General features: G+C 66.7%; 42 protein-coding genes and 4 pseudogenes (2 of these 46 running past the window's edge). 23 read left to right on the forward strand and 23 right to left on the reverse strand.

The window, feature by feature from the left end:
• The 5 genes from ACNQQL_RS01310 to ACNQQL_RS01330 form a co-directional block, all read left to right on the forward strand.
• Nucleotides 1-427: the final stretch of an MFS transporter gene (locus ACNQQL_RS01310; protein ID WP_347062926.1), read on the forward strand. The gene continues 848 nt to the left of window position 1, outside the view; only the last 427 of its 1275 coding nucleotides appear in the window; its start codon lies off the left edge, out of view; its stop codon occupies nucleotides 425-427.
• Between the two features lie 213 nt (nucleotides 428-640).
• Complete coding sequence (locus ACNQQL_RS01315) at nucleotides 641-1432, forward strand: transcriptional initiation protein Tat (protein WP_347062927.1); 792 nt, start codon at nucleotides 641-643, stop codon at nucleotides 1430-1432.
• Between the two features lie 8 nt (nucleotides 1433-1440).
• Complete coding sequence (locus ACNQQL_RS01320; RefSeq protein ID WP_347062928.1) at nucleotides 1441-2484, forward strand: substrate-binding domain-containing protein; 1044 nt, start codon at nucleotides 1441-1443, stop codon at nucleotides 2482-2484.
• Between the two features lie 60 nt (nucleotides 2485-2544).
• The gene (locus ACNQQL_RS01325; RefSeq protein WP_072443719.1) at nucleotides 2545-3231 is read left to right on the forward strand and encodes a c-type cytochrome; all 687 of its coding nucleotides are present in this window, start codon (nucleotides 2545-2547) and stop codon (nucleotides 3229-3231) included.
• On the forward strand, nucleotides 3228-4175 hold the full coding sequence (locus ACNQQL_RS01330) for a c-type cytochrome (RefSeq protein WP_347062929.1): 948 nt from the start codon (nucleotides 3228-3230) through the stop codon (nucleotides 4173-4175). Before ACNQQL_RS01325 ends, ACNQQL_RS01330 begins: the two co-directional genes overlap by 4 nt.
• A gap of 25 nt (nucleotides 4176-4200) precedes the next feature.
• Here ACNQQL_RS01330 and ACNQQL_RS01335 read toward each other — a convergent pair whose 3' ends face one another.
• From ACNQQL_RS01335 to ACNQQL_RS01345, 3 genes and pseudogenes are all read right to left on the reverse strand, one after another.
• Nucleotides 4201-6126 (reverse strand): SMP-30/gluconolaconase/LRE-like region family protein, encoded by a 1926-nt coding sequence (locus ACNQQL_RS01335; protein ID WP_072443722.1) that lies wholly within the window; start codon nucleotides 6124-6126, stop codon nucleotides 4201-4203.
• A 474-nt stretch (nucleotides 6127-6600) separates the two neighbouring features.
• Nucleotides 6601-6771, reverse strand: a pseudogene (locus ACNQQL_RS01340) (aldehyde-activating protein); the annotation flags it as partial.
• 60 nt (nucleotides 6772-6831) lie between these two features.
• The gene (locus ACNQQL_RS01345; RefSeq protein ID WP_347062930.1) at nucleotides 6832-8025 is read right to left on the reverse strand and encodes a porin; all 1194 of its coding nucleotides are present in this window, start codon (nucleotides 8023-8025) and stop codon (nucleotides 6832-6834) included.
• A gap of 303 nt (nucleotides 8026-8328) precedes the next feature.
• Between ACNQQL_RS01345 and ACNQQL_RS01350 the strand changes: the two genes are divergently transcribed.
• The 4 genes from ACNQQL_RS01350 (at nucleotide 8329) to ACNQQL_RS01365 (ending at nucleotide 10998) form a co-directional block, all read left to right on the forward strand.
• The gene (locus ACNQQL_RS01350) at nucleotides 8329-8961 is read left to right on the forward strand and encodes a LysE family translocator (protein ID WP_347062931.1); all 633 of its coding nucleotides are present in this window, start codon (nucleotides 8329-8331) and stop codon (nucleotides 8959-8961) included.
• A 12-nt stretch (nucleotides 8962-8973) separates the two neighbouring features.
• A complete protein-coding gene (locus tag ACNQQL_RS01355) occupies nucleotides 8974-9510 on the forward strand; it encodes a GNAT family protein (RefSeq protein WP_347062932.1) in 537 nt (178 codons plus the stop codon).
• A gap of 88 nt (nucleotides 9511-9598) precedes the next feature.
• On the forward strand, nucleotides 9599-10333 hold the full coding sequence (locus ACNQQL_RS01360) for a metallophosphoesterase family protein (protein ID WP_347062933.1): 735 nt from the start codon (nucleotides 9599-9601) through the stop codon (nucleotides 10331-10333).
• A 53-nt stretch (nucleotides 10334-10386) separates the two neighbouring features.
• Nucleotides 10387-10998 carry an alpha/beta fold hydrolase gene (locus tag ACNQQL_RS01365; RefSeq protein WP_347062934.1) on the forward strand — a complete coding sequence of 204 codons (612 nt, stop codon included), beginning with the start codon at nucleotides 10387-10389 and terminating at the stop codon, nucleotides 10996-10998.
• Between the two features lie 66 nt (nucleotides 10999-11064).
• Here ACNQQL_RS01365 and ACNQQL_RS01370 read toward each other — a convergent pair whose 3' ends face one another.
• Together ACNQQL_RS01370 and ACNQQL_RS01375 are read right to left on the reverse strand one after the other, a co-directional pair.
• On the reverse strand, nucleotides 11065-12387 hold the full coding sequence (locus tag ACNQQL_RS01370; RefSeq protein WP_204421930.1) for an ATP-binding protein: 1323 nt from the start codon (nucleotides 12385-12387) through the stop codon (nucleotides 11065-11067).
• A complete protein-coding gene (locus tag ACNQQL_RS01375; protein WP_111018914.1) occupies nucleotides 12384-13124 on the reverse strand; it encodes a response regulator in 741 nt (246 codons plus the stop codon). The genes ACNQQL_RS01370 and ACNQQL_RS01375 overlap by 4 nt, the downstream gene beginning before the upstream one ends.
• A gap of 233 nt (nucleotides 13125-13357) precedes the next feature.
• On the opposite strand from ACNQQL_RS01375, the gene ACNQQL_RS01380 reads away from it, so the two are divergent.
• On the forward strand, nucleotides 13358-13939 hold the full coding sequence (locus ACNQQL_RS01380) for a thioredoxin family protein (RefSeq protein WP_204421931.1): 582 nt from the start codon (nucleotides 13358-13360) through the stop codon (nucleotides 13937-13939).
• A gap of 50 nt (nucleotides 13940-13989) precedes the next feature.
• Here ACNQQL_RS01380 and ACNQQL_RS01385 read toward each other — a convergent pair whose 3' ends face one another.
• Nucleotides 13990-14628: an FMN-binding negative transcriptional regulator gene (locus ACNQQL_RS01385; RefSeq protein WP_347062935.1), complete on the reverse strand. Its 639-nt coding sequence runs from the start codon at nucleotides 14626-14628 to the stop codon at nucleotides 13990-13992.
• 123 nt (nucleotides 14629-14751) lie between these two features.
• Here ACNQQL_RS01385 and ACNQQL_RS01390 point away from each other — a divergent pair, with 123 nt between their 5' ends.
• Both ACNQQL_RS01390 and ACNQQL_RS01395 read left to right on the forward strand, forming a co-directional pair.
• Entirely contained in the window at nucleotides 14752-16287 is a 1536-nt protein-coding gene (locus tag ACNQQL_RS01390) for a PLP-dependent aminotransferase family protein (RefSeq protein ID WP_347062936.1), read from the forward strand.
• 97 nt (nucleotides 16288-16384) lie between these two features.
• Nucleotides 16385-18610, forward strand: a complete 2226-nt coding sequence (locus ACNQQL_RS01395) for a penicillin-binding protein 1A (RefSeq protein ID WP_347062937.1) — start codon at nucleotides 16385-16387, stop codon at nucleotides 18608-18610.
• 36 nt (nucleotides 18611-18646) lie between these two features.
• Here ACNQQL_RS01395 and add read toward each other — a convergent pair whose 3' ends face one another.
• Complete coding sequence (gene add, locus ACNQQL_RS01400; RefSeq protein ID WP_347062938.1) at nucleotides 18647-19747, reverse strand: adenosine deaminase; 1101 nt, start codon at nucleotides 19745-19747, stop codon at nucleotides 18647-18649.
• Between the two features lie 44 nt (nucleotides 19748-19791).
• A complete protein-coding gene (locus tag ACNQQL_RS01405) occupies nucleotides 19792-21141 on the reverse strand; it encodes an NCS2 family permease (protein WP_347062939.1) in 1350 nt (449 codons plus the stop codon).
• A gap of 93 nt (nucleotides 21142-21234) precedes the next feature.
• Between ACNQQL_RS01405 and ACNQQL_RS01410 the strand changes: the two genes are divergently transcribed.
• Nucleotides 21235-22146, forward strand: a complete 912-nt coding sequence (locus tag ACNQQL_RS01410) for a LysR family transcriptional regulator (protein WP_347062940.1) — start codon at nucleotides 21235-21237, stop codon at nucleotides 22144-22146.
• A gap of 27 nt (nucleotides 22147-22173) precedes the next feature.
• Here ACNQQL_RS01410 and ACNQQL_RS01415 read toward each other — a convergent pair whose 3' ends face one another.
• The 4 genes from ACNQQL_RS01415 to ACNQQL_RS01430 all read right to left on the reverse strand — a co-directional run bounded on the left by ACNQQL_RS01415 (nucleotide 22174) and on the right by ACNQQL_RS01430 (nucleotide 27619).
• On the reverse strand, nucleotides 22174-23226 hold the full coding sequence (locus ACNQQL_RS01415) for a nucleoside hydrolase (protein WP_347062941.1): 1053 nt from the start codon (nucleotides 23224-23226) through the stop codon (nucleotides 22174-22176).
• Nucleotides 23227-23234: 8 nt separating this feature from the next.
• Nucleotides 23235-24347, reverse strand: coding sequence for a porin (locus ACNQQL_RS01420; protein WP_347062942.1), 1113 nt, complete (start codon nucleotides 24345-24347; stop codon nucleotides 23235-23237).
• Nucleotides 24348-24508: 161 nt separating this feature from the next.
• The gene (locus ACNQQL_RS01425; protein ID WP_347062943.1) at nucleotides 24509-25810 is read right to left on the reverse strand and encodes a hypothetical protein; all 1302 of its coding nucleotides are present in this window, start codon (nucleotides 25808-25810) and stop codon (nucleotides 24509-24511) included.
• A 390-nt stretch (nucleotides 25811-26200) separates the two neighbouring features.
• Nucleotides 26201-27619: an MFS transporter gene (locus ACNQQL_RS01430; RefSeq protein WP_347062944.1), complete on the reverse strand. Its 1419-nt coding sequence runs from the start codon at nucleotides 27617-27619 to the stop codon at nucleotides 26201-26203.
• Nucleotides 27620-28049: 430 nt separating this feature from the next.
• Here ACNQQL_RS01430 and ACNQQL_RS01435 point away from each other — a divergent pair.
• Nucleotides 28050-30451: pseudogene (locus ACNQQL_RS01435) on the forward strand (DUF3772 domain-containing protein).
• 51 nt (nucleotides 30452-30502) lie between these two features.
• Here ACNQQL_RS01435 and ACNQQL_RS01440 read toward each other — a convergent pair.
• The 6 genes from ACNQQL_RS01440 to ACNQQL_RS01465 all read right to left on the reverse strand — a co-directional run bounded on the left by ACNQQL_RS01440 (nucleotide 30503) and on the right by ACNQQL_RS01465 (nucleotide 42704).
• Nucleotides 30503-31960: a TolC family protein gene (locus ACNQQL_RS01440; RefSeq protein ID WP_416392491.1), complete on the reverse strand. Its 1458-nt coding sequence runs from the start codon at nucleotides 31958-31960 to the stop codon at nucleotides 30503-30505.
• Nucleotides 31932-33275 (reverse strand): HlyD family type I secretion periplasmic adaptor subunit, encoded by a 1344-nt coding sequence (locus ACNQQL_RS01445; RefSeq protein WP_347062946.1) that lies wholly within the window; start codon nucleotides 33273-33275, stop codon nucleotides 31932-31934. The genes ACNQQL_RS01440 and ACNQQL_RS01445 overlap by 29 nt, the downstream gene beginning before the upstream one ends.
• On the reverse strand, nucleotides 33272-35458 hold the full coding sequence (locus tag ACNQQL_RS01450) for a type I secretion system permease/ATPase (protein WP_347062947.1): 2187 nt from the start codon (nucleotides 35456-35458) through the stop codon (nucleotides 33272-33274). The genes ACNQQL_RS01445 and ACNQQL_RS01450 overlap by 4 nt, the downstream gene beginning before the upstream one ends.
• A 101-nt stretch (nucleotides 35459-35559) precedes the next feature.
• Entirely contained in the window at nucleotides 35560-40155 is a 4596-nt protein-coding gene (locus ACNQQL_RS01455; protein WP_347062948.1) for a calcium-binding protein, read from the reverse strand.
• Nucleotides 40156-40158: 3 nt separating this feature from the next.
• The gene (locus ACNQQL_RS01460; protein ID WP_347062949.1) at nucleotides 40159-40665 is read right to left on the reverse strand and encodes a hypothetical protein; all 507 of its coding nucleotides are present in this window, start codon (nucleotides 40663-40665) and stop codon (nucleotides 40159-40161) included.
• A 527-nt stretch (nucleotides 40666-41192) separates the two neighbouring features.
• A complete protein-coding gene (locus tag ACNQQL_RS01465; protein ID WP_347062950.1) occupies nucleotides 41193-42704 on the reverse strand; it encodes an aldehyde dehydrogenase family protein in 1512 nt (503 codons plus the stop codon).
• 628 nt (nucleotides 42705-43332) lie between these two features.
• On the opposite strand from ACNQQL_RS01465, the pseudogene ACNQQL_RS01470 reads away from it, so the two are divergent.
• The 5 genes and pseudogenes from ACNQQL_RS01470 to ACNQQL_RS01490 all read left to right on the forward strand — a co-directional run.
• Nucleotides 43333-44311: pseudogene (locus tag ACNQQL_RS01470) on the forward strand (amino acid permease); the annotation flags it as partial.
• The gene (locus ACNQQL_RS01475) at nucleotides 44305-45024 is read left to right on the forward strand and encodes an autoinducer binding domain-containing protein (protein WP_015877499.1); all 720 of its coding nucleotides are present in this window, start codon (nucleotides 44305-44307) and stop codon (nucleotides 45022-45024) included. The pseudogene ACNQQL_RS01470 and the gene ACNQQL_RS01475, both read left to right, overlap by 7 nt.
• Nucleotides 45025-45633 (forward strand): annotated as a pseudogene (locus ACNQQL_RS01480) (lysine transporter); the annotation flags it as partial.
• A gap of 135 nt (nucleotides 45634-45768) precedes the next feature.
• Nucleotides 45769-47037, forward strand: coding sequence for an NAD(P)/FAD-dependent oxidoreductase (locus tag ACNQQL_RS01485; protein WP_072443755.1), 1269 nt, complete (start codon nucleotides 45769-45771; stop codon nucleotides 47035-47037).
• A gap of 115 nt (nucleotides 47038-47152) precedes the next feature.
• On the forward strand, nucleotides 47153-47827 hold the full coding sequence (locus ACNQQL_RS01490; RefSeq protein ID WP_072443757.1) for a TetR family transcriptional regulator: 675 nt from the start codon (nucleotides 47153-47155) through the stop codon (nucleotides 47825-47827).
• A gap of 57 nt (nucleotides 47828-47884) precedes the next feature.
• On the opposite strand, the gene ACNQQL_RS01495 is transcribed toward ACNQQL_RS01490, so the two are convergent.
• Nucleotides 47885-49678 (reverse strand): phospholipase D-like domain-containing protein, encoded by a 1794-nt coding sequence (locus ACNQQL_RS01495; protein ID WP_347062951.1) that lies wholly within the window; start codon nucleotides 49676-49678, stop codon nucleotides 47885-47887.
• Nucleotides 49679-49783: 105 nt separating this feature from the next.
• A complete protein-coding gene (locus tag ACNQQL_RS01500) occupies nucleotides 49784-50542 on the reverse strand; it encodes a DeoR/GlpR family DNA-binding transcription regulator (protein ID WP_072443761.1) in 759 nt (252 codons plus the stop codon).
• A gap of 216 nt (nucleotides 50543-50758) precedes the next feature.
• On the opposite strand from ACNQQL_RS01500, the gene ACNQQL_RS01505 reads away from it, so the two are divergent.
• The 3 genes from ACNQQL_RS01505 to nadE all read left to right on the forward strand — a co-directional run bounded on the left by ACNQQL_RS01505 (nucleotide 50759) and on the right by nadE (nucleotide 53181).
• Entirely contained in the window at nucleotides 50759-50944 is a 186-nt protein-coding gene (locus tag ACNQQL_RS01505) for a hypothetical protein (protein ID WP_006480515.1), read from the forward strand.
• Between the two features lie 214 nt (nucleotides 50945-51158).
• Nucleotides 51159-52028, forward strand: coding sequence for a DMT family transporter (locus tag ACNQQL_RS01510; protein ID WP_175962093.1), 870 nt, complete (start codon nucleotides 51159-51161; stop codon nucleotides 52026-52028).
• Nucleotides 52029-52275: 247 nt separating this feature from the next.
• A complete protein-coding gene (nadE, locus tag ACNQQL_RS01515; RefSeq protein ID WP_347062952.1) occupies nucleotides 52276-53181 on the forward strand; it encodes an ammonia-dependent NAD(+) synthetase in 906 nt (301 codons plus the stop codon).
• A 75-nt stretch (nucleotides 53182-53256) separates the two neighbouring features.
• On the opposite strand, the gene ACNQQL_RS01520 is transcribed toward nadE, so the two are convergent.
• The 3 genes from ACNQQL_RS01520 to ACNQQL_RS01530 form a co-directional block, all read right to left on the reverse strand.
• Nucleotides 53257-54933: a S10 family peptidase gene (locus ACNQQL_RS01520; protein ID WP_347062953.1), complete on the reverse strand. Its 1677-nt coding sequence runs from the start codon at nucleotides 54931-54933 to the stop codon at nucleotides 53257-53259.
• Nucleotides 54934-55005: 72 nt separating this feature from the next.
• Nucleotides 55006-56598, reverse strand: coding sequence for a S53 family peptidase (locus ACNQQL_RS01525; RefSeq protein WP_072443769.1), 1593 nt, complete (start codon nucleotides 56596-56598; stop codon nucleotides 55006-55008).
• Nucleotides 56599-56856: 258 nt separating this feature from the next.
• Nucleotides 56857-57477, reverse strand: coding sequence for a LysE family translocator (locus ACNQQL_RS01530; RefSeq protein ID WP_347062954.1), 621 nt, complete (start codon nucleotides 57475-57477; stop codon nucleotides 56857-56859).
• Nucleotides 57478-57611: 134 nt separating this feature from the next.
• Between ACNQQL_RS01530 and ACNQQL_RS01535 the strand changes: the two genes are divergently transcribed.
• Nucleotides 57612-57671: the start of an Lrp/AsnC family transcriptional regulator gene (locus ACNQQL_RS01535; protein ID WP_059238912.1), read on the forward strand. 405 nt of this gene lie beyond the right edge of the window; 60 of the gene's 465 nt are visible here — the first part of the coding sequence; it begins with the start codon at nucleotides 57612-57614; the stop codon falls past the right edge of the window.

Genomic DNA, 57671 nt, shown 5'->3' on the forward strand with positions numbered 1-57671 from the left:
GGACGCGCTCTACCGGCTCACCGGCAACCTGCTGCTGTCGCGCCGGATCGTGCTCGTCACCTGCCTGCTCGGCGCGGGCGCATGCGTGGCGATCGCGGGCACCGTGCAGTCGACGCAAGGCGCGGTCGCGCTGATGTCCGTGTCGCTGTTCTTCCTGTACGTCACCGGCGCGATCTACTGGGCGATCGTGCAGGATGTCGTGCACCCGGCGCGCGTCGGCGGCGTGAGCGGCTTCCTGCACTGCATGGGCAGCCTGTCGGGCGTGATCGGGCCGGCCGTGACCGGCTTCATCGTCGAACGCAGCGGTTCGTTCGCGTCGGCGTTCGTGCTGGCAGGCGCGATTGCGCTGGTGGGCGCCGTGCTGGCAGGCGTATTCGTGCGCAACGGCCGGCCGTCTGCAGTCTTGCGCGAACGCACGGCGCACTGACGCTGCCGCGCGACGATTCACAACGCGACGCCGCGCACCGCGGCGTCGCCCTCCCGCCTCCCGCCCGATCATCAGCCCCCCGAATATCTCCCATCCGATATCGCGATTTCCGGTATCGATCGTGCGCCTCTAGACTGGCTACGCGATGGCGACACCGCGCCGCCTCACGGCAACGCGACACGCCCCCACAAAAACGATCCTGGGAGTCAAGCCATGTCCGACGGGCATGCGCGCCGAGGCGCGCTCAAGACACTCGGCCTCGCGGCCGGCTCCGCACTGCTCGCCGCCACGCGCCGCGCTCACGCGGCGGCGCCCGAAACCGGCGCGCTGCTGCCCGGCGGCGCCGCGCGCCTCGCCGACCTCACGCACCGCCTCGCGGCCGTGCCGAGGCGGCGCGACTTCAAGACGGTGCCGATGATCCTCGAACGTCCCGACCAGTGGGATCACGCGGCGCTCGCCGAAGTGATCGGCTATCGCGGCGGCCCGAAGCAGGTGTGGGACAACACCGAGCTCGGCGGCCCGTGGCTGAACCTGATGCGCAATTCGCTGAACGCGCAGATCTGGTCGTACGGTCATCCGGATTTCCTCGTCGTGTCGGCCACGCACGGCAGCGCGCATCTCGCGCTGTTCGACCAGATCGCGTGGGACAAATACGGCCTCGCGAAACTGGCCGGCGCCGCATTCCCGACCAACACGCTGCTCGACGCGAAGCCTGCGCAATCGAAGGGCGCGCAGGATCACGCGTTGCCCGACGGCGCATTCTCGTCGCACGACAACAGCATCGCCGCGCTGCGGCAGCGCGGCGTCGTGTTCCTGTCGTGCCACAACGCGATCTGGGAGCTCGCGGAACGGCTCGACGGCGCGAACGCGAATCCCGACAAGCTGCCGCTCGACGCACTCGCGGCCGACCTGACCAACCACGTGATCCCGTCGGCGATCGTCACGCCGGGCGCGGTCGGCACGCTGCCCGAGCTGCAGCAGGCCGGTTTCACGTACGCGAAATGAGGCTCTCGATGACCTCGATCCCCCCGCAATCGCCGTCGCGCCCCCGGCGGCGCACGCTGCGCGCCGCGCTGGCAGCCTGGCTGTGCTGCGCGTCCGCACTGTCGCTCGCCGACACCGCCACGACCATCTTTCCGCCCTGGCAGGACGGCCGCAACAACGACGCGCTCCATCGTGGCCTCGAATTCACGGTGCCGCAGGTCGACGTGCTCGCCGATTTCCACGGCGACCTCGCCGCACCGAAGCTCGTGCTGTTCGTCGGCGGCAACTATTTCTTCGCGATGGCGCCGCTCGTCGCGAAGTTCGAGGAAGATCATCCCGAATACCGCGGCCGCATCTACTGGGAAACGATCCCGCCCGGCCTGCTCGTGAAGCAGATCCACGCGGGCGGCACGATCACGGTCGGCAACATGACGTGGACGGTCAAGCCCGACGCGTATTTCGCGGGGCTCGGCAAGATCGACGGGCTGATCGCGGACGGCACGCTCGCGGGCCCCGCGGTGCCGTACGTGACGAACCAGTTGACGATCATGGTGCGCGCCGGCAATCCGAAGCGCATCGCGTCGCTGAACGATCTCGCGCGGCCCGACGTGAAGCTCGCGATGCCGAACCCGGAATTCGAAGGCGTCGCGCGGCAGATCCGCGCGTCGCTCGTGAAGGCCGGCGGCGACGCGCTTGCGCGCACCGTCTACGACGACAAGGTGCGCGCCGGCACGACCGAACTCACGCACATCCACCATCGGGAAACCGCGCTGTTCCTGATGCAGGGGCGCGCGGACGCCGGCGTGCTGTGGCAATCCGAAGCGGCATTCCAGGAACAGGTCGGGCATCCGCTGATGCACATCGACATTCCGGCCTCGCAGAATACGACGGCGATCTATGCGGGTGCGATGGTGAAGGACGCGCCGCATCCGGAAGCAGCGCGCGCGTGGCTCGCGTTCATCCGGTCGCCGGAAGCGTTCCGGATTTTCCAGCGCTACGGCTTCGGCCACTACGATGCGACGACACCGGTGCAGCACCTCGCGCCGGCGGATGACCGGCCCGACGCAGGCTGACCGCGTGCCCGCGCCGGCCATACGGCGGCGCGCACGCGACATACGACAAGGAGGGGACACGTGAACGATACGGTCGACACACGGCGACGCCGGCTCACACCGCTGCTGCTTGCCGCAGCGGCACTGCTGGCCGGCCGTGCGCACGCGGACGACGCGACGCTCGGCAAGACGCTCGCGACACAGGGCTCGGCGACGGGCGTCGCCGCTTGCATCGGCTGCCACGGCAGCCACGGCGAAGGCAATGCGGCGGCCGGCTTCCCGCGCCTCGCAGGCACCAACGCCGCGTATCTGTCCGCGCAGCTTGCCGCGTTCGCGGACGGCAGCCGCCAGAACCCGGTCATGCAACCGCTCTCGAAACTGCTGACGCCGCACGAACGCGACGCGATATCCGCGTACTTCGCGAGCCTGCCCGCGCCGGCCGGTGTCTTCACCGCCGACGACGCGTCGATCGATCCCGCGAACACCGGCGCGTGGCTTGCGACGCGCGGGCGCTGGTCGCAGGGCCTGCCCGCGTGCGCGCAATGCCACGGCCCCGGCGGCCTCGGCGTCGGCACCGCGTTTCCGCCGCTCGCGGGACAGCCTGCCGCGTATATCGCCGGCCAGTTGAACGGCTGGAAACATGGCACGCGCCCGCCCGGGCCGATGGCGCTGATGCCGATGATCGCCGGCAAGCTGTCCGATGCCGACATCGACGCGGTGGCCGCCTACTATGCGCACGGCGGCGCCGCTCAAGGAGACAAGCGATGATCGACCGCACGACGCTGATCCGCCGCGCCCGCGCCACGCTGCTCGGCGCGGCCTGGATACCCGCGCTCGCGTTCGCGGCGGCGCCGCAGGATGCACCGGCCGCCGCTTCCGCACCCGTGACCGCACCGGCACCGGCCGCAACCGCGGCAGCGGTCAAGCCGTTCACACCGCCCGCCGAATCCGCGATGCCCGCCGACGACTTCGGCAAGACCGTGAAGCTCGGCGAGCAGATCTTCCTGCACACGCCCGAGTTCGCGGGCAAGTACGTCGGCAACAAGCTGACCTGCGCGAGTTGCCACCTCGACGCGGGCCGTCGGCCCGATTCGAGCCCGATGTGGGCGGCGTACCTGTTGTATCCGGCCTACCGCAGCAAGAACGGACACGTGAACACGTTCGTCGAGCGCCTGCAGGGCTGCTTCCGTTACAGCATGAACGGCAAGGCGCCGCCGGCCGGCGACCCGATCCTCGTCGCGCTCGAAACCTATTCGTACTGGCTAGCGAAGGGCGCGCCGGTCGGCACGAAGCTGCCGGGGCAAGGCTTCCTGAAACTGCCGCCGCCCGCGCAAAAAGCCGACTACGCGCGCGGCGCCGCCGTCTACACGCAGCACTGCGCGCTGTGCCACGGCGCGGACGGCCAGGGGCAGTCGAGCGGCGGCAAGCCGGCCTTCCCGGCGCTGTGGGGCGCGCGCTCGTTCAACTGGGGAGCGGGGATGGGCGACATCCGCAATGCGGCCGGGTTCATCAAGGCCAACATGCCGCTCGGGCTCGGCGGCACGCTGACCGATCAGGAAGCGTGGGATGTCGCAACCTTCATGGACAGCCACGAACGTCCGCAGGACCCGCGCTTCACCGGCTCCGTGCAGGACACGCGCGCGAAGTTCCACGATTCGCCCGACTCGATGTACGGGCTCGGCGTGAACGGCCGCGTGCTCGGCGCGCCATGACGCCGCGCCGCACCGGCCGGCGCGGTCACGGACGCCAGCGATACACGACGATGCTCGACCCGTTGTAGTTGTCCTTGGTAATCACGTACTCGCCGGTCGAGCGCAGGTATGCACGCACGCCGTACATCGAGTCGACGTCGTTGCCGACGTCCATCGCCGACGTGTTCGAATTCGTCAGCGTGGTGACGAGCGCACCGGTGTTCAGGTCGAACACGTCGATGTTCGGCACCGTGTGCACGTAGCCGACGAACAGGTAGTGGCCGGCGGCCGCGATCGATTTCGGATTCGCGCTCGTCAGGTTGATTACCGGATTCGGCGCGCTCGTGTTGCCGTTCTTCCAGCCGTGATAGACCTCGATGTGCCCGTTCATCGCGGTCCAGTCCCAGTTGCCCGCGAGGCCCTGCGCGAGGATCATCGTGTCGCTGTCCGCCTGGTAGATGATTCGCGTGACAGGCGACACGGTGCTCGGCACGGGCGTCGTCGTCGGCTTGCCCCAGGATGGCTTGCCGGTCGCGTCGAAACCCGTCATCGGGTAGCGGGAAATCGCGTTGGATCCGTCCAGCCCTGCCCACACGTCGCCGTTGTCGTCGATCGCGAAACCGGCCGTCACCTGCAGCGTCGTGTTGAACGGCTTGCCGGGCAGCGAGCCGGCCGGAATCGCGATATAGCCGCTCGCCGTGTTGAAGTAATAGAAGTTGAAGTTGCCCGGGTTCTGGCCCGACGCGACGAGAATCCGTTTGCCGCCGACCATCACGAGCTGGCCGAAGTGCTGGCCGCGCTGATAGTCTTTCATGTCGAGGCGCGGGTCCTTCGGATAGGTGAACGGGTCGACCGTGTTCGCGACGAACGTGCCGCCCGCCGAACCCGTGTACACGTTGTTGCCGCTGTAGAAGAACGCACCGTCCGTCACCGGATCGGGCGCGGCGATCCCCTCGAAGTTCAGCGCCTGCAGCTTCCATTGCAGCGCGCCCGTCGGGCTGTACGAATGCAGGTCGGTGCTGCCGTTGCGGCCGAGATCCCAGCCGCCGCCCCATGCGTTGTTCAGCACGTACAGGTTGCCGGCCGAATCCTTGCCGAGCGCGGCGACGCGCGTGAAGCGCTTGTCGCCGACCTGCCCCTTTATGCCCGTCGTCGTGTCGAGATAACCGCCCTGCACGCCGAACGTGCCGACCTGGACCGGCAGGCCGAGGAGCCCGCTGTAGACCTTGATGTTCATGTCGGGCCCTTCGTCGCCCACCATCAGCTGGCCCATCGACGCATCGAAGTACAGCGACGCCGGCCGCGCGCCAGCCGCCATCTGGATCGTGTTCATCGCCGTGCCGGTCGCGCTGAACTGCGCGACGACGCCCGCGCTCTTGCGCGCGACCCACAGGTTGCCGGCGGCGTCGAGCGCCAGCGCGCCCGGCCCCGATACGCCGATGTCGCGCTGCCAGACGCCGTCCGTCGTATAGACGCGCACGCGGTTGCCGTAGAAGTCGCTCACGTACAGCAGGTTGCCGGCCGTCGCGAGGCCCGTGATCACGTCCGCGTACTGGACGCCCGTCCACACACTGACCGGGATGCGCAGGTCGCGCTGGTTCGTGCCGCGGTTGTAGCGGCCCACCGAGCCGCTGCCGAACGTGCGGTTGTAGCCGAGCGCGACGAACAGCGACGACGCATTGCCGGTGATCGCGCCGCCCTGGAATTCGTCGTGGATGCCGATCGTGCCGAGCGGCTGGCCGTTCTGGTAAATCGCGACGCCGCCCGCGTTCTCGTCCCAGCGCGACGCCGTGTAGATCACGCCCTCGGGCGCAACCCACATCGAGCGCGCGCCGTTGCCCACGTGGGCGGCCAGCGTACCGAACGTGTTCGCGAGCCAGTCCGTCGAGTATTGCGCCTGCGCGTGACTCGCGGGCGCCAGCACGGCGATGCACATTCCCAGCAATGCCGCGCGAATTTGTTTCATTGACATGAATAATGCTCCCGGACGATCGTGTGTCGACACTGTAAATCGCGACGCATGAAATCTTGGTGATTCGGGCAAAAGCGCATTCGCCGTCATCCCGAATTATTCACCGCGTGCTTTATGCCGTCCGGCGCTTTTTCGTCAATGATGGTCAAACCCGCTCGCCACACCGCAACGGCCCGCCGGCAGCGCGATTTCGGCGCTTTTCCCCGGCATTTTCTTCCGGGTCGCTCAATGCGGATGCGTCATTTTTTCTGACATGCCCGCATTGCCTTTTCATTCCGCCGGAAAGAGGCTCGATGATTACAAATCGAAATTAAAATGAAAGAGAAAAAATATTATCCGGCGCAATCGGCGTTTCGCAAACTGGCGCATCGGGCGTGCCGCGAACGCGGCGGGCGGAAGAAAGGAAGGAACGCTGAAGAAGGATGCGGCGGAACAAGCCGCGCGCCGACCGTGCCGGCACGCGGCCGCGATCGTTCAGTTCGCGTTGTCGAGCGTCGGGCCGTCCCATCCGTCGAGGTATTTCGGCAGCGCATCGACGACGTCGATCACGCGCTGCCGGTAGAACGGATGCATCGTCGGCTGCAGGTCGCCCGGCAGTTGCCCGCCGCGCGCACGCGCGGTCAGGCGGTTCGGCACGACACGCAGCGTGACGGACGACACCGCACCGGCTGCGAACGACGTTGCGGCCGCAACGACTGCTGCGCGTCAGAACTTCTGGCGCAACCCGAGGCTGACGATCGCCTGCGACCGCGAGTCCGACGAATGGCCGTTCGCCTTGTCGGACACCGACGCGGTCGCGGCCACCGGCCGGCCGAGCGCGTCGAGCGTCATGCCCGACGCATGCTGGTACGCGCCGAGCAGGTACACGCTGGTGCGCTTCGACAGGTCGTAGACGGCACCGAGCGTCACGTTGTGATACTGCGCGCGGCCGTCGACACCATCGACATCGCTGCCGCGCGTGTAGCTGTAGCCGGCGAACAGTTGCGTCTGCGGCCGCACGTTCCAGCGCGTGAACACGCCCGCGACGTTGAACGTCGCGTGGCCGGCGAACAGCGAACGGTCGCCGCCGCGGTACTGCACGTTGCTGTAGTTCACGCCGACGACGGCCGGGCCGAAGTCATACGTCGCGCCCGTCGCGATGACCTGCTGCGACTGCGCGCTCGCATAGCCTTCGTTGATCGACGAGTTGAACAGGCCGTCGTCGGTACTCTGCCACTTGCCCGTCGTCGGGTCGGTCGCGCCCGTCTTGCTGTTGTCCGAGCGCTCGTAGCCGACGCCGACGCGCAGCGGGCCCGCCGCGTATGCCGCGCCGACGCTCCACGTGTTGCGCTGCTTCATGCTGCCCGGCTGGCCGCCGAAGCCGTACAGCGCCCCGAACGTGAAGCCCGCGTAGTTGGCGCTCGTGTACTTGATCGAGCTGTCGACGCGCGCGGTCTGGTCGAGATCGTCGATGTCGCCCGGGTGCGCGCCGAACCCGCCGATGAAGGACGACGGGCCGACCGGGCTCACGAAGTCGTCGAGCGACGTGTATTGGCGGCCGAGCGTGACCGCGCCGTAGCGGTCGCTGCCGATGCCGACGAACGCCTGCCGGCCGAACTGGCGGCCGCCCTGGCCCGACGTGCCGTTGGCGATGTCGAAGCCGTTCTCGAGGACGAACAGCGCGCGCATCCCGCCGCCGAGATCCTCGAACCCCTTGATGCCCCAGCGGCTGCCGGACAGGTTGCCGGTCGTGAGACCGACGCTCGAATGCCCGGCGTATACGCCCGCCGAGCCGACCCGTTCATTGCTGCGATAGGTCACGCCCGCATCGACGATGCCGTACAGCGTGACGGAGCTTTGTGCGAAAACGCTGCCCGCGAGCGAGAGCAGCAGCGGTGCTGCGATCAGTTGCTTGTTCATGGTTTTGTGTCTCCGGGCGGTGAACCCGTTGTTCTGGCTTGATGTTGCGAGTAGCGCGCGGGCGGCGAGATCCGCCGGCAGTGCGAGGCCGGCGGCGTCCGCGCGCGGCATCGCGGCGGCCAGGCCCGCTGCGGCCGCCATGGTAGATGGAACCGATCCCAGACTAAAGCGCAATAATGAAAACAGTTTCTTGCCAAAGTCGAGATAGTCGAAAGCGCGGCCACGCGCACGACCGCCGTGCCTGTACAGCGCGGGTGCGCGCCCCCGATAATCGAACGCGCGCCACCCATCGGGAGTTCCTTCATGAATGAAACGACCCTGCTGATCTTCGCCGCCGTCGCGTTCGTCGGCATCGTGACACCCGGCCCGACCGTGCTGCTCGCGCTGACCAACGGCTCGCGCTACGGCGTGCGCCGCTCGGCCTACGGCTTCGCCGGCGCGATGCTGTCCGACTTCGTGCTGATCGTCGCGGTCGCGCTCGGCCTCGGTGCGCTGCTGATGGCGTCGGCGTTCTGGTTCTCGGTGGTGAAGTGGCTCGGCGCCGCGTACCTCGCGTATGTCGGCATCCGGCTGCTGACGTCGAAAGGTTCGCTCGACGTCGCCACCGCGCATGGCGGCGCGGCGCCCGGGCGCAACGCGTCGATCTTCGCGAAGAGCTTCCTGACCGCGGTGACGAACCCGAAGGGCTATCTGTTCTTCTCCGCGTTCCTGCCGCAGTTCCTCGATCCGTCCGCGCCGCTCGCGCCGCAATACGTCGCGCTCGCGGTCACGTTCGCGCTGCTCGACGGCGCGGTGATGTTCGGCTATGCGCTGCTCGGCGCACGCGCGGTGCGGCTGCTGAAGCGCTCGGGCGCGCTGTGGCTCGAGCGCACGTGCGGCGCGATGCTGCTCGCGCTTGCCGGTTCGCTGGCGCTGTACCGGCGTCATGCCGCGTAGGGGCGGGTTCCGATGAGGGTCGATGCACCGCCTCGCTCCGGCTTTCCCGGCCTGTCGCTCAGGCAGCTCGAACGCGCGGATCTCGACGCGTGGTACGCATACCTGTCGAACCCCGACGTGATCCGCCACACGAGCTGGAACCTGCGCTCGCGCGACGATCTGCTGCCGCTGTTCGACAACATCGAATCGGCCGACCCCGATTCGATCCGGCGTCTTGCGATCGTCGACACCGCATCGGGCGCGCTCGCCGGGACGATCGGGCTGCATACGGTGTCCACCGCGAACCGCTCGGCGGAAATCGCGTACGACCTTGCGCCGGCGCACTGGGGGCGCGGAATCGCGAGTGCAGTGTGTGAAGCCGTCACAGCGTGGGCATTCGCCGACGGCGGTTTCATGCGCGTCCAGGGCGTCGTGCTGACCAGCAACGCCGGCTCCGCGCGCGTGCTGCAGAAGTGCGGCTACCGCTACGAAGGGCTGCTGCGCGCGTACCGGATGGTACGCGGCACGCCGGGCAATTTCGCGATGTACGCGCGGCTCGCGACCGACTGACGCGCTGCACCGGGCTACACCGCGGGCGCGATTGGACGGCCCGCGCCGAATTGGCGACAATCGCCGTTCCCTGCCTCGACGGTCCGCCATGAAAATCGCTGCGCTCTCCGACATCCACGGCAATCTCGCCGCGCTCGACGCTGTGCTCGACGACGTCCGCCGCCGCGGCGCCGACGTGATCGTCAATCTCGGCGACATCGTGTCGGGCGCGCTCCATCCGGCCGAAACGGCCGACCGCCTGATCGCGCTCGACCTGCCGACCGTCAAGGGCAATCACGAACGACAACTGCTCGTCGGCGATCGCGCGTCGATGGGGCTGTCGGATCGCTGGGCGCGCGACACGCTGCGCGCCGACCATCTCGACTGGATCGCCGCGCTGCCCGAACGCGTGACGCTCGACGACGACGTGCTGATGGTGCACGGCACGCCGGACAGCGACCTCGTCTATTTCCTCGAAACGGTCACGCCCGACGGCTGCCGCGCGGCCACGCCCGACGAGATCGCGCAGCGCGCGGGCGACGCGCCGGCGTCGCTGATCCTGTGCGGCCACACGCATGTACCGCGCACCGCGAAGCTCGCCGACGGCCGGCTGATCGTCAACCCGGGCAGCGTCGGGCTGCAGGCATACACAGACGACCTGCCGCATCCGCACCGGATCGAAACCGGCTCGCCGCATGCGCGCTACGCGATGGTGTCGCGCACGGCGGCCGGCTGGCGCGTCGAATTCCATGCGGTCGAATACGACTGGCACACGGCCGCCGCCACCGCGGCATCGCGCGGGCGCGACGACTGGGCCATCGCGCTGCGCACCGGCCGGTGCTGACGCGACCGCGCCTCCCCGCCACCCCGCTTCGTTCATCGGAAAACCGACTCGCCATGCCCGTTCCATCGCAACTGCTCTTCCTGCCCGGCGCATCGGGCAGCACCGCTTTCTGGCAACCGCTGGCTGGCCTGCTGACGTATCCGGCCGAGCGGCGGATCGTCGGTTATCCAGGCTTCGGCGATACGCCGCGCGATCCGTCCGTCGACGATTTCGACAGCCTCGTGCGTCATGTGCTTGAAACGATCGACCGGCCGACCGCCGTGATCGCGCAATCGATGGGCGGCGTGATCGCGATGCGTGCGGCGCTCGACAAAACCGAACTCGTCACGCACCTGGTGCTGACGGTCACGTCCGGCGGCCTCGACATGCAGGGGCTCGGCGCGCAGGACTGGCGTGCCGGCTTCGCCGAAGCGAACCCGCGGTTGCCCGACTGGTTCATGACATTGCGCGCCGACCTGTCGCAGCACATCGGCCGCATCGCACAGCCGACGCTGCTGCTGTGGGGCGACGACGATCCGATCAGCCCCGTCGCGGCCGGCCGGCGCCTGCTCGAACGGTTGCCCGATGCGCAGTTGCACGTCGTGCCGGGCGGCCGGCACGATCTCGCGGCCGTGCATGCGCATGCGCTCGCACCGCTCGTCGACGCGCATCTGCAGCGCGTGTGACGTCGCGTGCTTCAGCCGTAACCCAAACCGGAACCTGAAGACGCGCCGCTCACGCGCCGTCTCACATCACCCCGCATTCCTCAGCGTCAGCCTCGCCTCCAGACCGCCGCCGTCCGGCCGGTTGTTCAGCGTGAGCGTGCCGCCCATCGCGAGCGCCAGTTGCCGTGCGATCGCAAGACCGAGCCCCGTGCCGCCCGTCTCGCGGTTGCGTGACGTCTCCACGCGCCGGAACGGCTCGAACACCGCGTCGAGCTGATCGTCCGGAATGCCGGGCCCGCGGTCGAGCACGGCGATGACCGCGCCGCCGTCCGGCGCGGCGTGCACGTCGATCTCGGCCGCGCCCGCGAACTTCAGCGCGTTGTCGACGAGGTTGCCGACGATACGTCGCAGCGCCTTCGGCCGCGTGACGAGCGCGAGCGGCGCGCGGCTGTGCAGCGCGACGTCCTGCCCCGCATCCGTGTAGTCGCACACGATGCTGTCGAGCAGCGCATCGAGATCGATGCGGCGCGCGGCTTCCTCGGTGCCGTGCAGTGTCCGCGCATACGCGACGCCCTCCTTCACCAGATGCTCCATCTCGATCAGGTCCTGGCGCAGCTTCGTGCCCTGCACGTCGTCGTCCATCACGTCGACGCGCAGCCGCATCCGCGTGATCGGCGTCTGCAAGTCGTGCGAGATCGACGCGAGGATCTGCATGCGTTCGGCCATGTACTGCGCGATGCGATCCTGCATCGCGTTGAACGCACGCGCGGCGCGCGCGACCTCGGACGGCCCGCCTTCGTCCAGGCGTTCGCCCTTCAGGTCGGGGCCGAGCGCGTCGGCGGCCTGCGCGAGCTGCTTGAGCGGACGCGTCGCGAGCCGCACCGCGAGCCAGCAGCACGCGGCCAGCACCGCGAGCTGCAGCACGAGCACGACCGGCAGCCAGCCCGACAGCGGCACCGTCGACATCGGATGAATGTCGATCGTCAGCGGCGACCCGTCGGTCAGCCGCAGGTGCACCTGCAGATGTTCGCGGTCGCCGGGGATCGCGTTCGCGGTCAGCGGATAGTCGCCGCCGATGCCGTCGGAAATCGACCGCTCGACGCGCGCCGACAGTCGCGCCTCCGGCGGGGTGCCCGTTTCGCCGGGCCCGAGGATGAACGTATAGCTGCGCCGCGCGAGGCGCGGCAGCCACGCGGTGCGCTCGGCGGGCGGCAGGTGGTCGAGCAGCGCGACCGAGCTCGCGACCTCGCGCTCGATGTAGCCCATCATCAGGTTGGTGGTCGCCTGGTCGCGCTCGGTCACCGTGAGCCAGAACGACAGCGTCTGCGCGAGCGCGAGGCCCACGCACAGGATCAGCGCGAGCCGCGCGAACAGCGAGCGCGGCCAGTGCCACAGCGTGCGCGCGCTCATGATGTACCGTCGACGGCGGTTACGGCCGACGAGAACACATAGCCCTCGTTGCGCAGGGTCTTGATGTAGCGCGGCTCGCGCGCGCCGTCGCGCAGCCGCTGGCGCAGCCGGCTCACGAGCAGGTCGATCGACCGGTCGAACGGGTCGGACTGCCGCCCCTGCGTGAGGTTGAGCAGCTGGTCGCGCGTCAGCACGCGCTGCGGATGGTCGAGGAACACGCGCAGCAGCCGGTATTCGGCGCCGCTCAGCGCGACCAGCGTGCCTTCTGCGTCGAGCAGGTGGCGCCCCGTCGTGTCGAGCCGCCATTCGCCGAACGCGAGCAGCTCGGCCGTTTCCGTCACCTGCATGCCGGGCGGCAGCATGCGCGCGCGGCGCAGCACCGAGCGAATCCGCGCGAGCAGCTCGCGCACCGCGAACGGCTTGGCCAGGTAGTCGTCGGCGCCCATCTCGAGGCCGATGATGCGGTCGGTTTCCTCGCCGCGCGCGGTCAGCATCAGCACGGGTACCGTGCGAAACTTGCCGGCGCGCAGGTCGCGGCACAGCGTGAGGCCGTCCTCGCCCGGCAGCATCAGGTCGAGCACGATCAGGTCGGGCGCGCCGTCGTCCAGCGCGTTGCGCATCTCGCGGCCGTTCGCGGCCAGCGACACGCGCATGCCGTTCTTCTCCAGGTAGCCCGCGATCAGTTCGCGGATCGCGCGATCGTCGTCGACGATCAGCACGTGGTCGATCTTGTCCATGAGTCGGTGTCGCTGTCGGTGTCGGGTGGTTCGGGCTGGCGATGTCCGCATTTATACCGCACGGCGGACACGCGTTTGTATCCCAATGTATCGCGCGGCCGCGACGACACACAACATTGCACACGCGCGGCTCGCCGGACACATCGCAGATACGTCGGCGCAGCCTAATGGGGCCTGTCGAAACCCGTCCGGCCGCCGCGCCCGAGCGGCGGCCTCCCGATCAGGAGAACGCCATGCTGCCCCGCCTCAAGACCGCCGCCCTCGTCATCGCCCTCGCCGCCACGGCCGGGCTCGCCGCCTTCGCCGGCACCCGCGCCGACGCGGGCATGACGACCTCGCTGGCCGGCACGCCGGCGCCCGATTTCACCGGCATCGACCGCTGGCACAACAGCGCGCCGCTCAAGCTCGACCAGTTGCGCGGCAAGGTCGTGCTGGTCGATTTCTGGACGTACTCGTGCATCAACTGCATTCATACGATTCCGTACGTGAACGACTGGTACCGGAAGTATCGCGACCAGGGGCTCGTGGTGGTCGGCGTGCATACGCCCGAATATCCGTTCGAGCGCGACGCGGGTAACGTCGCCGATGCGATCAAGCGCTTCGGCATCCGGTATCCGGTCGCGCAGGACAACCGCTACGACACGTGGCGCGCGTACGGCAACCAGTACTGGCCCGCGCTGTACCTGATCGATGCGAACGGGAAGGTCGTCTATACGCGCTATGGCGAAGGCGGGTACGACAAGACCGAGGCCGCGATTCGCGGTGCGCTCGCGCAGGCGGGGGAAGGGATGACGGGAACGACGCGCACGCAGTAATCGGGCCGGCGCACGGGCACGGCACCCGCCCTCGCGCGTGCGTCATGCGCTCACTTGCGCTTCGCGTCGGCCGCCGCCAGCATCGCTTCCCCGATCGCGAGCTTCCCGTCCGCGATCAGCGCGTCGCCGGCGCCGCGGATATCGGCTTCGGCCTTGTTCTGCCCGAGCTTGCGCTTGCCGACGAACCGCGTGATCTCGATCTGCAGCCCGACGATCGCCTGCAGCATCGTGTCGAGATAATCGGCCGGCGCGTCGCCCATCTTCCACGGCACCGGCTGCGACGCTTCGTGCGTGCGCGTCAGCCGCGCGACCACGCCGCGCACGAACTTCTCGTCGTCGCGCACCGTGATGCGGCCGTGCGCATGCACGACCACGTAGTTCCAGGTCGGCACCTGCCGGTGCGCGACGTGCTTGCTTGGGTACCAGTTCGGCGAGATGTACGCGTCGCCGGCGCGGAAGATCACGAGCACCTCGTCGCCGTTCGCGACGTCCTGCCAGACCGGATTCGCGCGCGCGACGTGCGCGTGCAGCTCGCCGAGCCCGCCGTCGCCGGGCAGCAGCTCGAACGGGAGGTGGTTCGCGTCGAGCCCGTGCTTCCCGTGCGTGATCAGGCTGCCGAACGGATGCTGCACGATCAGCTCGCGCAGCGCATCGGGGTTGGGCTCGTTGAAATCGGCGGGGACGTACATGTCGGCTCCACGGTCATGCGGCGGTTGAAATGGCTCGGGCGCGGGCCCGTCATGCGCAGATTGTTACCCCAAACTGGTTTATGCTGTAGAGCCGGTTTGGAACATTTTCAGCAGACCAGAATCATGGCAAGAACGGCCCGGAACGTCGAAATCCCGTCGCTCGGCGCGCTCGATCGCGCGGCCGGCGACCTGAGCCGCCAGCTCGCGCAGGCGCTGCGCGACGCCGTGCGCCGCGGCGACGTCCGTCCGGGCGATACGCTGCCGTCCACGCGGCTGCTGGCGGCCGCGCTGCAAGTCGCGCGCGGCACCGTCGTCGACGCGTATGCGCAGCTGGTCGCCGAAGGCTTCCTCGAATCGCGCGGCGGCGCGGGCACGCGCGTCGCGCATGCGCTCGCCGGGCCTCCGCCCGTCGACGAACCCGAACCGCCAGCCCAACGCGGATGCCCGGCGCGCACCGGGCTGCCCGAACCGGCCGCCACCTTCGCGCGGATCGCCCGTGAATTCCGTCCGCTGCCGGCGCTGCCGTTCGCGATCTCGGTACCGATCGGCCTCACCGCGCCCGACGACATCTGGCGCCGGCTCGGCAACCGCCTGCGCGCACGCGGCGCCGGCGCGCCGTCCGGCTATGCCGATCCGCAAGGCGCGCTGCCGCTGCGCGAAGCGATCGCCGACTACGTGCGCCGGTCGCGCTCGGTGCGCTGCACGGCCGACCAGGTCGTGATCACGAGCGGCACGCAGCAGGGTCTGCATCTCGCGAGCCAGGTGCTGCTCGGCGCGGACGATCAGGCGTGGGTCGAGAATCCGGCCTATCGCGGCATCACCGCGCTGCTCGAAAGCACCGGGCGGCGCGACGCGATGGTCCGCGTGCCGGTCGATGCCGACGGCATCGACGTCGACGCGGGCATCCGCCTGGCACCGCATGCGCGTGCCGCATTCGTCACGCCGTCGCACCAGTACCCGCTCGGCATGCCGCTGAGCATGGCGCGGCGCAACGCGCTGCTTGCATGGGCACGCGCGCGGCGCGCGTGGGTGGTCGAGGACGACTACGACAGCGAACTGCGCTACGAAGGCTATCCGTTCCCGTCGCTGCAGGGGCTCGCGCCCGACCGCGTGATCTATCTCGGCACGTTCAGCAAGATCCTGTTTCCGTCGCTGCGGCTCGGCTACGTGATCGCCCCCGACGATCTCGTGCCCGCGTTCTGCGGCGCGCGCGTGCTGATGGATCGCCACGCACCGACCGCCGACCAGCACGTGCTGGCCGCGTTCATCGCGGAAGGCCATCTCGACCGCCACATCCGCCGCGTGCGCGGCGTATACGCGGAACAGCGCGCGCTGCTGATCGACACGCTCGGCGCGCGGCTGCCGCGCGAACGCGCATGGGTGCAGCCGGGCGACCAGGGGATGCACGTCGTGCTGTGGCTCGCCGAAGGGATCGACGATCTCGACGTGGTCGCGCGCGCGGCGCAGGCCGGCGTCGCGGTGCGCGCGGTGTCGCCGATGTTCGCGCCGGGCACGGCCCGGCCGGGGCTCGTGCTCGGCTTCGGCGGCTTCGGCCGCGCGCAGATGGAGGCGGCCGCGCAGCGGCTCGCGGACGTGGTTTCGTCGGGAGAATCGCGGCCGCGCACGCCGCAAAAGGTTGTCCGCGGGCAACAAACGTAATCGTCTGTAACTCCTGCAAGCAAAAGGCCGTTTCGGCCGCCGGCACGCGTGCGCCATTTGCTAGGATCGCGCCTCTTCCGTCCACGCCCCTGCCGCCGTGAATCGCTTCATGCCGTTTCTTCGAAACGCGTGGCTCCGCTGCCGCGCCCGCGTCGCGCCGCTCGCCGCCGCCTGCCTTGCGCGCACCCGCGCGTTGTGCGCCGGCGCGCTGCATCGCCTGCGTCATCCGACGCGGCGCGGCGTGGCGCTGACGCTCGCCGCGATACCGGTGCTGGGCCTGCTGGTCCTGCTTGCATTCGTCCCGTTCACGCCGAGCATCGGCGACATCCGCAAGGCGCGCATCGACCGCCCCGCGCGCGTGCTGTCGGCCGACGGCGAGCTGATCGCCGAGTTCCGGCCCGTCAACCGCGAATGGGTGCCGCTCAAGCAGATCTCGCCGCACATGGTCGACGCGCTGATCGCGACCGAGGATCACCGCTTCTACGCGCATCACGGCATCGACTGGCGCCGCACGATCGCGGCCGGGCTGCATACGTTCTCGGGCGCGCGCCAGGGCGGCTCGACGATCACCCAACAGCTCGCGCGCAACCTGTATCCGGACGAAGTCGGCCGTTCGCTGACGCTCACGCGCAAGGTGAAGGAGCTGATCACCGCGTTCAAGATCGAGACGGTGTACAGCAAGGACGAGATCCTCGAAACCTACCTGAATACCGTGCCGTTCCTGTACAACGCGTTCGGTGTCGAAATGGCCGCGCGTACGTACTTCGGCAAATCGGCGAACCAGCTCGACATCGCCGAAAGCGCGACGCTCGTCGGGATGCTGAAGGGCAACAGCTACTACAACCCGGTGCTGAATCCGGAACGCGCGGTTCAGCGGCGCAACATCGTGCTCGACCGGATGGCGACGATGGGCATGCTGTCGCCGCGGCAGCTCGCGAAATTGCAGCGCCAGCCGCTGCGCGTCGACTTCGAGCCGCAGACGGCGCAGCCCGGCCTCGCGCCGCACTTCGCGGTGCAGCTTCGCAAGTGGCTGATCGCGTGGGCCGACCGCAACAACTACGACCTCTACTCGGACGGCCTCGTCGTGCGCACGACGCTCGATTCGCGATTGCAGGACATGGCGACGCAGGCGCTGACGCAGCAGACCGAGCAGCTACAGGCGATCGCCGACAGCGCATGGCGCGGCCCGTCCGGCTGCGGGCTGCGCAACGACCTGTTCCGCGGCTTCATCCGCCAGACCTCCGACTATCGCAGTGCCCGCGACGCGGGGCTCGCGGATGCAGCGGCGCTGAAGCAACTCGGCGCGAATCGCGCGTTCATGCATGCGCTGTGCGAACGCAAGACGCAGGTGCAGGCCGGCTTCGTCGCGATCGATCCGCGCAACGGTGCGATCAGGGCATGGGTCGGCAGCCCCGATTTCGGCAGCGAGCCGTTCGATCACGTCGCGCAGGCGCGGCGCCAGCCGGGCTCGACGTTCAAGCCGTTCGTCTATGGCGCCGCGTTCGCGGACGGCATGCGGCCGGGCGATACGTTCATCGACCGCCCGGTCGCGATTCCCGTGGACGGCCGCGCGGTGTGGCGCCCGACCGACGAGGAGCCGCCGACGGGCGAGCCGATGACGCTGCGCGACGCGCTCGCGCTGTCGCGCAATCGCATTACCGCGCAGGTGATGCAGCAGGAAGGCGCCGCGAAGGTCGCGCAGCTCGCGCGCGCGATGGGCGTGCGCGACAGTCCGCTCGACGCGGTGCCGTCGCTCGCGCTCGGCACGAGCCCCGTCACGCTGAAGGAGATGGTGTCCGCATACGGCACGATCGCGAACCGCGGCGTGTACGTCGCGCCGCAGACGATCACGCGCATCGAGGATCGCGACGGCAAGGTGCTCGCCGCATTCGGCAGCGCACCGCCCGAACGCGCGTTGCCGGCGCCTGCCGCACAGACGCTCGTCGACGTGATGCGCGATGTCGTCGACCGCGGCACCGGCGCCGACATCCGCTCGCGCTACGGGATTCGCGTGGATGTCGCCGGCAAAACGGGCACGACGCAGGACAACACGGACGGCTGGTTCATCCTGATGCATCCGCAACTGGTGGCCGGCGCATGGGTCGGCTTCGACGACGGCAGCGTGACGCTTCGCAGCGACTACTGGGGCGCGGGCGCGCACAGCGCGCTGCCGATCGTCGGCAGTTTCTACGATGCGGCACTGCGCGCGCGTGCGATCGATCCGCGTGCGCAGTTCTCGCCCGACTTCCGGCCGCGCAGCGCGCCGGCGCCGAGGCGGCGCCCGCATCCCGGCCTGTTCGACTGGCTGAAGTTGTTCCGCTGAGCGTGCCGTCGGCGGAACATATACATACAACTGCGCTTAGCCCGCCGCGAGCGTGGCCGCCAGTGCATCGAACTCCGGCGCCCACGCCGCACGCCACGTGGCCTTCGTCGCGTCGTCCACCCACGCGCCGTCGATCCCGTTCAGCATGAACTGCTTCAGCTCGGCAACGGTGAAGCCGAAATGGCTGAACATCAGCTCCCACGCCTCGCTTGGATCGACCTTGTGCAGCGTCGGATCGTCGGTGTTCGGATGGATCTTCAACCCGAGGCCCGGCATCTTGCGCATCGGATGCCGTTCCGCCCATTGCTCCGGCGGCAGCGTGCGCAGATAGTACGAATTCGTCGGCACGACGGTGAAGACGATCCCGCGCTCCGCATAGCGCGCGCACAGCTCGGGGTTGTCGACGATCGTATAGCCGTGATCGACGCGGTCGACCTGCAGCAGGTCGACGGCCGTCTCGACGTTGCGCCACGGCATCCCGAACTCGCCCGCATGCGCGGTCGTGCGGAAACCGGCCGCGCGCGCGTTGCGGTACGCCTTCCAGAACAGTTCCGGCGGCCGGTCGTTCTCGCGATAGTCGATCCCGAGCCCCGCCACTTCGTCCGCGCGATTCGCCTTCATCCATTCGACGATCGCCACTGCCTCGTCGGGATCCTGCTCGCGGTCGATGCTCGGGATCAGGCGTGCGCCGATCCCGAAATCACGCGCGGCATCGCGGATCGCCGTCACGATCGCGGCCTGCGCGTCCGCATACGCGATGCCCGATACGCGCACCGTTCCGGTCGGATTCCAGAAGAATTCCGCATGCCGCACGTTGTGTGCGGCCGCATCCTCCAGATACTCGTATGCAATCCTTCGCAGATCGTCAGGCTGCGTGAGCAGATACTTGTCGAGCGCGCGCAGCACGTGCAGCACGCCGACCGGCTTGTCGCCGCGCGCATAGAACGCGTCGATCTCCGCGCGCTCGATCGGCGCGCCGCTGCGTTCCGCGAGCGCGACGAACGTGCCGTGCCGCACCGCGCCGAGCAGGTGACAATGCAGCTCGACCTTCGGCAGCGCGTGGAAGAAGGCCCGATGGGCCGGCGTGATCTCGATGCCCGTGCGCGCGGCCGGGACGTTGCCTGGTGTTCCCTTCATGTCTTTCTCTTTGGGTATTGCAATTGCGTCGCGAAAGCCGTCTCTCAGTGCGGCTTCACGACGGTCCAGAAGTAATAACCGAGCGGAATCGCGAGCACGACGAGCCCCAACGACACGTCGCGCCAGCGGCCGGCCAGCAGCTTGACGAGCACGTAGCACAGCAGCCCGCCCGCGATGCCGGTGCCGAAGCTGTTCGACATCAGCGTGAGCAGCACCATCGACATCACGGGCAGCGCGTCGGTGAAGTCGTCGAAATGCGTATGGCGGATCGTCGCGAACATCGACAGTCCGATCAGGATCAGCGCCGGTGCGGTCGCCTCTTTCGGGATCGCGAGCGCCACCGGCACGAACAGCAGCATCGCGGCGAACAGCACGGCCGCGGCCAGCGACGACAGCCCGCTGCGGCCGCCGGCCTCGACGCCCGCCGCCGATTCGATCAGCGCGGTCAGCGCGGGGATGCCGAACACGGGCCCGATCGTCGCGGCGAGCGAATCGACGAGGAACGGCCGGTTGATGTCCGGCAGGTTGCCGTGTTCGTCGAGCAGGTTCGCCTTCGCGCCGACCGCGAGCGCGGTGCCGAGCGTCGAGAAGAATTCCGCCGCGAAGAACGCGAACAGATACGGCGCGGCCGCGAGGCTCAACGCGCTGCCGATATCGAGCTTGAACGCGATCGGCGCGATGCTGTGCGGCAGCGACACGAACGACGCGGGCAAGTGCGTGACGCCGAGCGGCACGCCGGCCGCAGCCGCGGCGAGGATCGCGATCAGGATCGCGCCGGGTACCTTGCGCGCCTGCAGCACGACCGCAACCGCCAGGCCGATCAGCGCGACGAGCGCGCCCGGCCGCGAGAAGTCGCCGAGCGCAAACGCATTGGTCTTCGCATTCGCGACGACCATTCCCGCGTTGCGCAGCCCGAGCATCGTCACGAACAGCCCGATCGACGCGCCGAGCCCGAGCTTGATCTGCACGGGAATCAGCCGCACCACGACGCCGCGCGCACCAAGGATCGTCAGCAGGAAGAACAGCACGCCCGACACGCACGCGATGCCGAGGCCCGTCTGCCAGCCGACGTGTTCCGTCGTCGCGAGCGTCACGCCGACGATCACCGAGCCGCCGATGCCGGGGCCGACGAGGAACGGCAGGTTCGCGTAGAGCCCCATCAGCGTCGTGAACAGCACGAACACGACGATCGTCGCGCTCGTCGCCGCGCCGCGCTCCATGCCGCCCGTGGCGAGCAGCGACGGGATCACGACGAGCAGATACGCGGCCGCGAGAAACGACGTAACGCCCGCGATCGTCTCGGTGCGCACGCTCGTGCCGCGCGCGGCGAGCGCGAAGCGGCGTTCGAGCCAGTTGGCCGGCGCTCGCGCCGGCATCGTGTCAGTCGCTGACATGGTGGTTCTCCTGTGATTCCGAATATTGTCCTGTGCCCATTCATGCAGCGCGGTCTTATACTGCCGCGTACCGCATCCCGACCGTTATTGCCGATGTCGTCCGACCGCTCGTCGCTGCTGCCCGCGCTCACGCTGCGGCAGGTCCAGCACTTCGTCGTGCTCGCCCATGCACGCAGCTTCACGCAGGCCGCGCAGGCGCTGTCGCTCACACAGCCCGCGCTCACCGCGTCGATCCGCCAGATCGAGTTCCTGCTCGGCGGACGCCTGTTCGCGCGTTCCGCGCACCGGCTCACGCTGACGTCTGCCGGCGTTGCCGTGCTGCCGCTCGCCGAACGCCTGCTCAATCAGGCGCGCGGCACCTTCGACGACATGACGCGGCTCATCGGCGAACGCATCCAGACCGTGCGGATCGCGTTCATCCCGTCGGTCGCGGGTCGCCTGCTGCCCGCGCTCAACGCATTGCGCGGCACGCATCCGACGCTGCGCTTCACGCTGACCGACCTGCCGAACAGCGCACTCGTCGAAGCCGTGCGCGACGGCGTCGCCGATCTCGGCATCGGCGTGCGCGAACCGGACAGCGACGACGGCACGCTGCGCTACCGGCAACTGTTCGAGGACGAGATCGTGATCGTCGTGCGGCACGACGATCCGCTTGCCCGCGCGAAAGGCGTCACGTGGGCGAAGCTCGTCGATCGCGAGCTGGCCGTGTTCGTACGCGGCAGCGTCAGCGAATCGCTGCACCGCACCGGCGGCGCCGAGAAGCTGCGCCTGAACGTCACGTACCGGATGGAATACACCGAGCCGCTCTACGCGCTCGCGCGCAACGGCCTCGCGACCGCCGTGCTGCCGAGCCTCTACACGATGCATCTGCACGATCCCGATCTCGTCGCGCTGCGCGTCGACAAACCGCGCGTCACGCGCGCGATCTCGCTGATCTCGCTCGCCGCCGACGATCGCGGCCCGCACGTGCGCGCGTGCCGCGAGTGGATTGCGAAGCACATCTGATTCCGTTCGCCGCGCGACGTCACGCGCTCAGGGCAGCTTCGCGATGCGCTCGACGAGCGCCGCGTAGAAGCGGTCCGCGTCGACCTCGTTGATCCACGTCGCGTTCGCCGCACGGCCGCTGCGCCCGTTCCAGTCGACGATCGTCTCGCCGAGCGTCCACTGCCCGGTCGTCTCGACGACGACATTCACCTTGCGTCCGTTGAACATCGTCGGATCGACGAGATAGCCGACCGCGGTCGGGTCGTACATCGGTCCGTCGTCGACACCGCGCCGTTTCTTGTTGTACGCGAGCTCGGCCGTCATGATGTCCGCGACGATCGCGCCGCAGCGGTTGCCGAGCGCGCGGAACGGCGCGACGCGCGCCGGCGTGATCGGCGCCTTCACCGCGACGTCGCGCGGCAGCACGACGATCGGCACGCCGCTGCCGAACACCACTTCCGCCGCCTGCGGATCGACGTAGATATTGAACTCGGCGGCCGGCGTGATGTTGCCGCGCTCGAAGAACGCGCCGCCCATCAGCACGATTTCGCGCAGTGCGCCGCGAATCTGCGGCGCTTCGACCAGCGCGGTCGCGATGTTCGTCAGCGGGCCGAGCGCGCACAGCGTCACGCTGTTGGGCGCCGCGCGGCTCAGCGTATCGACGAGGTACGACACCGCGTGGCCGGTCGCGAGCGGCTCGCGCGGCTCTTGCAGTTCGATGCCTTCGAGCCCCGTCTTGCCGTGCACGTTCGCGGCCGTCACGAGCTCGCGCACGAGCGGGCGCGGGCAGCCCGCATAGACGGGCAGCGTCTTCGTGCGTCCGGCCCAGTCGCGGATGATCCGCGCATTGCGTTCGGTCAGGTCGAGCGGCACGTTGCCCGCGACGGCGGTCAGCGCGCGCACGTCGAGCCGATCCTGCGCGCCGAGCGCGAACAGGATCGCGATGGCGTCGTCCTGCCCCGGGTCGGTATCGATGATCACCGTGCGGCGCGCGGCGTCGCCGCCGGCGGCGAACGCCCCCGTTTCGGGCAGCAGCGCGGTGCCGGCCAGCGCGGCGGACAGTTTCAGGAAGGTGCGGCGCGATGCGATCGGATGGGTCATGGTCGGATTCAGAAAACGTGCCGGACGCCGAGCGTCGCCATCATCTGGCGCGTGCCGGTCGAGCGCGCGTACGCGAAGATCTGCGCATGGTCCGCGTCGCCGGCCGCCTGCTGCGCGATCACCGTCAGCGCGACGTCGGTGCGTTTCGACAGGAAGTAGTCGGCCTGCAGGTTCACCTGGTGCCATTTCGGACGCTTGTCGATCACGTCGTACTTGCCGTTCGTGAACGCATACGCGGCGCCGAGAAAAAGCTGCGGCGTCATCGTGTAGACGATGTTCACGCCGAGGTTCTGCAGGTGCAGGTGCGAATTGTCGAGGTAATCGTAGCGCACGTCGGTAAACATCGCCGCGAACTGCGCGCGGCCGATCGTGTAGAAGCCGCCCGTGCCCGCGATCCGCTGCCGGCTCGCGTACGCCGCCGGCGTCATCGCGCTTTTGCTGAAGATCAGCAACGGCGACGCATAGTCGTTCGCGATCGCGCCGTCCTGGTTCGTGCCGCTGTACGGATGGTTGTACTGCGCGTAGACCGCGCTCCAGCGCAGCGGGCCGCGCTCGTAGCCGAGCCCGAAGCTGTATGCGCTGTTGTTCGCGAAGCCCGTCGCGTTGCTGAAGCCGTACAGCGCGGTGAATTTCAGGCCGTAGTAGACGGGGCTCACGTACTTCACCGAGTTCTGCACGCGAATGTCGTTGTAGCCGTTGTCGTTGTCGCCGATGTTCACGCCGTTGCTCGCGATGATCACGGGCCCGATGTAGTCGTGGATCGCGTCGTACTGGCGGCCGAACGTCAGCGAGCCGTACGTGCGGTCGGCAAGGCCGACGTAGGCCATGCGCCCGAACTCGCGGCCGTTTTGCGCGGCCGTGCCCGTCATCACGTTGAAGCCGTTCTCGAGCTGGAAGATCGCCGACAGCCCCTGCCCGAGATCCTCCTTGCCCTTCAGCCCCCAACGCGGGTTCTGGTTCGTGCCGGACAGCGCCTGCCAGGCGTTCTTGCCGCCCTGGTTCGTCGCGAACCCGACGCCGGCCGAGATCAGACCGTACAGCGTGATGCTGCTTTGCGCACCGGCATGGGTCGCGAAGGCGCCGAGCATCGCGAGCGGAGCGAGCTTGTAGAGAGTTTTCATGCGGGTCGTGTGATCGGTGGTGGTCCAGGCGCGGCAGGGTTCCGCGAAACTGGCCTCGACTATACGAACCCGGATCGGATAATAAAAGTTTGCTTTTCTTATGTATCAATAAAACGGATTTATTCTCATCGTCGCACCTCCCGCGCCCGCCGGAGCGGTTGTCAATCGGCGGTATCGCCGCCCTTCGGCAGCTTCGACCACGCGTTGCGCCCCGGCAGCGGCGACCACGCCGGGCGCGTCTTGCGTGCGCTGTCGATCACGACCAGGTAGCGGCCCGCGATCGGCGTGATGTCGCGGTCGCGACGCAGCACCCACAGCGACTTGCCGGCCTCGACGCGCGCCTGGTAGTCGTCGTCGAGCAAGCCGTGCCGGTCGAAGAACAGGTTCAGCGACGCGGGAATCCGCACGCATCCCTTCGAGTGCCGGATGCCGAGCAGCGGTTCGAGGCGGTCGGGGTCGGTCGCATGCATCTGGAAGCGCATCGGCGACACGCCGCCCTTGCCCCAGCCGCGCTCGCCGTCCTCCCATCCGAAGTCGTAGATGCGCAAGTCGCGGCGGCCGTAGCCGCGAATGCCGTTGTCGTTCGTCGTGCCTTCCGCACGGAAATCCATGTTGTCGGGTGAATGATGGAACACGCCGAGCGGCGTCACGAAATGATCGTACTTGCCCGGCAGCCCGGTGCCGACCGGCGATGCGCCGATCATCAGCCACGCATTGGCCGGCGTCGCGCGGAAGTAAATGAAAAGCGCCTGCACGTTCGGCGCGCGGTCGACCATCGCGACGTATTCGCCAGCCAGGTCGCCGAGGTCCGCATCGGCGAGCGCCTTCTGGAGCCGCTCGCCGTATGCGCGCTGCTCGCTTACGGGTACGTTCAGGCGCCGCGTGACCTCCTGCGTGAAGCGCTTGCGCATGTCGATCGCGCGTGCCGTCGCGTTTTTCGCCTCGTCGGCCGACAGCGGCGGATGCCGGCGCGGCGGGGTCGGCACGGGCGGCTCGGCCTCGCTGGCCGGTACGGCGGACGCGTCCGACGCAGGTTCGGCAGTGGACGCCGCGGAAGCCGCCGATGCGCCCGATGCCGCGCCGGCAGGCTCCACATGATGCACATGCGATGCCGCAATCGCGGGCTGCGCGGCCGACGCACTCGACGACGCATGCGCGGACGAAGCCGGATGCGCATGGGAAGCCGCCGACGCCGGCGACGCAACCGATGAGGATGACATAACAGCGGACGACGGGGCACTGGATGCCGCAAAGGCAGGCCGCCAGGCAAGAACGGCAATCGGTAGCATGGCAGCGAGCCACGCATACGCGGCGACTGTGCAGGTACGGCAACGTGGCTTCGCAAATCGCCGCGTCAGGATGGAAAGCATCATATGTTCGAAGCCATCGGCCGGTCCGGCCGCCGCATGTTGCTGTTGCGAGCGGCGCATCGTCCGCGCGAGCCATCGACACGTCCGGCGCATCGTGTGCGTCCGGCGCCGACGCCTCTTCGCGGTGGAGCCTTTCGCTGATGCAACGCGTGCGGTCCGATGGCGGCTAATGAGTCGTCAGGCCCTTCATTCTACGCGCCAGCGCAGGAATCGGCAGCGGCCAAAGTCGCGGTTTCTCGGCGGATTTGCGCTTCGTCACGCTTTGTTTCAACTCGTTGCCGCTTGCGGCGTCGTCGCGTGGCAACCTTGTAAGTTGGACGTTTCAAAGCATGCGCCCGGCGGGTTTTTGCGCTCCGCCCGCAACGATGTTTTCCACCAAACAAATTCGCATGCCAAATCATTTCGGCGACGCCGTTTTCCTCCGGGAAAACCGCATCGCACGCATGCCGCACGAACCATGCGACACGCGTGCGCCACCACCGACTACTTCGAAATGGTTTCGAGCGCGATGCCCTTCGTGCGCGGCCCCATGAGTCCGATCGCGGCCATCACGATCGCCATCGCGCCCGCAATGAACGCGAACACGCCGAAGGTGCCGAAGCCCTTCAGCACGGCCGCGATCACGAACGACGAGAAGATCGCAGAGAAGCGGCTCCACGAATAGACGAAACCGACGGCCCGTGCGCGGATCGACGTCGGGAACAGTTCGGCCTGATACGCGTGGAAGCTGTACGACATGATGTTGCTCGCGAGCGTGAGGCCGATGCCGAGCACGATCAGGAACGCACCTACCGTCGTCTGGCTGAACAGCAGCCCGCAGACGACGATCGCCGCCGCCATCGCGACGATCACCGACTTGCGCTCGAAGCGGTCGGCGATCACGAGCCCGATCAGCGGGCCGATCGGCGCCGCGAGCGCGATCACGCTCGAATACATCAGGCTCGACGTGATCGTGATGCCCTGCTTGATCAGCAGCGTCGGCACCCAGTTCGCGAAGCCGTAGAAGCCGACCGTCTGGAACACGTTGAAGATCGTCATCATGATCGTGCGGCTGCGATACGGCGGCACCCACATGTCGCGGAAACTGCCGCGCGGCGGCACCGGCTCGGCCGGCGCGGGCGGCGGCAGCGGCCGCCCGTATTCGGCTTCGACCTTCGCCTCGAGCGCGCGCATGATGCGGTCGGCTTCGTCGACCCGGCCCTGCTGCGCGAGCCAGCGCGGGCTTTCCGGCAGTTCGCGGCGAATCCACCACACGAACAGCGCGCCGTGCGCGCCGATCAGCACGACCCAGCGCCAGCCGTCGAGGCCGAACGGCGCATGCGGCACGAACAGGTACGCGAGGAACGCGACCACCGGCACCGCAACGAACCCGACCGCCTGCTCGCACGCGAATGCGCGGCCGCGGATCTGCTTCGGCACGAGTTCGGAGATGTACGTGCCGATCGTCACCATCTCGACGCCGAGCCCGAGACCGACGACGAAGCGCCAGAAGTTCAGCCCGGCCGCGGTGTCCTGGAACGCCATCACGACGTTGGCGGCCGTGTACCACAGCAGCGACCACGTGAAGATCGCGCGGCGGCCGAAGCGGTCGGCGAGAAAGCCGCACGCGATCGTGCCGATGAACAGCCCGGAGAACAGTGCGGCGATAAAGCTCGCGACGCCGGTGGTGCCGAACAGGCCGTGTGTCGTCGCGGAAAGGATGCCGCTTTTCACGAGGCCGGGCGCGACGTAGCCGCTGTACAGCAGATCGTAGAGTTCGAAGAAGAAGCCGAGGCTCAGCAGTACGACGAGTTTCCAGACGCTGCGGGTCGGCGGCAGGCGGTCCAGGCGGGCCGAGATGGAGCCGGGGTCGATGGATGGGGAATGGGAAGATGCCTGCGAAAGGCTGTCCGTTGAGGCCATCTTGGGCGCGTCTCCTGATCGTGTCGTGTTGTGTGTTGTTGTCCGGCGACCGTCGAGCCGCCGTCGGGCGAATCGCTGCATTGTACCGGCACGCCCGCCTGCGGTCCGGCCGCGCTGCGTGCACCGAGCCGATTCGGACGCCCCGATTTCGCGCCGGACAATGTGTAAATTGCGTAACCGTCTGTCGGGTATGGAAAAAGCGTTGGAACGACGATCCGGCGCCGCCCGTGCCGAGCCTCGGCGGTGCCGGCCCGACGGTACGGGCCTGCCGCACCCTTTCGCGCGGGCGCGCACCGCCGGGATCGCCGAAAACGGGGTACGCAATCGGGACAACCACGCGTTCCGCGCCCCGGTAACATGCTACCGGGCCAACTACCGGCTTCCGGGCGCCTTTCGGCGACCGGCATTGTCGGCAAATCGTAAGCATTCCATGTTCATACAACGACTATCCACGTACGCCCGCCGGATCGCACTGATTGCGTTGCTGCAGTTCGCGGCGATCGCGACCGCATCGGCGTTTCCGGCGGCTGCTTCCGCCCCGGGCGCGAGCGGCACCGACGCGTTCGTGCCGACCATCTCGCTGAACGACGCCGTCGCGCAGCTCAAGCAGATGCAGGCCGAACAGGATCGCATCAAGCAGCAGACCTCGACCGCGTCCAACAGCAAGGAGCTGGACGCGCTCGGCGATGCGACGCAGGAGCTGAGCACCGATGTCGCGAAGCTGCAGAGCGAGCTCGTTCCGCAGCGCGCGCAGGTCCAGGCGCAACTCGACGTGCTCGGCCCGGCGCCGGCCGAAGGCGCCGCGCCGGAAACGCCGGCTGTCGTGAAGCAGCGCGCGACGCTGGACGCGCGCAAGACGCAGCTCGATGCGGCGCTGAAACAGGCCGCCGATCAGAAGACCAACCTCGCGAACCTGACCGAACAGTTCGCGAAGCTGCATCGCGGCCTGCTGAAGAACCAGCTCGCGTTCCGTTCGGGCGGCATCTTCAGCGCGCAATTCTGGCTGCCGCTGTTCCAGCGTTCGCCGGACGACGTCCAGCGGCTCGAGGATTTCAACGACGAACTGCGCGACATGCTGCGCTCGTCGTGGGTACCCGGACAACGGGCGATCACCGCGCTGCTGCTGCTCGCCTCGTTCGCGATGTGGCTCGGCGGCCGCCGGCTCATCGAGCGCGGGCTCGCGTGGATCTGCCTGAACCGCCTGCCGCCCACCCGCTTGCGCCGCAGCGCGCTGGCGCTGTCGACCGCGCTGTCGACATTCCTGGCAACCGCCTTCGCCGTTCAGATCCTCTACCTCGCCGTCGCGCGCCACTATGAACTCACGCCGTCGCTGACCGATCTGTGGGACCAGTTCGCGAAGCTCGCGGCGACCTGCGCACTGATCGCCGGGCTCGGCCGCGCGCTGCTCTGCACGAAGCATCCGTCGTGGCGCCTGCCGGCGCTCGCCGATTCCGTCGCGCTCGCGATGAAGCCGTTCCCCGGCATCCTGGCCGCGCTGCTGCTGATGTCCGGCACGCTCGAATCGATCAACCGGATCGTCGACACCAGCCTGTCCGTCACGCTGTTCGGCCGCGGCATCGTATCGCTCGTCGTCGCGCTGACGGTCGGCGCGTCGCTGCTGCGCCCGAGCAGCGCTCGACGCTCGCCGGGCTGATCCACGCCGGCGTCACGCTGGCGATCGTCGTGTCGCTGATCGCACTCCTGATCGGCTACGTCACGGTCGCGCGCTTCATCACCTACGAGCTCGTATGGTTCGAGATCGTGCTGTGCGCCACCTATATCCTGATCCAGTTGACGCGCGATGCGAGCGAAAGCCTGTTCTCCGCGAGCCTGTCGACGGGCCAGCAGATCAAGAACCTGTTCGCGCTCGAAGACCGGCACCTCGACCAGGCCCGCACGGTCCTGTCCGGTTTCGGCACGAGCCTGCTGATGCTGATCGCGGCCATCGCGCTGCTGACGGGCGGCTTCGGCACGACGCCGGGCGACCTGCTCGACAGCGCGGTCGCGATGATCGGCAGCCAGCGGCTGCAGAGCCTGAACATCATGCCCGACCGGATCCTGAATGCCGTAATCGGCTTCGCGATCGGCTTCTACCTGCTGCGTTCGCTGCGCCGCTGGCTCGACGGCGAGTTCATGCCCGCGCTCGGCATGGATACGGGGATGCGCGTCTCGCTGATCACGCTGTTCACCAACGTCGGCTACGTGCTGCTCGTGCTGATGACGCTCGGGCTGCTCGGCGTCAGATGGAACAACCTCGCGTGGATCGTCAGTGCGCTGTCGGTGGGTATCGGCTTCGGCCTGCAGGAGATCGTGAAGAATTTCGTGTCGGGGCTGATCCTGCTGACCGAGCGGCCGGTGAAAGTGGGCGACATGATCAGCATCGCGGGCGTCGAAGGCGACATCCGCCGCATCAACGTGCGCGCGACCGAGATCCAGCTCAGCGACCGCTCGACGGTGATCGTGCCGAATTCCCAACTGATCTCGCAGAACCTGCGCAACGTGACGATGGGCAACAGCACGCAGGGCGTCGCGACGCTGGTGCTGACGTTCCCGCTGAACACCGATCCCGAGCAGGTGCGCGACCTGCTGCTGGACGCGTACCGCTCGCATGAGGCGATTCTCGAGAAACCGGCGCCGTCGGTGACGTTCAGCCAGCTCACGCCCGACGGGATCACGCTGAGCGTCACGGGCTACGTGTCGAGCCCGCGGATCGCGAGTTCGACGAAGAGCGATCTGCTGTTCGAGATCCTGAAGCAGTTGCGTGCGGCAGGGATCACGCTGTCGAGCCCGCAGATGCTGGTGGTGCAGAACATGCCGGCGGCGGAGAAGTGAACAAAGACGGCCGGTCGCGTACTGCGGCTATCGCGACGACCGTCTCCAGTACTACCGAAATGCCCATCGTCCGATGACGCCAGCGCTGGCAAACAGCCGCAGCCGTGCCGCCTCCCACTCGGCCAGCGTTCGCACCCGTTCCTGGCGGGCATCGGCAAGCGCCGCTTGTGCCGACAGCAGTTCCAGAATATCTCCTGCGCCGAACGCGTAACGATTGCGCGCCGATGTCAGCGCCGCTTCCGCGGCAGCCAGCAAGCGTGCAGACGCATCCAGGTTGTCCGCTGTCGTCTCCGCGTCGGCATGGGCCTTCAGCACGTCACGCAGAATCTGCTGCTGCGTATCGAGAAGCTGTGCCTGTGCCAGTTCGGCCTGAGCCTGCGCGCCGCGAATCCGATACGTGCGAGAAAAGCCGTCAAAGAACGGAATCGTCAAAGTCAGGCCGATGCTGGTTTGCGTCGCCCGCACTGACTGCAATCCCTGATTCGGATATCCGTTCCGCGACAGCGTGCCGCTTAGATCCAGGGTCGGCATTCCGTCGGACCGCACGGTCGTGACCTTCGCTTGCGCAGCCTTCCATTTGGCCCGCGCCGCCCGGATCTCGGGGTGAGAACCTTCGGCCGCGCGAAGCCAGTCGCTTAGCTGGCGCTCCGCGTCTAGCGCAACCGGTACGACTGCCTCCTCGACCTCGAGCCGCGTGCCGGCGGGCAGACCGGTCGCAAAGACCAGTTCGGCGCGGGCCCGAGCCACCTCCCCGCCCGCTCGCCGTGCAGCGAGCAATGCCTTGGCCAGCGCTGTTTCCGCCTGCAATACGTCTGCTCGGGATGCAACGCCCATCTCCAGCCGCTTACGCGACGCACGCAGCGTCGATTCCGCCAAAGTCGCGGACTCGGTACGCGCTGCAAACGCCGCTTGAGCATTCTGAACATCGAAATAGCTACCGATGACATCCACGACCGCCTTCTGCATCGCTGCGTCGTGGCCCGCCAGCGCTGCCGTCAGCAGTTGCTGTGCCGCCGCGCGGTTTGCAGCTCGCCCACCAAAGTCGAGTAGCCGCCAGTTCAACGTCGCGTTCGACGTTCGACCGACGCCGCGCGTATTCATTGATGGTGCATCGGAATACCGGTTATAAGTCGTCAATTGGCTGATCGACCCGTTGACGGTGGGGAGCCATGCCGATCTGGCTTCACCCACCGCAGCGGCCTGGATCTTGATCGATGCCCACGCCGCTCGAATACGGGGGTTGTGGCATAGCGCAAGATCAACCGCATCGCCAAGCGTCAGCAGCTTCGCCGGGCCAGTCGACGAAGCGCATACAACTGGCATGTCATCGCCCGGTAATCGCTGCCCCGCATCCAGCACCGGTGGACGGGTCAGCAGCGGATCGGCCAGGCCATCCGGAATCCCGCGTGTTTCGGCATTGCATGCAATTGAAACCAACATCAGGCCGAAGATCCACGGACACACGCCACCTTTCAAGCTCCTAGCGCTCACGCAAACTCTCCCGCGCATGCTGCAGCAACGGCGACAGCACATACTCGATCACCCGCCGTGTACCGGTCCTGATCTCGGCACTACCCGACATACCCGGCGACAGTGCGATCTCGCGACCGTCTACCACCAGCGCCGAACGATCAAGCAGGATCCTGACCGAGTAGACGAGTCCCTTCTTGTCGTCGTCTATCGCATCGCGCGAGACATGACTCACTTTCGCCGACAACGTGCCGTATTTCGTGTACTCGAATGCGTCGATCTTCACGCTGGCGGCCTGCCCTTCCTCGACGAAGCCGATATCCCGGTTGTCGACGAATGCTTCCATTTCTACCGCCCCCTCTCGCGGCACGATCTGCATCAGCGGCTGTGCGGCCGGCACCGCTGTCCCAATGGTATGGACGGCAAGCTGCTGGACGGTTCCGTCGATCGGGGCGGTCAGGCGCAGCAGCTCCCCGTGTGCCTCCGCACGCCGCATGTCGCCCGACGACGCGTCCACGATACGCTGCGCATCGTTCAACGCATCCTGGGTATTCCTTCGCGTCTCTGCCACGAGAGCCGCGCGCTGGTGACGAGCATCCGCAAGCTGTCCCGCCGTATCGATGCGCTGCTGCTCGGCCTCGATCCACGCGTGCTCCGCAACGTCACGGGTCTCCATCAACTTGGCGTAATCGTCCGCACGACGCGCCGCAAGCGGAGCGGCCTGACCGTACCGGTGTATTTCGCTGTCGAGACGGTCCCGTCGCGCGACGAAATCGCGCCATTGATCCAGCAGGTGCCGCTCGACCTCGCGCCGGCGCTCGGGCGACACGCCCTCCACACCCGCCAGTCGAGGCTGTCGCCCCGTGTCGATCGCGTCGATCAACGCCCGGGCACGCTCGGCTTGCAGTACCGCATTCAGCCGGTCGCCGTCCGCCCGTTGACGTTCGGCGTCGATTACGCGCGTATCGAGATCGATCAGTGCGTCGCCAGCCTTCACGACCTGTCCGTCGCGCACGTGCAGCGCTCGCACGCTGGCAACCTCGACCGCCGCCAGCGTCTTGGTCCGGGAGGATGGAATGATCTTGCCGCCGCCGTCGACAACAATGTCGATTTTCCCGAAATACGACCAGACGATCGCCGTCATTACGAGCAGGATGAGAATGCGCGCGACCCACCGGCCTGCCGGCGAGACAGGTATCGCCTGGACAGACAGCGCCGCCGGCAGAAACTCGGCCTCGTTCGCATTGAATGTCGGCAGCGTCATCCGATGGCGCTGCTTCCAGCAGTGACGCCAGACATCGCGGTAACGCCCGACCAGTTCACGCCAGGCCCCTGCCTGCTGTCGCATGCTCATATCCGTGCCTTTGCTACGTCGCGCCCGCCCTGTTGCAGCGAATACAGGTGTGCGTAGATTCCATTCCGCGTGCGCAGCAGTGTGTCGTGCGTGCCGCTTTCCACGATTTGCCCGCGATCCATCACGAGAATCCGGTCGGCGTCGCGCACCGCCGAGAGCCGATGCGCAATGATCAGCACCGTACGCCGCGCGCAGATGTCCCGCATGTTGGCCTGTATGACGGCTTCTGATTCGTAGTCGAGCGCGCTGGTCGCCTCGTCGAATATCAGGATGCGTGGATCGGTCATCAATGCGCGAGCAATGGCGATGCGCTGCCGCTGGCCGCCCGAGAGCCCCGTGCCATGCTCGCCGACAAGCGTGTCGTAACCCTCCGGAAGCTCGCAGATGAACTCGTGTGCGCCGGCCAGCCTCGCTGCATCGATCACCGCGTCGATCGACGCAGTGGGTCGAGCCAGCGCGATGTTGTCCCGCACAGAACGATTGAACAGCGTGTTTTCCTGCAGAACAACGCCAATTTGCTGGCGCAGACTCGCCGTATCGATCACTGCAATATCGTGCCCGTCGACCAGCACTCGCCCGCGATCCGGCACGTAGAGCCGCTGCGCGAGCTTGGTCAGCGTGCTTTTGCCCGACCCGGAGCGGCCCACGATTCCGATGACCTCGCCCGCCGCGATCCTGACGGAGATCTGCCGGATGACATCGCTCGCATCCGGCCGGTAGCGAAACGATACCTGGTCGAATTCGATCGCGCCCTCGAGGCGGGGTACTCGCGTCTTTTTGGCTGCGGTTTCGGGCGCCGTGTTGAGGATATCCCCGAGGCGCCCCATCGAAATCCCTACCTGTTGAAAGTCGTTCCACAGCTGAGCGAGACGCAGTATCGGGCTGGACACCTGCCCGGCCAGCATGTTGAACGCGACGAGCTCGCCGACGGTCAACTTGCCGTCGATCACCAGCGTGGCGCCCAGCCACATGATCGCCGCGGTCACCAGCTTGCTGATCAACGTCACGCCGCCGCTTGCAATCGTGGCAACGTTGGTCGCCGACAGGCCCGAACTCACATAAGCGGCCAGTTGACGGTCCCATCGATCTGTCCAGCGCGGTTCGAGCGCCATCGCCTTGACCGTATCGATCCCGCTGATGGTTTCGACGAGGAAAGACTGATTCTCGGCGCCCTTATTGAATTTCTCGTTCAGACGCCGCCGAATGATCGGCGTAAACACGACCGACAACAACACGTAGAGCGGAATCGAAACAACGACGATAAGCGTAAGCCACGCGCTGTACCAGAGCATCACCCCGAGGAAAACGAACGAAAATGCGAGATCCATCACCAGCGTCACGGCATTGCCGGTGAGGAACGCGCGAATGTTCTCCAGCTCGCGAATACGGGCGACAGAATCGCCCACACGGCGCGCCTGAAACCACGCCAGCGGCAATGCCAACAGATGACGGAAGAGCCGAGCGCCGAGTTCGACGTCGATCTTGCTGCTCGTATGCGCGAAGACCCAGGTTCGTATTCCCGAAAGCGCCGCTTCGAACAGCGTCGCGCAAATCAGCCCCACGGCGATCACGTTCAACGTCTTCATCGCGTGATTGACGAGCACCTTGTCCATCACCACCTGGAAGAAGAGCGGCGTGGCGAGCGCAATCAACTGCAACACCAGAGAGATCGCAAGAACTTCGCCCAGCAGCTTCCGGTACGTAACGATTGCCGGAATGAACCAGCTGAAATCGAAGCGCGCCAGGGTACCCGCAATGCTGCTCTTGCTCGTGAAATAGATGAGCTCGCCGGTCCAGATCTCCAGAAGACGCTCGCGGGTCAGGACGGTAGGTGCCTCACCCGGAAACTGGACAAGCATTCGAGGCGCGCGTGTTCCATCTGTGGCCTGGTACTGCGCGACCACGAAATAGCCACCTTCGCCTTTCGCCCGTGCGACCGCGGGCAAAGGCGCCCGATCCAGTCGTTCGAGGTTCTGTTGAACGGCCCGGGCCGTCATGCCGAGGGAACGCGCGGCTCGCAGGATTGTTTGAGTATCGAAACGGCCGAAGCCGAATTCATGTCGCAACGCGGCTTCGTCGGCTGCGATGCCGTGCAGGCTGGCCATCGTCAGAACGACGGCGAGACCGGAGTCGACATCCTGCGTCGGAGACGACGCTGGATGCCGGAGAATGGAACTGTCCATGAAGGGAAACGAGGCGAGAAAGGAAATGCGATACGGCCGGCAGCAGGCCGTCCGGTCGCACGTAATGTGCAACCGGACGGATCGACCTTCGGGAACCGAAATTAACGCCAGCTCGTCGCCAGCGTCGGCGCAAGCGCGGCCTGATGCTCAGGAGACAGCGTTACTGATCCCGCAGCCGGCGGCGACCATACCGCCATGGCCTGTACCAGTTTCTCGACATCGGCATTGACGAGCGTTCGGCCGTCGTCTGTACGAATCTGCTCGATCTGATACCGTGAACCCTGGTACCAGTCCCGAACCGTCGCGGTATCGCCGGTGCCGAGGATACTGATCTCCAGATCGTTGCCGACGTGACGGAACCACAATTGATCCGCGGATACGCCGGCACCGATGCTGATCACATCGCTGTTGCCAAGCGTTTCGTCGTCGTCCCGGATCGTGTCGCGGCCGGACCCGCGACCGAATCGATAGGTATCGTTGCCCAGGCCACCGACCAGAATGTCATTGCCGGCACCGCCATCCAGCACGTTGTTGCCTCGGTTGCCGATGATCGTGTTGTCGAGTGCGTTACCCGTGCCGTCGATGTCCTCGTTCCACAGTTTCAGCGCTTCGGCCGTGTAAATCGCATACGAGTTCGGTACGTTAGCCGCCGACCTGAACTCCTGAAGGCTCACGTAACGGGTCATGTCGCTGACGCGTTGACGCCCCGAATCGGCAATGTAGAAGCCTTTGAGCGCACCGTCTGCCTCACCATATACCGCGCCGGTCACCGTAACGACGTGATTGACGCCGCCGCTGTCGAGATACGCACCATCTCCCCAGAGCCGACCGGCGTTCAGCGCGAGAATCACACCCCGACCGCTTCGAACCAGATTCGCGACCGCACGCTCGTCGTATCCCGCGAGCAGATTGTTCGTAATGCCGTAGCTTTTCAGGAGCGCCTGTTGTTGGACGTAGTTCGATCCGCCTCGCTGATAGTCGGTCGCGGCCGGGCTGGTGATCGCCCATTGGTTGTCGATCGCGCGCCTGACCACCTCTCCCTCCGTGGTCGGCGTCCCGATCTGTGTAAGCAGATTGGCGATCGACGTCAGCGCGCACGTTCCCTGGAACGTCGGAACCGCGTCGCCCTGCATGTAATCCAGTTCGTTCGCCTTCGGGTAACCGTATACGAGTACGGACGCGCCATCGACGAGACCCTTTTCCGGTTTGCCGAAATCGAGCAGATTCAGGTTCTCGACATGGTCGCCCAGTGCGTAGCTGATTTTGCTCTGAACCGTATCGATCCCTTCGCCCGCCCGTTCCACCACACGATCGCCAACGTTATCGACGTAGTAGGTGTCATTGCCCTTGCCGCCGATCATCGTGTCGGCGCCTGTCACACCGTCCAGGATGTTGTTCGCGCTGTTGCCTACGATCACGTTATCGAGCGCATTGCCCGTGCCGTTGATGTCGAATCCTTCGACGAGGCGCAATTCCTCGATGTTGGCATTGAGGATGTAGTTCGCGCTGCTGATCACCGTGTCGTAACCTTCATTCACGTACTCGAGAATCACGTCGTTGACGCTGTTGACGATATAGGTGTCGTTACCCTGCCCGCCTTCCATGTGATCCGCACCGGCGCCGCCATCGAGATAGTCGTTCCCGAGACCGCCGAGCAGCGTATCCCTGCCGTCCCCGCCGTAGAGATAGTCGTCGTCCGTCTCGCCCGGAGCCAGCGTCCTCTTCTCCTCGTTGTCGCCGGTGAAGCCGACCAGCAGATCGTCGCCCGCGCCGCCATACAGGATGTCGTTGCCGACTTGACCGAACAGGCGATCGTTGCCGTCTCCGCCGTACAGCCGGTCGTGGCCGGCTCCGCCTTGAATTTCGTCGTTGCCTGCCTCGCCATAGAGCAGATCGTTGCCGAGGCCGCCGAGAATCAGGTCGTTGCCGGCGCCACCGTAGATCGTGTCGTCGTCGGTTTCCCACGCGGCGAGAGCCTGCTTCGCATCATTGGTGGCGGTGAAGCCGACGAGAATGTCGTCACCATCACCGCCCCAGATCGTGTCGTTGCCCGCGCCGCCGAAAATCTTGTCGTTGCCGGTTTCCCCCGACAGGACGTCGTTGCCGTTACCGCCATTCAACTCGTCGCTGCCGGCGCCGCCAAAGAGCGTGTCGTCGCCCTCTCCGCCGTCGAGGAAGTCGTCGTCGTTGCCGCCATCGAGGTAGTCGTTGCCAAGACCGCCATACAACGCATCGTTTCCGTTGCCGCCGTATAGCGCGTCGTTGTCGGTTTCGCCCCACGACAACGTTTGCTTCGCATCGTTGCCGGCGGTAAAGCCGACCAGTACGTCGTCACCATCGCCGCCCCAGATCACGTCGTCGCCCGCTTCACCGAATATCCGGTCGTGACCGGCTTCGCCGAGAAGTCGGTCGTTGCCTTCGTCGCCGTGCAATTCGTCGTTGCCGGTACCACCGAATATCGTGTCGTTTCCGTGACCGCCTCTGACGAGATCTGCACCGTCGCCACCGTCCATGTAGTCGTTGCCGAGGCCGCCCCACATCCGGTCGTTGCCCGCACCACCGTACATGACGTCGTCGTCCGTTTCTCCCGGTGCGAGTGCCTGCTTCGCTTCGTTGGACGCGGTGAAGCCCATCATGATGTCGTCGCCATCGCCGCCGTTCATGATGTCGTTGCCGGCCTGGCCAAACAGCGAATCGTTTCCGGAGCCCCCATCGAGCACGTCGTTGCCTGCACCACCCTGCAACTCGTCGTCGCCTTCTTCGCCGTACAACCGATCGTCGCCGTCGTAGCCGAATAGCGTGTCGTTGCCGGTGCCGCCCCACAGATTGTCGTTGCGCCAGCTGCCGCCCATTACATCGTCGCCGCCGCCGGCGAGGAAGTTCACGAGCAAACCGCTGTTGATCCAGTGGCCGTACGCGGCGTAGTAGTTCGCGTCGAATACGTCGTTTCCGTCGGTTCCGATGAGATAGGTTCGATTGCCGTTGTTGATCTTGATCTGACGCGCACCGAAGTGGATAAACTGACTGGAATTGATCCAGTACGTGTTGTCGGTGTCGCGCAGCGCGCGGTAATTGGAGAAGGGAACAGCCGGGGCGAGATAGATTCGCCCTGGCTGGCCCGCGACCTCGCTGCCCTTGAGCGGCGCGGTGGCTGGGCCGTTCGCATATCGGCTGTTGCCACGAGTCACGATGTCGAAATCGACGGCACGAATTTCGGAAATACCTACGTGATGGAGCGCGCGGAATTCGCCGGCATCCGCGATGCCGTCCTCGTTCATATCGACCCAGACCTGCAGGCCATTGAGTTCCGCACCGGACAATTTGCCGTCGCGGTTGGTATCGAGCGAGCGCAGTGTTTCAGCACTCAAACCTTGTCGCTGTGCATTGAGCAACACCGGAGTCTTGTTCGCGATCGACGCCGCGGTGTCGAGTTCGAGGCTTTTCGCTTCGTAGAACGCGCCGATCGGGTTGTACCAGCCGGATGGCATCGTGAAGCCGTAATCGTTCTTCCCGCCGTAGGTCAGCGTCCGGGAAATGATCTGGCTCAGATCCAGATAGCTCGTGCCGCTCAGTAGTCCGGTGGCGCGATATCGTGACAGCAGGCTGTCTGCGAAGGCGGCGTCGCGGACGTTGGACAGATCGTAGCGCTGGCCGCCATTCACGACGAAGTTGCGGTCGACGACACCGTCGCCGTTGGTGTCTTCGCGGACTACGCTGGCGCCTTCGCCGAGGCGGGTTTCTTTCTTGACATAGGTGAATACGCCGTCGCCGTTCGTGTCGGTTTTCGTGACAGTACCGGATTGCCCGATGTACTGGACGGTATGACCGCCCTTTCCGTTCGGCGTGGTTATCTGGATCGAATATCCTTCCCACTGGTTCCCGATTGCAATGTATCCTGGCTCGAACCCCGGGCGATAATCTTCGAGCGGCAGCATGAACATTTTTATCTCGACATCGTTGCTGTACGTCGTGATCTTCCAGTCTCCGTCGGTGCGAGTGCTAGCCACGGTAATGCCGGACGACGCCCCCCCCATCACACGGTCGATGGTACGCGACACTTCATCGCGGAAAAGCGGGCTGTTGTCAGCGGTCAGGCCAAGGACGTTCGGTGCGATATATTCCTCCCAAGCGCCTTTAGCCAAGGCTCCCAAAAACATACCGCCGCCTACAGTGGCGACGCCCACGGCAAAGCCGGAAATGGAGACAGGTAGTAATGCAGTGACCACGGCGCCACCAACAAGGCCGCCCAATATTCCAACTGCGGTGTCAACTACCTCATAAGAGGACGCGTTTGGGTTCTTGATAACCCACAGCAATTGAACAGCAGAAATAATACCGCCCAACTGCCCCCCAATAGCAGTCATCCGTTTCGCATATGTGCCCGTCTCCTGAGCAATTTCTGCAAATGAGCGCATCTTGCCCAATTCTGCTCGCATAGCTTCAACTCGCGCAATTGCTTGAGCATCAAGCAGACTACGATCTACGCTATCGAGCGCCTTGATCGCTCCAACACTGAGCGCGTCGATATTTTTCCACATCATTCGCGCATATTCCGCGCGCGCAGCGGCATCAGTGGATAGCTTTGCGGAACTTTCTGAGACTTTCTCTAATTGGGTAGCGATATTTTGCAAGGCCACCCTCACTCCCTCTCCAGACGCACCCAACGCACTCCACTCATCGAGCTCATACCAAGCCATATTTCATCTCCAATTATCATAAAATACACAGCACAACAAAGAAAGAATCGCAACAATCGCTGCAACAAAGCAAATAACCAAATATCCACCAGCAAACAATGGCCCAACCATTCCAAGCCAGAATCTCGACTTTCCAACAGACATGAAATTCCAGTCAAAATATTGACCATGAAAAACCAGAAGAAACACACTCCCAGAAAAAAACAAGATCGCAATCAGAAATGCAAAAGCCTTTCTTTTCCATGAGTAGTCGAAGTACCCGGCAACTATTTCCTCCCTCTCCGCATAGCAAAGGCGAAAAGCTTCAAAGATTCTGAGAGGTATCGCGACCAACATCAGTGAAAAGTAGAGCGCGGTGACATCTGGAAACTGGGATCTCTCGATTGCTTTGAAAAGCAATGGAGATACCTCCCCGATGCTGGTCACAATTGTTTTCAGCACTGGCCAACGCGTCAGCGCATCATTTGGTGCGAACCATGCAATCAGCGCGCCAGCGAGATGCAAAACCATAATCGCCGGACTCCGTCGATAGAATTCGATCAAGAATCCAACGATATTGCGAGGCCCATTGCCGTCTCCTTTCGCAGTCAATAGTGGCCTACGATGTGCTCCCTCCTTTTCTCGCCAGTCAGCACGAGCGCTCTCTCTTACCCCCCACCGCCTTACCATATGGATACCTAATCAATGTTTCCAAACGTTACCAAACAAAATCCACAATTCACACCAACCGCCAGCGATATACAATCCCCGTGAAGATATAGAAAGAATTGAAAGAAAACAAGAGATCCTCTTATTTTCATACACATACGAAACGTTAAAAGTAATTCGAAAATTCCGTACTTGTACGATTACTTATTTCCGACACGCTATCGACGAATTCACGCAAGCGAAAACATCCCCGAACCCCGTCCAATCAATCACCGCACCAGAAAACAAAAAAGCCGGCCCATGGCCGGCTTTCCCGTTTCAAACGATTACGACGCTACATCAGTCGCCCGATGAAATCAGCGTGAGCAACACGCCAATCCCACACGACATCACACATCAAACTTCACCCCCTGCGCCAACGGCAGTTGGCGGCTGTAGTTGATCGTGTTCGTCGCGCGACGCATATAAGCCTTCCACGCATCCGAACCCGACTCGCGCCCGCCGCCCGTTTCCTTCTCGCCACCGAACGCACCGCCGATCTCCGCGCCGCTCGTGCCGATGTTCACGTTGACGATCCCGCAATCGCTGCCGGCTGCCGACATGAACTGCTCGGCCTCGCGCATGTCGTTCGTGAAGATCGCCGACGACAGGCCTTGCGGCACCGCGTTGTGCAGTTCGATCGCATCGTCGAAGTTGTCGTAGATCATCACATACAGGATCGGCGCGAACGTCTCGCGCTCGACCACCGCCGATTGCTTCGGCATCCGCACGATGGCCGGACGCACGTAGTACGCATCCGCATGACCGACGTCGACGCGCTCGCCGCCCTTCACTTCGCCGCCTTGCTCGCGTGCATCGGCCAGCGCCTTCTGCATCGCGTCGAACGACGCGCGGTCGACCAGCGGGCCGACGAGCGTGCCTTCCTCGAGCGGGTTGCCGACCTTCACCGACGCATAGGCCTTCTCGATGCGCGGCAGCAGTTGCTCGACGAGGCTGCGATGCACGATCAAGCGGCGCAGCGTCGTGCAGCGCTGGCCGGCCGTGCCGACCGCCGCGAACGTGACCGCGCGCACCACGAGGTCGAGATCGGCGCTCGGCGCGACGATCATCCCGTTGTTGCCGCCGAGCTCGAGGATGCCGCGCGCAAGACGCTGGCTCAGCACCTTCGCGACTTCCTGGCCCATCCGCACGCTGCCCGTCGCGCTGACGACCGGCACCTTCTTCGATGCCGTCAGCACCTCGCCCACATCGCGCATGCCGAGCACCAGCTGGCTCAGGCCCTGCGGCGCGACGCCCGGATGGGTCTTCTCGAATTCGCGGATCGCCTTCTCGAGCAGCACGTGGCACGCAATCGCGGTGAGCGGCGTCTTCTCCGACGGCTTCCACACGACCGAATCGCCGCACACGAACGCGAGCGCCGCATTCCACGCCCACACCGCGACCGGGAAGTTGAACGCAGAGATCACGCCGCATACGCCGATCGGGTGCCACGTTTCCATCATCCGGTGGCCCGGGCGCTCCGACGCGATCGTGAGGCCGTAGAGCTGGCGCGACAGGCCGACCGCGAAATCGCAGATGTCGATCATTTCCTGCACTTCGCCGAGGCCTTCCGACGTGATCTTGCCGGCTTCGAGCGTGACGAGGCGGCCCAGCTCGGCCTTGTGCTCGCGCAGCACGTTGCCGAACACGCGCACGAACTCGCCGCGCACCGGCGCCGGCACCGTGCGCCACTTGAGGAATGCGTCGTGCGCGGCGTCGATCTTGCGCTCGGCGTCGGCGGGCGAGTCGACCGCCAGCGTCGCCAGCGTCGCGCCGTCGAGCGGCGAACGCGCGGTCAGCGCAGTGCCTTTCCACCGGGCGAGATCGATGTCGAGCGCAGCAAGAATGTCGTTGAATTGCATCACTTCCTCTTCAGGGACAGATTGATCGGTGCGGCGGCAGCGCCGCCCGCGTGATTCGATTGGAGCGCGTTCGCGCGCCCTGTGCAAGCGGATACGCAGCTCGGCGGGCCCGGTGCGCCGCACGGCGCATCGCGCTGCGCCGCCGCCGAAAAGCCCGGCCGGACGGCACGCCCTCGCGTCGCGAGGCACGATCCATGAAACACATTGTCGGCGGCCACAAGTCGGGCCGCTATTGATATTAACTCACGACTTCATTCCCAAAACGCAACACCTCAGCGAGCCAGACCGATGCATTCTTGTGCCGATATGGGACGTTTCCAAAGCCCGTAGCCGGGCGGCCAGACGCGTCCCGACGCGACGCAAGTTGATGACAAAGCCGCATCACCCTGTTCGGAAATATCGTTTGCCGCTCGTGCATCGGGCACACACAATCGGTGCGACGTCGAGGTGCAACGCACCCGGCGCGCCGCCGGCCGCCACTACGGCAGCCGGACGACAGACGAACGCGACACGCATCGCGGCCCGGCTCATCCGGCCCGTTCCCGCGAAGCACCACCGCTGCCCGGCCGGCAACGCGTCGCGCTTCGTCGCCGAAAAACAATCCCGGAGACAGCGCCCAGCGCCCGCCATGCATTCAGATGCCCGCCCCGATTCGCCCCGTCCATCCGGCTCGCCGCCCGCGAAGCCGTCCCTCCACCGCGCGCTGCAGGCCCGCCATCTGCGGATGATCGCGATCGGCGGCTCGATCGGCACGGGCCTGTTCGTCGCGTCCGGCGCGTCGATCTCGCAGGCCGGCCCCGGCGGCGCGATGCTCGCGTACATGGTGATCGGCCTGATGGTCTATTTCCTGATGACGAGCCTCGGCGAAATGGCCGCGTTCATGCCCGTGTCGGGTTCGTTCGCGACCTACGGCGCGAAGTTCGTCGACGAAGGCTTCGGCTTCGCGCTCGGCTGGAACTACTGGTACAGCTGGGCCGTGACGCTGGCGGTGGAACTCGTCGCCGCGCAGCTCGTGATGCACTACTGGTTTCCGCATGTGCCGGGCGTCTGGTGGAGCGCGCTGTTCCTCACGCTGATCTTCGCGCTCAACGCGCTGTCGGTTCGCGGATTCGGCGAAGCCGAATACTGGTTCGCGCTGATCAAGGTGCTGACGGTGCTCGCGTTCGTCGGCGTCGGCCTGCTGATGATCTTCGGGATCATGCAGGGTGGCCCGAGCGCGGGCTGGGGCAACTTCACGATCGGCGACGCGCCGTTCGCCGGCGGCTGGGCGACGATGCTCGGCGTCGCGATGATCGCGGGCTTCTCGTTCCAGGGCACCGAAATGATCGGCGTCGCGGCCGGCGAATCGGAGAACCCGCGCACGACGATCCCGCGCGCGGTGAAGCAGATCTTCTGGCGGATCCTGCTGTTCTATGTGTTCGCGATCTTCGTGATCGGCGTGCTGATCCCCTATACCGACCCGAGCCTGCTGAAGAGCGACGTGACCGACATCGGCGTGAGCCCGTTTACGCTGGTGTTCCGCCACGCGGGCCTCGCATTCGCGGCCGGCGTGATGAACGCGGTGATCCTGACGGCCGTGCTGTCGGCCGGCAACTCGGGCATGGAACTACGCTGGCAGGATGCCTACCACCAGTTCAATACGGCGGAAAACGAGCAGCAGCTCTTTCACCAGGTTTCCGCATACTCGAAGCGTCTCGGCTTCGAGTACTGCTGCTATGGAATCCGCGTGCCGCAGCCGGGATCGCAGCCCTTGGTCGAGATCTTCGACACCTATCCGCCGGGCTGGATGGCGCACTATCAGGCGCGCAACTACATCGAGATCGATCCGACCGTGCGCGACGGGGCGGCGAGCCCGAACATGATCATCTGGCCCGACGCCGATGCGGCGGAGCAACCGTCGCTCTGGCGCGACGCGCGCGACTTCGGCATGTCGGTCGGCGTCGCGCAGTCGAGCTGGGCCGCGCGCGGCGTGTTCGGACTGTTGACCATCGCGCGGCGCTCGGACCGCCTCACGCCGGCCGAGATCAACAGCCTGACGCTGCAGGCCAACTGGCTCGCCAATCTCTCGCATTCGCTGATGGGCCGGTTCCTCGTGCCGAAGCTGTCGCCGGCCGCGAGCATCTCGCTCACCAAGCGCGAACGCGAGGTGCTGAGCTGGACCAGCGAAGGCCGCACCGCCAGCGAGATCGGCGAACAGCTCAACATCTCCGAGCGCACCGTCACGTTCCACATCAACAACATCCTCGCCAAGCTCGGCGCGGCCAACAAGGTGCAGGCGGTCGTCAAGGCGATCGGCATGGGGCTGATCCAGGCGCCGTAGATGTATGCGTCGACGCGGATGCTCTACAACCTCGCGGTAGAAGGCCGCGCGCCGAAGCTGTTCGCGAAGCTGTCGCCGGGCGGCGTGCCGCGCAACGCGCTGTATGCGACGACCGCCGTCGGCGCACTGTGTTTCCTCACGTCGCTGTATGGCGACAAGACGGTGTACCTGTGGCTGCTGAACACGTCGGGCATGGCCGGCTTCATCACGTGGCTCGGCATCGCGGTCAGCCACTACCGGTTCCGCAAGGGTTTCCTCAAGCAGGGCTACCGGCTCGACCAGCTGCCGTACCGGTCGAAGTGGTTCCCGTTCGGCCCGCTGTTCGCGTTCGCGCTGTGCGCGGTCGTCGCGCTCGGCCAGGATTACCAGGCGTTCCTCGCCGACAAGGTCGACTGGGCGAGTATCGCCGCGACCTATATCGGCCTGCCGTTCTTCCTCGCGATCTGGCTCGGCTACGCGCTCGTGCGCAAATGCCGCCTGGTGCGCTACGAGGACATGGAGATCGCGCCGTGGATCGAACGCAACGCGATACCCGAAACGGCACCGCAGGCCGAAACCGGCTACGCGGGCTACGTCGCCCGCCCGGCCAACCCGGCGCAGGGCGCCTGACGGCCCGCCTCGTGCCGGCCGCCTGCCCGGCCGCGGCAGCCGGCGCCTCGCGCCCCCATTCGACGCGGCGCGCGCGTTCAGGCAAGATCGACGCGCGCCGTCCGTTTTTCCGCCGTTACGAGTCAACGAAATCGCATGCAGAACTTCTACGAAGCCACCGTTACCCGCCAGCCCTACCCGCAACTGACCGGCACGACCGACACGCAGGTCTGCATCGTCGGCGGCGGCCTCGCCGGCCTGTGCACGGCGCTCGGCCTCGTCGAGCGCGGCGTGCGCGACGTCGTCGTGCTCGACAGCGAACGGGTCGGCTTCGGCGCATCGGGCCGCAACGGCGGCTTCGTATTCGGCGGCTACAGCCTCGACAACGCCGACCTGCTGCGCACGCTCGGCCGCGACGAAGGGCGCCGGCTGTACCGGCTCACCGTCGATGCGGTCGACCTGATCCGCGCGCGGATCGCGCGCTACGGGATCGACTGCGACATCGTCGATGAGGGCGTGATGCTCGCGAACTGGTTCGACGATCCTTCCCGGCTCGACAGCGTGCGTACGCTGATGAAGCGCGAACTCGGCGTCGACTGGGAACCCGTGTCGACGGACGCGCTGCGCACGCGGCTGAAGACGCAGCGCTACTACGGCGGCCTGTTCGAGCCGAACGCATTCCACTTCCATCCGCTCAAGTACGTGCTCGGCGTCGCGGCGGCCGCATCGCGCGGCGGTGCGCGCGTGTACGAGCGCTCGGCCGCGCTCGGCATCGCGCGCGAAGGCGCCGGGTACGTCGTGCGCACGGCGCAGGGCGCGGTACGCGCGAAGGACGTCGTGTTCGCCGGCGGCGGCTACGCGCGCGGCGTGTCGCCGCGCATCGAACGCGCAGTGCTGCCGATCGCCACCTACGTGATCGCGACCGAACCGCTCGGCGCGCGGCTGCCGGACGCGATCGACGCGCCGTACGCGATCTACGACACGCGTTTCGCGTTCGACTATTACCGCCCGCTGAAGGACACGCGCATCCTGTGGGGCGGCCGGATCTCGGTGCTCGACCGCGGCCCGGACGCGATCGCACGCCTGCTGCGGCGCGACCTGCTGCGCGTGTATCCGCAACTCGAAGACGTGAAGGTCGACTACGCGTGGGGCGGGCTGATGAGCTACGCGCGGCACAAGATGCCGCAGATCGGCCGCGACGCGGACGGCGTGTGGCACGCGATCGCGTTCGGCGGCCACGGGATGGCGCCGACCACGGTCGCCGGCGAAGCGCTCGCGGCCGCGCTGGCCGAAGGCCGGCCGGTGCCGGACGGCTTCGGCGCATTCGGGCTCACGCGCACGTTCGGGCTGGCGGGCCTCGCCGCCGCGCAGCTTACGTACACGGCATATCAGGCCCGCGACGCGCTCGCGTCCTGCCGCCGCTGAGCGGCCGCGGCGGCCGAAACGACCCTGCCGATTAGAGCGGAGGGTCGGCCGGGCGGGGATTTCCCACATGCTAGAATGCCTTTTCCAAGCCGCCGCGAACCCACAACAAAGTCACATGAAAGCAGGAAGCAAAGCCGCCACGTCCGAAAGCCGCGCGCTTGCGTCCGACGCGCGGCGCAAATACGATCCCGAGCAAACCAAGCGCAACATCCTCGATGTCGCCACGCAGGAATTTTCCGCGATGGGCCTCGCCGGTGCGCGCGTCGACGCGATCGCCGAGCGCACGAACACGACGAAACGGATGCTCTATTACTACTTCGACAGCAAGGAAGGCCTGTACGAGGCCGTGCTGGAGAAGGTGTACGGCGACATCCGCGCGCTCGAGCAGGAACTGCACGTCGGCGACATGGAGCCGCGCGAAGGCATGCGCCGCCTCGTCGAATTCACGTTCGACTATCACGACAAGCATCGCGACTTCGTCCGCCTCGTGTCGATCGAGAACATCCACGGCGCGAAGTATCTCGAACAGCTCAAGTCGTTCAAGAACCGCAACGTCAGCATCATCAAGACGCTCGAGGAACTGGTCGAGCGCGGCGCGGCGAGCGGCGCGTTCCGCAAGGACATCGACGCGTTCGACCTGCACCTGCTGATCAGTTCGTTCTGCTTCCACCGCGTGTCGAACCGCTACACGTTCGGCGCCGCGTTCGGCCGCGACCCGTCGGCGCCGCGCCTGCGCGCGCGGCATCGCGACACGATCGCCGACGCCGTGCTGCGCTACGTCGCCGCGTAAGCGGCGGCCGTAGCAGCCGAGGGCACGAAACGTCCGTGCCCTTCGCGCGTCAGCACTTCAATCCGTCGGCGCGGTCGACGCCAGCGCGATCCGCGCCTTCTCTTCCGGGCTTCCCGCCACGTAATACTTCTTCGCCCAACTCGAATCGGGCGCGAGCGCGAGCCGCGCATGCGTGCCCGTGCCGGTACTCGTGCCGCGCTGCTTCGCACTGATCGCCAGCGCCCGCGCACGATAGTGCTCGTAGAGCCGCAGGAATTCCGCGAGATAGATCGCCGCGATCCGCTTGTCGCGGATCTCGAGCAGATTCTCGTCGTTGTACTGCTCCGAATTGCGGCTCATGTTCGCCGAACCCGTATAGACGACCGGATTCGCGCCTTCCGCATCGATCACGATGAACTTGTGGTGGATCACGACGGGCGGATAGGCCGGCGCCGGCTCGCCCGGAAACTGCCGTATTTCCGGCTCGAAACCCTGCGGCACCGTCGCCGACGAGAAGTACTCGGCGTCGATCACGTCGTGGTTGTCGCGGCTGCGGTGATACAGCTCGAGGTTCGCGAGCGTCGCCGCATCGAGCGTCTGGCCGCCCTGCCGCGCGGCATCGGCCTTCGTCGCGCTGCCGATGTTGATCTTGTTCACCAGCCCGAACATCATCAGCCCGCGGTCGCCGGCCGCGAAGCACGCGTCGCGCAAGGCCGCGTCGGTCGGCATGAACAGGCAGAACGACACCGAATGCTTCGCGGCCGCGATCGCGGCGACGATCGTGTCGATCTCGGTGCGCTGCCCCGACGGTTCGGGCGAGAACGCCAGCCGCACCTGTGCGCTGCCGATCGTCATCGGCGCCGACCAGCCCGGCGACAGCCGCGCCGTGTCCGCGATCGACGGATTGCCGGCCAGCGCATGCGCGCGATCGTTGTACAGCGCGGCCAACGCAGGCGAATCGAACGTGTGCAGCACGTTGGCCTGCTCCGTCAGCCCCTCGGTCGTGAAGTTCGCGGAGCCGGTCAGCACCCGCACGGGCGCCGGGTTGGACGGCGCGTCGGTCACGATGAACTTGTCGTGCATGATGTGCGTCTTGTCGCGCGGCGCGAGCGTGGCGAGCCCCTGCAACGCGTCGACGGCCGGCTGGTTCGGCGACGGCAGCGGCGGCTTGCCCTTGCGCGCCGTCGTGTGCGCGTCGTAGACGATCGCGAGCGACGCGCCGCCGTGCTTGCGCCCGAACGCTTCGAACGCGGGCAGCGCCCACAGCGTGTCGGTCAGGTGATAGACGGCCGACGCCGCGCGCGACGCGCGGTCGAGCATCTCCGCGAACACCTGTTCCATGTCGTTCGCGAGCCACGTGCGCAGCTTCAGCGCCTGCGCGTCGCTCGGTGCCGCATTCGGCGCGAGGCCCAGCGCCGCGACCTGCTTCGCGAACGCCTGCGAGCTCACCACCGCGCGGTTGAACCAGGTGCCGATGCCGTCCTCGATATGCGCGGGCAGCACGACGTCGCACACGCCGGCTTGCGCGTCGAGCACCTGCAGGTCGTCGGGCGTGCCGACGACCGGATAGACGTCGTAGCGGAACGACGCGTCGCGATCCTGTGGATCGATGCGTGCGTCCCACCACATGAATTTCTGGATCGGCGCCTGGTCGGTCGGCGCGTCGCCCTGCGTGTCGGCGGCCGGGCCGTCGAACGTCAGCCGGTTCGGCAGCCAGCTGTTCGGCGCGCGCGTCTTGCCGTCGGCCGACCAGAAGCCCGGCGTGCGCCGGATCGCGAAGCCGAGGAAATCGTTGCGCGACTGCGCATCGGCCCAGTCGAAGGCCAGCAGGACGAGAGTGGGGGAAAGATAGCTGCGCACGCTGACGGACATTCGTTGCTCCCTGGCCGCGAGGCCGGTCGAAATGAATGGGTCAGTGTCGGCAGAGGTTCTTCCCTCGGAATGACGGTTCGATGAACCTTGTATGTCGGACGCGCGTCAGTCGCACACAAGCAGCTCGATCCCGCGCGCGGTCAGCGCGCGGCGCACGGCCTTGTCGGGTGCGCGTTCGGTCACGAGATAGCGCGCGGCCGCCGCGCCGTTGATCCGTACCGGCGTCACGCGGCCGAATTTCGAATGGTCGGCGACGATGATCGCCGTGCCGGCCGCCGCGATCATCCGGCTGCGCACTTCGGCCGCGATCCGCGAGTAGTCGGTGCACTCGCCGTCGGCCGTGATGCCGCCGGCGCCGACAAACGCGAAATCGACATGGTATTGCGCGAGCTGGTGGATCGTGTCGAGCCCGAAGGTTGCGTCTTCGTCGTCGGACAGTTCGCCGCCGAGCAGCGTCACGCGGTTGCCGTTGCGCCGCGCGAGCACGAATGCGGTGCGCCAGTCGTTCGTATAGATCGACAGCCGGTGCCGGTCGGCGAGCGCAAGCGCAACCGCATGCGGCGTGCTGCCCGAATCGATCAGCACCGATGCGTCGTCGGGCACGAATTCGGCCGCGCGCCGCCCGATCGTGCGCTTCGCTTCGGCGTTCGCGGCTTCGCGCTCGGACAGGCTCGGTTCGCGGCGGTCGGCAGCGAGCGCGCCGCCATGCGTCATCACGAGCAGGCCGCGCGCGGCGAGCGCGTTCAGGTCGCGCCGCACGGTCTCGCGCGACACGTCGAGCGAGCGCACGAGTTCCGCGACCGACAACGCGCCCGACCGTCCGAGCTCCGACAGGATGTATTGATGACGTTGTTCCGCCAGCATCGCGTGTGCGCCCGGGGCGACTGGTAATGGGTAAGCCGGCCATTGTATTACGGCCGCTTTACCGGTATTTGACTGCGGCGCGAAACGCGGCCGGGCGGCCGGCCGCATTCCCCGAAAGCGAAATTCTGTATTGCCTGACGCGCGCGAATCGGCACGGCGCCGGTTGCTACACTTTGCGCTTCGCCGAACGACAGACCAAGCAAAGGGGCTCGCACCATGTATCGCAAAGGCAGCGTGATCGAAATCCAGTTTCCGCCCGAACGACTCAACGATGCGGCCGGCGATCCGTACTGGATCGACCTGACGCTCGACGAGGCGCGCCGGCTCTACGAGCAGCTCGCCGCGCGCTTCGCGACCGACGCGCGCGCCAACCAGCCGCTCGACACGTTCTCGATCGACTGATCTTCGCAGCTTCGCGCTTGCCCGCACCGCTGGCGGTGCGGGGCCCTTCCCGTCCGGGCCCCGCTCGCGCCCGCCGATAGCCGGCCCGCGGCGGAAGCCGGCGCATTCATACGATGCGCGGCACGAGTGCAGGATTCGACAAGACGCCGGTGCCGCTTCCCGCGATACTGGCCGACTTTACGATTCCGTCCGGCCGCATCGCGGCCCGCCTCGCATGCTTACCTCGATCGTCGCCGCCGCTTTCGTCGCGCTGTGGTCCACCGGCTTCATCGTTGCACGGGCAATCAAGCCCTACGCCGATCCCAACCTGTTCCTGCTCGCCCGTTTCGCGGGCACGGCCGCGCTGTTCGGCGCGGTTGCGCTCGTCGCGCGCGCGCCGTGGCCGGCCCGCCGCGAATGGCCGCGCCACCTGATCGCGGGCGCGCTATTGCAGGGCGTCTATCTCGGCGCGAGCTACTGGGCCGTCGCGCAAGGGCTGAACGCGGGCGTGATGGCGCTGCTCGGCGCGCTGCAGCCGCTCGCCACCGCCGTGCTCGCCGTCCCGCTGTTCAACGAGCGGCTGCCCGCGCGCGGCTGGTTCGGGATGGCGCTCGGGCTCGCCGGCGTCGCGCTCGTGCTGGCGCCGAAGGTCGCGGGCGGCGTCGCGCCGCCGCCGGGCGCAGCGCCTGCGTGGTTCGTGGTCGTCGTATCGGTGCTCGCGGTCGGGTCGATCACCGCCGGTTCGCTGTACCAGAAGGGCAAGCTCGCGCAGAGCGACCTGCGCACCGCGGTCGCCGTGCAGAACTTCGGCGCGGCGATCGTCGCGGCGATCTTCGTCGCGCTGCTGCATGAAACGCGCTGGATCGGCGCGCCGGCACTGTGGGTGTCGCTCGTGTGGGGCGTCGTGTTCCTGTCCGGCGGCGCGGTCACGATGCTGATGTGGATGCTGCGGCGCGGCAACGCGGCGCGCGCGACGTCGCTGCTGTTCCTCGCGCCGCCGCTTGCCGCGCTGCAGGGCTACCTGCTGTTCGGCGAGACGCTCGCGGCGATCCAGCTATTCGGCTTCGCACTCGCGCTGGCGGGCGTCGTGCTCGCGCGGCGCTGACGCGGGCGCACATGTGCGCGGTTGTACGGCCGCACCGACGCTTGCCGACAAGCTCGAGCTCATCGAGGCGGGCCTCACGGATGCCGTTCCCGCGGCATCCCGCACCCGCCCGGCGCACCGTGCACCACGGTGACGCAGCGCGTCTCGCCGAAGCAACGCAAGGCGGCCGGATCGCACGCCCGGCGCGGCGCCCCGCCGCGATTGCGCTTATGATGGGCGCCTTGCATTTCGTTCCGGAACCTTCTTCATGACATCCGCCGATTACGCCAGCCGCCAACGCGCGATCATTGCCGAACTGAACGTCGCCCCGCATTTCGACGCCGAGGCCGAGATCGCCCGCCGCGTCGATTTCCTCGCGCAATACCTTCGCTCGACCGGCCTGCGGGCCTACGTGCTCGGCATCAGCGGCGGCGTCGATTCTTCGACGGCCGGGCGGCTCGCGCAACTGGCGGTCGAACGCCTGCGCGCCGACGACTACGATGCGCGCTTCATCGCGATGCGTTTGCCGAACGGCGTGCAGAACGACGAAGCCGATGCGCAGCGCGCGCTCGCGTTCGTGCGCGCGGACGAGGAACTGACCGTCGACGTGAAGCCGGCCGCCGATGCGATGCTCGCGTCGCTGGTCGCATCCGGTCATGCGTTCGACACGCCCGCGCAACAGGATTTCGTGCACGGCAACATCAAGGCGCGCGAGCGCATGATCGCGCAGTACGCGGTGGCCGGCGCACGGCGCGGCATCGTGATCGGCACCGATCACGCGGCCGAATCCCTGATGGGTTTCTTCACGAAGTTCGGCGACGGCGGCGCGGACATCCTACCGCTCGCGGGCCTGAGCAAGCGCCGCGTGCGCGCGGTGGCCCGCGCGCTCGGCGGCGACGAAGCGACCGTGATGAAGGTGCCGACGGCCGATCTCGAGGAACTGCGCCCGCTGCGCCCCGACGAGCACGCATACGGCGTCAGCTACGACGAGATCGACGATTTCCTCGAAGGCAAGCCGGTCAGCGACCATGTGTACGAAACGGTGCTGCGCTTCTACGACGGCTCGCGCCACAAGCGCGCGCTGCCGTACACGCCGTTCGACTGGCCGATCGCGCAAGCCGGCCACCGGCACGAAAATATCGCCGCGTCGCAATCCGGCGCTGCGGCCGCATGACCGGCCGGTAGCGCCGGAACCCGACCGCCGCGCGCACCGTAGCGGCTACGCGCGGCAACCAAACGACGGGCAACGCTACGCGTGCCCGCCCGTCTTCTTCGCCTGCAGCGCGCGAATCCGCATCCGTGCGCCCGTATCGCTGACCGTCGTGTCGTACATCGTCGCGAGATCGCGCTTGAGCGCGGTGCGCGAGCCGCCGTCGAGATACACCATGTGCCCCGACGGATAGAAACGCGCGGACAGGTTCTGCCGCACCTTCTGATCCTCGAGCGGCATCTGCTGCAGGTCGATCACGGTCTGGTAGAACGGCGTGACGAAATCGTACAAGCCGTTCGCCGACAGCACCTTCAGGTCGACATTCAACGCCATCACCGCGGCGAGATCGCCGGCCGTATAGAGGATCACGTTCCCCTGCGCATCGATGCCCTGCTGTGCGCCGGTCGGGTCGATGTGGCTGAAATCCCAGTTCCTGAACGCCTGGTCGTTCAGGTCCGTGAACGCGGAATTCGACGTGAACTTCAACTGCTCGTTCAGATAGCTGTTCCACATCGCCGTATAGACGCCCGTCACGGCCGTCATCGTCGGATCGTTGCCGCCCGAGTTCGGGTCGATCTTGCCGGCGATGCCCGTCGAGATCGCGGTCACGCGGCCGTCGTACGAACCGAGCGAGAGCCCCTGCGCATGCAGCAGCGTCGTCAGGAACAGCGAATTGCCGCGCGCGTCGTAGCCGGCGATGTCGAGGCGCCACGATTGCAGCGTCGCCGTGTCGATGCCCGTGTATTGCGACAGTTTCTGCACGGCGGCCGGGTCTGCATGCGGGGCCTTGCGCAGCGCGTTCAAGTAGTCGGTGCGCGAGAACTGCGCGACTTCCTCGACGAACGCGCCGAGATCGGCCGGCGCCGGCGTGACGCCGAGTTTCTTGTGATACCACGCATCGGCCGCGGCGGTCGGCAGCGCGCCGACCGGGTTGCCGGCCTGCCGGTAGTCGAGGATCGACGATTGCAGCGTGACGCCGTTCAGGTCGACGCCGTCCTCGTGCAGCTTGTATGCGAGCACGCAGCTGCGCGCGGTGCCGTACGATTCGCCGAACAGGTATTTCGGCGAATTCCAGCGGTTGTTCTTCGTCAGGTAGCGCTTGATGAACTGCTTCAGCGAATCCGCATCCTGGTCGACACCCCAGAAGTTGCGGTTCTTGTTCGGCGCGACGGCCGCCGAATAGCCGGTGCCGACCGGGTTGATGAACACCAGGTCGCTGTGGTCGATCATGCTGTCCGGGTTGTCTTCCATCTGGTACGGCGCGGGCGGCGTGAAACCCGGCATCGACGTCTTGATCCGCTTGGGCGCGAACGAGCCGAGCAGCACGAACACCGACGACGAACCGGGCCCGCCGTTGTAGAAGAACGTCACGGGCCGCGTTTCCTCCTTCGCGCCGTCGGCCGTGAACGCAACGTAGAAGATCTTCGCGGCCGGCAGCGAACTGCTCGGGTCGACCGTCACGAGGTGGCCGACCGTCGCCGTGTACGCGATGCGCTTCCCGTCGATCAGGATCGTGTGATGCGTGATCGCGGCCGCTTCGGTCGTGTCGGTCACCGAATCGTCGGGGCCGTTGCCGTACGCAACCGGATCGAAGAACGGCTGGTCGCGGCCGCGGCTCAGCGCGACCGGATTGACGGTCGGCGGCACGCCATGCGAATTGTGGTCGCCGTGATGCAGCGGATAAACGCCGCCGGAAGATGCGGAATCGATGCCCATCGTGCTGCTCCTGGAGGTGAAAAAGACGCGGGCAGGAAACCCGCGTCGAACGGAAAGGCGTGTGCCGACGCGTCAGCTCGACGGCTTGCGCGCGAGGATCGCGGCGAGCTGCGCGCCGTCCGGGCTGCCGAGGCCCGTGCATGCGTCCCAGCCCGACGCGGCCGCATACGTGCCGTTCGATCCTTTCGTGATATCGCGCAGCGCGCCCGGATTCTTGTACAGCACCGGATTGACCCAGCCGGCCGATGCGCCGGCCGCCGCATTGATCCGCGCGATCAGCGCGGCCCACAGCGGCGCGACCGCGCTCGTGCCGCCCATCACGGTAGCCGTGCCGGCGACCGATACCTCATAGCCCGTCTGCGGCGACGCATCGCCGGCGACGTCCGGCACGCCGCGCTTTGCGAGCGGCGTGCGGCTGCCGTCGGCGCGCGTGACGGCGAGCCCCTGCTGCCACGCCGGCAGGTCGAACAGCGTACTAACGCCGCCGCCGCCCGCGCCGCCGCCCGACGCCTCGTCGTTCCACGTGACCTCGCTGCGGATGCCCTGCCCTGGCAGCGCGTCGAGCTGCGTGCCGCCGCAGCCGAGCACGTACGGGCTCGATGCGGGGAAGTCGACGTGATCGGCGCCGTCCTGCAGCCCGTCGCCCGAGCCGCTGTCGCCCGACGCCGCGCACACGGTGATCCCCTGCGCAGCCGCCGCCTGCAGCACGCGGTTGAACGCCTGCGCCGACTGCGCCTGCCAGACCGCTTCCGCGCCGCCCCAGCTGATCGAGATCACCGACGGCTTGTTGGTCTTGTCGTTGACGGCCGCGTTGACGGCCTGGATGAAGCCCGCGTCGCTGTTCGGTGCGAAGTAGACCGCGATCTTCGCGGCCGGCGCGATCGCACCGGCGATCTCGATGTCGAGCGCGACTTCGCCGTCCGGACCGTTCGGGTCGCCGGACGGCGCGTTGCGGCCGGTGCCGACGTTCACGTCGACGAGCGTCGGCGGCGTCTTGATGCCGAGCCCGCTGAAATACTGCCGGATGTCGGCCGCACGGTAGCCGCCGCCGAGTTCGACGATCGCGATGCACTGCCCGGCGCCGTCGCCGGCCGGGAAGCCGTACAGCGACGCGAGCTGGATCGGCGTGAACGTGACGCCCGCCATGCCGCCGCGCGCGGGCCTGAACGGCGGGCGCAGCCGGAAGTGCGGCCGCGCCTGCGGGCGGCTGTCGAGGCCGAGCACGGCCGTGACGGCGTCGCCGAGATCGTCGGGCAGCGTGATCGGGCCCGAGCGACCGCGATACTGGCCGATCGAACGATGCTCGAAACGCTCGAGCTTCACGCCGAACGCCGCTTCGAACTGCTGGATCATGCCGGACAGCACGACGACGCTTTCGACGGGATCGACGCGATCGACCGTCAGCTGGTGACGGCGCGCGAAGTCCTCGGTCTTGCGGATGTCGTCGGGATTGGCGGAGAAACGCTGCGCGAACGCGTCGCGCGACAGCGGTTTCGCCTGTGCGTCGCCGGTGGCGAGCTGCTGGACCAACGTATCGAGTTGCCCTTCTTCCTGCCGCCGCAACATGATCGTGACGTGGATGCGTTCTGCCGGATCGCACGGGCCGAGGCACTTGGATTCGGCGACGATTCGGGGTTCACGGTCGGCGTGAAGATGCCTTGCCATGTTCAGACCCTCCTTGGTACCGCGTTGCACGGAACAGCCAGGAAATCGGACATAGCCGGCGGAAGTCGGTTCCGTTCGGTCAGTCGGTTCGCAGCAGCGCGAAGTTAAAAGGAGTTTAGAACAGTCAGATGATTTGCGCGCACGCCCTTCTGCGGCGGGGATGCGCACGAAGGCCGGCATTGCACGCGGCCTTCGCCGATCGGCGCAGCGGCGCCGCGCGGCCCGTCGACCTGCGCGGCGGCAAGGCAGCGGCGGCGCTCAGTCCATCGACAGGCGCAGCGCGAAACCGATCAGCGTCGCGGAAAACGTCCAGCGCTGCACCGTCTGCGCGAGCGGATGCGCGCGCATCCACGCCGCGATGCGCGCCGCGCCGAACACGCAAGCGAGGTCGAAGCACACGCCGGCCGCAACCAGCAGCGCGCCGAGTTCGAACATCTGCACGACGACCGGCCCGGCCTCGGGCCGCACGAACTGCGGCAGCAGCACCGAGCAGAACAGCAGCGCCTTCGGGTTCAGCAGGTTCGTCAGCAGCCCCTTCACGAACGACTGCCGCAGCTCGCCCGCCGCCGCGTCGCCGTCGCCGAGCGCGAACACCGGCGAGCGGAACACCTGGATCGCGACATACGCGAGATAGAGCGCGCCGCCGTAGCGAATCACCTCGTACAGCCACGGCGCGCTGCGGATCAGCGCCGCGACGCCGCATGCGGACAGCGTCACGTGCGCGGTGCGCGCGAACGACAGGCCGGCCGCCGCCGCCATTCCCGGCCGCACGCCGCGGCCGATGCTGGTCTGCAGCACGAGCGCCATGTCGGGCCCCGGCACCGCATAAATGGCCGCCAGCGCGGCGAGATAGATCAACAGCAAATGCGTGGAAATCATGTTCTGCCCCCGTCCTTCAATGACGATATGTTGCCGCTGAAGAAGGAGGGATTATTGGCCATCTTTATCCCGGAATTGGCGATCCATAGCGGAATCCGCCACAATCTCTAATTCAGAACAAGGATTCCGCCAACATGACCGAACTCGACAAAACCGATCGCGCGATCCTCGCTGCGGTGCAGCGCGACGGCCGC

The sequence above is a fragment of the Burkholderia sp. LFS061 genome (assembly GCF_047978125.1).
Lineage (GTDB): Bacteria > Pseudomonadota > Gammaproteobacteria > Burkholderiales > Burkholderiaceae > Burkholderia > Burkholderia pyrrocinia_C.

Coding starts and splice junctions, on each gene's coding strand:
- ACNQQL_RS01315 (WP_347062927.1), top strand. CDS start 641: ATGTCCGACGGGCATGCGCGCCGAGGCGCGCTCAAGACACTCGGCCTC.
- ACNQQL_RS01320 (WP_347062928.1), top strand. CDS start 1,441: ATGACCTCGATCCCCCCGCAATCGCCGTCGCGCCCCCGGCGGCGCACG.
- ACNQQL_RS01330 (WP_347062929.1), top strand. CDS start 3,228: ATGATCGACCGCACGACGCTGATCCGCCGCGCCCGCGCCACGCTGCTC.
- ACNQQL_RS01335 (WP_072443722.1), bottom strand. CDS start 6,126: ATGTCAATGAAACAAATTCGCGCGGCATTGCTGGGAATGTGCATCGCC.
- ACNQQL_RS01345 (WP_347062930.1), bottom strand. CDS start 8,025: ATGAACAAGCAACTGATCGCAGCACCGCTGCTGCTCTCGCTCGCGGGC.
- ACNQQL_RS01350 (WP_347062931.1), top strand. CDS start 8,329: ATGAATGAAACGACCCTGCTGATCTTCGCCGCCGTCGCGTTCGTCGGC.
- ACNQQL_RS01355 (WP_347062932.1), top strand. CDS start 8,974: ATGAGGGTCGATGCACCGCCTCGCTCCGGCTTTCCCGGCCTGTCGCTC.
- ACNQQL_RS01360 (WP_347062933.1), top strand. CDS start 9,599: ATGAAAATCGCTGCGCTCTCCGACATCCACGGCAATCTCGCCGCGCTC.
- ACNQQL_RS01365 (WP_347062934.1), top strand. CDS start 10,387: ATGCCCGTTCCATCGCAACTGCTCTTCCTGCCCGGCGCATCGGGCAGC.
- ACNQQL_RS01370 (WP_204421930.1), bottom strand. CDS start 12,387: ATGAGCGCGCGCACGCTGTGGCACTGGCCGCGCTCGCTGTTCGCGCGG.
- ACNQQL_RS01375 (WP_111018914.1), bottom strand. CDS start 13,124: ATGGACAAGATCGACCACGTGCTGATCGTCGACGACGATCGCGCGATC.
- ACNQQL_RS01380 (WP_204421931.1), top strand. CDS start 13,358: ATGCTGCCCCGCCTCAAGACCGCCGCCCTCGTCATCGCCCTCGCCGCC.
- ACNQQL_RS01385 (WP_347062935.1), bottom strand. CDS start 14,628: ATGTACGTCCCCGCCGATTTCAACGAGCCCAACCCCGATGCGCTGCGC.
- ACNQQL_RS01390 (WP_347062936.1), top strand. CDS start 14,752: ATGGCAAGAACGGCCCGGAACGTCGAAATCCCGTCGCTCGGCGCGCTC.
- add (WP_347062938.1), bottom strand. CDS start 19,747: ATGAAGGGAACACCAGGCAACGTCCCGGCCGCGCGCACGGGCATCGAG.
- ACNQQL_RS01405 (WP_347062939.1), bottom strand. CDS start 21,141: ATGTCAGCGACTGACACGATGCCGGCGCGAGCGCCGGCCAACTGGCTC.
- ACNQQL_RS01410 (WP_347062940.1), top strand. CDS start 21,235: ATGTCGTCCGACCGCTCGTCGCTGCTGCCCGCGCTCACGCTGCGGCAG.
- ACNQQL_RS01415 (WP_347062941.1), bottom strand. CDS start 23,226: ATGACCCATCCGATCGCATCGCGCCGCACCTTCCTGAAACTGTCCGCC.
- ACNQQL_RS01420 (WP_347062942.1), bottom strand. CDS start 24,347: ATGAAAACTCTCTACAAGCTCGCTCCGCTCGCGATGCTCGGCGCCTTC.
- ACNQQL_RS01425 (WP_347062943.1), bottom strand. CDS start 25,810: ATGCGCCGGACGTGTCGATGGCTCGCGCGGACGATGCGCCGCTCGCAA.
- ACNQQL_RS01430 (WP_347062944.1), bottom strand. CDS start 27,619: ATGGCCTCAACGGACAGCCTTTCGCAGGCATCTTCCCATTCCCCATCC.
- ACNQQL_RS01440 (WP_416392491.1), bottom strand. CDS start 31,960: ATGCGCGGGAGAGTTTGCGTGAGCGCTAGGAGCTTGAAAGGTGGCGTG.
- ACNQQL_RS01445 (WP_347062946.1), bottom strand. CDS start 33,275: ATGAGCATGCGACAGCAGGCAGGGGCCTGGCGTGAACTGGTCGGGCGT.
- ACNQQL_RS01450 (WP_347062947.1), bottom strand. CDS start 35,458: ATGGACAGTTCCATTCTCCGGCATCCAGCGTCGTCTCCGACGCAGGAT.
- ACNQQL_RS01455 (WP_347062948.1), bottom strand. CDS start 40,155: ATGGCTTGGTATGAGCTCGATGAGTGGAGTGCGTTGGGTGCGTCTGGA.
- ACNQQL_RS01460 (WP_347062949.1), bottom strand. CDS start 40,665: ATGGTTTTGCATCTCGCTGGCGCGCTGATTGCATGGTTCGCACCAAAT.
- ACNQQL_RS01465 (WP_347062950.1), bottom strand. CDS start 42,704: ATGCAATTCAACGACATTCTTGCTGCGCTCGACATCGATCTCGCCCGG.
- ACNQQL_RS01475 (WP_015877499.1), top strand. CDS start 44,305: ATGGAACTACGCTGGCAGGATGCCTACCACCAGTTCAATACGGCGGAA.
- ACNQQL_RS01485 (WP_072443755.1), top strand. CDS start 45,769: ATGCAGAACTTCTACGAAGCCACCGTTACCCGCCAGCCCTACCCGCAA.
- ACNQQL_RS01490 (WP_072443757.1), top strand. CDS start 47,153: ATGAAAGCAGGAAGCAAAGCCGCCACGTCCGAAAGCCGCGCGCTTGCG.
- ACNQQL_RS01495 (WP_347062951.1), bottom strand. CDS start 49,678: ATGTCCGTCAGCGTGCGCAGCTATCTTTCCCCCACTCTCGTCCTGCTG.
- ACNQQL_RS01500 (WP_072443761.1), bottom strand. CDS start 50,542: ATGCTGGCGGAACAACGTCATCAATACATCCTGTCGGAGCTCGGACGG.
- ACNQQL_RS01505 (WP_006480515.1), top strand. CDS start 50,759: ATGTATCGCAAAGGCAGCGTGATCGAAATCCAGTTTCCGCCCGAACGA.
- ACNQQL_RS01510 (WP_175962093.1), top strand. CDS start 51,159: ATGCTTACCTCGATCGTCGCCGCCGCTTTCGTCGCGCTGTGGTCCACC.
- nadE (WP_347062952.1), top strand. CDS start 52,276: ATGACATCCGCCGATTACGCCAGCCGCCAACGCGCGATCATTGCCGAA.
- ACNQQL_RS01520 (WP_347062953.1), bottom strand. CDS start 54,933: ATGGGCATCGATTCCGCATCTTCCGGCGGCGTTTATCCGCTGCATCAC.
- ACNQQL_RS01525 (WP_072443769.1), bottom strand. CDS start 56,598: ATGGCAAGGCATCTTCACGCCGACCGTGAACCCCGAATCGTCGCCGAA.
- ACNQQL_RS01530 (WP_347062954.1), bottom strand. CDS start 57,477: ATGATTTCCACGCATTTGCTGTTGATCTATCTCGCCGCGCTGGCGGCC.